48 protein-coding genes, 1 rRNA gene and 1 riboswitch are annotated in these 57,671 nt (G+C 70.3%); of the genes, 23 read left to right on the top strand and 26 right to left on the bottom strand.

Annotated elements, in window-relative coordinates; genetic code table 11:
- The first annotated feature begins 61 nt into the window (after positions 1 to 61).
- Entirely contained in the window at positions 62 to 1,030 is a 969-nt protein-coding gene (locus ABD817_RS31420; protein WP_344921886.1) for an aldo/keto reductase, read from the top strand.
- A gap of 352 nt (positions 1,031 to 1,382) precedes the next feature.
- Here the strand turns inward: ABD817_RS31420 and thpR are convergent, their stop codons facing one another.
- From thpR to ABD817_RS31405, 3 genes are all read right to left on the bottom strand, one after another.
- A complete protein-coding gene (gene thpR / locus ABD817_RS31415) occupies positions 1,383 to 1,973 on the bottom strand; it encodes an RNA 2',3'-cyclic phosphodiesterase (protein ID WP_344921885.1) in 591 nt (196 codons plus the stop codon).
- A complete protein-coding gene (locus ABD817_RS31410; protein WP_344921884.1) occupies positions 1,927 to 3,192 on the bottom strand; it encodes an MFS transporter in 1,266 nt (421 codons plus the stop codon). Before ABD817_RS31410 ends, thpR begins: the two co-directional genes overlap by 47 nt.
- Positions 3,193 to 3,470: 278 nt before the next feature.
- On the bottom strand, positions 3,471 to 3,926 hold the full coding sequence (locus ABD817_RS31405) for a MarR family winged helix-turn-helix transcriptional regulator (RefSeq protein WP_344921883.1): 456 nt from the start codon (positions 3,924 to 3,926) through the stop codon (positions 3,471 to 3,473).
- Positions 3,927 to 4,525: 599 nt separating this feature from the next.
- Here ABD817_RS31405 and ABD817_RS31400 point away from each other — a divergent pair.
- On the top strand, positions 4,526 to 5,095 hold the full coding sequence (locus ABD817_RS31400) for a hypothetical protein (RefSeq protein ID WP_344921882.1): 570 nt from the start codon (positions 4,526 to 4,528) through the stop codon (positions 5,093 to 5,095).
- Positions 5,096 to 5,159: 64 nt separating this feature from the next.
- On the opposite strand, the gene ABD817_RS31395 is transcribed toward ABD817_RS31400, so the two are convergent.
- Positions 5,160 to 6,629 carry an NCS2 family permease gene (locus ABD817_RS31395; RefSeq protein ID WP_425583427.1) on the bottom strand — a complete coding sequence of 490 codons (1,470 nt, stop codon included), beginning with the start codon at positions 6,627 to 6,629 and terminating at the stop codon, positions 5,160 to 5,162.
- Positions 6,630 to 6,760: 131 nt separating this feature from the next.
- On the opposite strand from ABD817_RS31395, the gene ABD817_RS31390 reads away from it, so the two are divergent.
- On the top strand, positions 6,761 to 7,021 hold the full coding sequence (locus ABD817_RS31390) for a DUF2530 domain-containing protein (protein ID WP_344921880.1): 261 nt from the start codon (positions 6,761 to 6,763) through the stop codon (positions 7,019 to 7,021).
- Between the two features lie 240 nt (positions 7,022 to 7,261).
- On the opposite strand, the gene ABD817_RS31385 is transcribed toward ABD817_RS31390, so the two are convergent.
- Together ABD817_RS31385 and ABD817_RS31380 are read right to left on the bottom strand one after the other, a co-directional pair.
- Entirely contained in the window at positions 7,262 to 10,528 is a 3,267-nt protein-coding gene (locus tag ABD817_RS31385) for a sacsin N-terminal ATP-binding-like domain-containing protein (protein ID WP_344921879.1), read from the bottom strand.
- A gap of 168 nt (positions 10,529 to 10,696) precedes the next feature.
- Positions 10,697 to 11,512, bottom strand: a complete 816-nt coding sequence (locus ABD817_RS31380; protein WP_344921878.1) for a DUF3027 domain-containing protein — start codon at positions 11,510 to 11,512, stop codon at positions 10,697 to 10,699.
- A gap of 181 nt (positions 11,513 to 11,693) precedes the next feature.
- Here ABD817_RS31380 and ABD817_RS31375 point away from each other — a divergent pair, with 181 nt between their 5' ends.
- Complete coding sequence (locus tag ABD817_RS31375) at positions 11,694 to 13,337, top strand: MFS transporter (protein WP_344921877.1); 1,644 nt, start codon at positions 11,694 to 11,696, stop codon at positions 13,335 to 13,337.
- Positions 13,338 to 13,474: 137 nt separating this feature from the next.
- On the opposite strand, the gene ABD817_RS31370 is transcribed toward ABD817_RS31375, so the two are convergent.
- Complete coding sequence (locus ABD817_RS31370; protein ID WP_344921876.1) at positions 13,475 to 13,873, bottom strand: cold-shock protein; 399 nt, start codon at positions 13,871 to 13,873, stop codon at positions 13,475 to 13,477.
- A 90-nt stretch (positions 13,874 to 13,963) separates the two neighbouring features.
- Positions 13,964 to 14,593 (bottom strand): HAD family hydrolase, encoded by a 630-nt coding sequence (locus tag ABD817_RS31365; protein ID WP_344921875.1) that lies wholly within the window; start codon positions 14,591 to 14,593, stop codon positions 13,964 to 13,966.
- 389 nt (positions 14,594 to 14,982) lie between these two features.
- Here ABD817_RS31365 and ABD817_RS31360 point away from each other — a divergent pair, with 389 nt between their 5' ends.
- On the top strand, positions 14,983 to 15,606 hold the full coding sequence (locus ABD817_RS31360; RefSeq protein WP_344921874.1) for a TetR/AcrR family transcriptional regulator: 624 nt from the start codon (positions 14,983 to 14,985) through the stop codon (positions 15,604 to 15,606).
- A 90-nt stretch (positions 15,607 to 15,696) separates the two neighbouring features.
- Here ABD817_RS31360 and ABD817_RS31355 read toward each other — a convergent pair whose 3' ends face one another.
- Complete coding sequence (locus ABD817_RS31355) at positions 15,697 to 16,446, bottom strand: hypothetical protein (protein WP_344921873.1); 750 nt, start codon at positions 16,444 to 16,446, stop codon at positions 15,697 to 15,699.
- A 1,276-nt stretch (positions 16,447 to 17,722) separates the two neighbouring features.
- Between ABD817_RS31355 and ABD817_RS31350 the strand changes: the two genes are divergently transcribed.
- The 3 genes from ABD817_RS31350 to ABD817_RS31340 all read left to right on the top strand — a co-directional run bounded on the left by ABD817_RS31350 (position 17,723) and on the right by ABD817_RS31340 (position 22,951).
- Positions 17,723 to 20,137 (top strand): helicase-associated domain-containing protein, encoded by a 2,415-nt coding sequence (locus tag ABD817_RS31350; RefSeq protein ID WP_344921872.1) that lies wholly within the window; start codon positions 17,723 to 17,725, stop codon positions 20,135 to 20,137.
- 381 nt (positions 20,138 to 20,518) lie between these two features.
- The gene (locus tag ABD817_RS31345) at positions 20,519 to 21,085 is read left to right on the top strand and encodes a hypothetical protein (RefSeq protein ID WP_344921871.1); all 567 of its coding nucleotides are present in this window, start codon (positions 20,519 to 20,521) and stop codon (positions 21,083 to 21,085) included.
- Positions 21,086 to 21,304: 219 nt separating this feature from the next.
- Positions 21,305 to 22,951, top strand: coding sequence for a DNA repair helicase XPB (locus ABD817_RS31340; RefSeq protein WP_344921870.1), 1,647 nt, complete (start codon positions 21,305 to 21,307; stop codon positions 22,949 to 22,951).
- A 188-nt stretch (positions 22,952 to 23,139) separates the two neighbouring features.
- Here ABD817_RS31340 and ABD817_RS31335 read toward each other — a convergent pair whose 3' ends face one another.
- A complete protein-coding gene (locus ABD817_RS31335) occupies positions 23,140 to 23,454 on the bottom strand; it encodes a hypothetical protein (protein WP_344921869.1) in 315 nt (104 codons plus the stop codon).
- Between the two features lie 131 nt (positions 23,455 to 23,585).
- Here ABD817_RS31335 and ABD817_RS31330 point away from each other — a divergent pair, with 131 nt between their 5' ends.
- Positions 23,586 to 25,607 (top strand): HelD family protein, encoded by a 2,022-nt coding sequence (locus ABD817_RS31330; RefSeq protein WP_344921868.1) that lies wholly within the window; start codon positions 23,586 to 23,588, stop codon positions 25,605 to 25,607.
- Positions 25,608 to 25,712: 105 nt separating this feature from the next.
- On the opposite strand, the gene groL is transcribed toward ABD817_RS31330, so the two are convergent.
- The 5 genes from groL to ABD817_RS31305 form a co-directional block, all read right to left on the bottom strand.
- A complete protein-coding gene (gene groL, locus ABD817_RS31325; protein ID WP_344921867.1) occupies positions 25,713 to 27,338 on the bottom strand; it encodes a chaperonin GroEL in 1,626 nt (541 codons plus the stop codon).
- A gap of 572 nt (positions 27,339 to 27,910) precedes the next feature.
- Positions 27,911 to 28,111: a cold-shock protein gene (locus tag ABD817_RS31320; protein WP_012895270.1), complete on the bottom strand. Its 201-nt coding sequence runs from the start codon at positions 28,109 to 28,111 to the stop codon at positions 27,911 to 27,913.
- Positions 28,112 to 28,459: 348 nt separating this feature from the next.
- The gene (locus tag ABD817_RS31315; RefSeq protein ID WP_344921866.1) at positions 28,460 to 28,735 is read right to left on the bottom strand and encodes a MoaD/ThiS family protein; all 276 of its coding nucleotides are present in this window, start codon (positions 28,733 to 28,735) and stop codon (positions 28,460 to 28,462) included.
- Positions 28,736 to 28,757: 22 nt separating this feature from the next.
- Positions 28,758 to 30,053 (bottom strand): threonine synthase, encoded by a 1,296-nt coding sequence (thrC, locus tag ABD817_RS31310; RefSeq protein ID WP_344921865.1) that lies wholly within the window; start codon positions 30,051 to 30,053, stop codon positions 28,758 to 28,760.
- 14 nt (positions 30,054 to 30,067) lie between these two features.
- A riboswitch (SAM riboswitch) is annotated at positions 30,068 to 30,210 on the bottom strand.
- 129 nt (positions 30,211 to 30,339) lie between these two features.
- A complete protein-coding gene (locus tag ABD817_RS31305; RefSeq protein WP_344921864.1) occupies positions 30,340 to 30,897 on the bottom strand; it encodes an RNA polymerase sigma factor in 558 nt (185 codons plus the stop codon).
- Positions 30,898 to 31,136: 239 nt separating this feature from the next.
- Here ABD817_RS31305 and ABD817_RS31300 point away from each other — a divergent pair, with 239 nt between their 5' ends.
- A complete protein-coding gene (locus ABD817_RS31300; protein ID WP_344921863.1) occupies positions 31,137 to 32,561 on the top strand; it encodes an alpha,alpha-trehalose-phosphate synthase (UDP-forming) in 1,425 nt (474 codons plus the stop codon).
- An 83-nt stretch (positions 32,562 to 32,644) separates the two neighbouring features.
- A complete protein-coding gene (locus ABD817_RS31295) occupies positions 32,645 to 33,838 on the top strand; it encodes an MFS transporter (RefSeq protein ID WP_344921862.1) in 1,194 nt (397 codons plus the stop codon).
- Between the two features lie 201 nt (positions 33,839 to 34,039).
- Here ABD817_RS31295 and otsB read toward each other — a convergent pair whose 3' ends face one another.
- Both otsB and ABD817_RS31285 read right to left on the bottom strand, forming a co-directional pair.
- A complete protein-coding gene (otsB, locus tag ABD817_RS31290) occupies positions 34,040 to 34,819 on the bottom strand; it encodes a trehalose-phosphatase (RefSeq protein ID WP_344921860.1) in 780 nt (259 codons plus the stop codon).
- 82 nt (positions 34,820 to 34,901) lie between these two features.
- Positions 34,902 to 35,204: a DUF3263 domain-containing protein gene (locus ABD817_RS31285; RefSeq protein WP_344921859.1), complete on the bottom strand. Its 303-nt coding sequence runs from the start codon at positions 35,202 to 35,204 to the stop codon at positions 34,902 to 34,904.
- A 150-nt stretch (positions 35,205 to 35,354) separates the two neighbouring features.
- On the opposite strand from ABD817_RS31285, the gene ABD817_RS31280 reads away from it, so the two are divergent.
- Positions 35,355 to 36,161 carry an SAM hydrolase/SAM-dependent halogenase family protein gene (locus ABD817_RS31280; RefSeq protein ID WP_344921858.1) on the top strand — a complete coding sequence of 269 codons (807 nt, stop codon included), beginning with the start codon at positions 35,355 to 35,357 and terminating at the stop codon, positions 36,159 to 36,161.
- Positions 36,162 to 36,684: 523 nt separating this feature from the next.
- A complete protein-coding gene (locus ABD817_RS31275) occupies positions 36,685 to 37,305 on the top strand; it encodes a hypothetical protein (protein ID WP_344921857.1) in 621 nt (206 codons plus the stop codon).
- Positions 37,306 to 37,428: 123 nt separating this feature from the next.
- Here the strand turns inward: ABD817_RS31275 and ABD817_RS31270 are convergent, their stop codons facing one another.
- The 5 genes from ABD817_RS31270 to ABD817_RS31250 form a co-directional block, all read right to left on the bottom strand.
- Positions 37,429 to 38,442 (bottom strand): ABC transporter ATP-binding protein, encoded by a 1,014-nt coding sequence (locus ABD817_RS31270; protein ID WP_344921856.1) that lies wholly within the window; start codon positions 38,440 to 38,442, stop codon positions 37,429 to 37,431.
- Entirely contained in the window at positions 38,426 to 39,463 is a 1,038-nt protein-coding gene (locus tag ABD817_RS31265; protein WP_344921854.1) for an ABC transporter ATP-binding protein, read from the bottom strand. The genes ABD817_RS31270 and ABD817_RS31265 overlap by 17 nt, the downstream gene beginning before the upstream one ends.
- An 8-nt stretch (positions 39,464 to 39,471) precedes the next feature.
- Entirely contained in the window at positions 39,472 to 40,416 is a 945-nt protein-coding gene (locus tag ABD817_RS31260) for an ABC transporter permease (protein ID WP_344921853.1), read from the bottom strand.
- On the bottom strand, positions 40,409 to 41,347 hold the full coding sequence (locus ABD817_RS31255) for an ABC transporter permease (protein WP_344921852.1): 939 nt from the start codon (positions 41,345 to 41,347) through the stop codon (positions 40,409 to 40,411). Before ABD817_RS31255 ends, ABD817_RS31260 begins: the two co-directional genes overlap by 8 nt.
- Before the next feature lie 116 nt (positions 41,348 to 41,463).
- A complete protein-coding gene (locus tag ABD817_RS31250; protein WP_344921851.1) occupies positions 41,464 to 43,095 on the bottom strand; it encodes a peptide ABC transporter substrate-binding protein in 1,632 nt (543 codons plus the stop codon).
- A gap of 502 nt (positions 43,096 to 43,597) precedes the next feature.
- Between ABD817_RS31250 and ABD817_RS31245 the strand changes: the two genes are divergently transcribed.
- The 4 genes from ABD817_RS31245 (at position 43,598) to ABD817_RS31230 (ending at position 46,283) form a co-directional block, all read left to right on the top strand.
- Positions 43,598 to 44,539, top strand: a complete 942-nt coding sequence (locus tag ABD817_RS31245) for an ABC transporter permease (protein ID WP_344921850.1) — start codon at positions 43,598 to 43,600, stop codon at positions 44,537 to 44,539.
- Positions 44,532 to 45,395: an ABC transporter ATP-binding protein gene (locus ABD817_RS31240; protein WP_344921849.1), complete on the top strand. Its 864-nt coding sequence runs from the start codon at positions 44,532 to 44,534 to the stop codon at positions 45,393 to 45,395. The genes ABD817_RS31245 and ABD817_RS31240 overlap by 8 nt, the downstream gene beginning before the upstream one ends.
- Before the next feature lie 83 nt (positions 45,396 to 45,478).
- On the top strand, positions 45,479 to 46,000 hold the full coding sequence (locus ABD817_RS31235) for a YbhB/YbcL family Raf kinase inhibitor-like protein (RefSeq protein ID WP_344921848.1): 522 nt from the start codon (positions 45,479 to 45,481) through the stop codon (positions 45,998 to 46,000).
- 103 nt (positions 46,001 to 46,103) lie between these two features.
- Positions 46,104 to 46,283: a hypothetical protein gene (locus ABD817_RS31230; protein WP_329086969.1), complete on the top strand. Its 180-nt coding sequence runs from the start codon at positions 46,104 to 46,106 to the stop codon at positions 46,281 to 46,283.
- Positions 46,284 to 46,399: 116 nt separating this feature from the next.
- On the opposite strand, the gene ABD817_RS31225 is transcribed toward ABD817_RS31230, so the two are convergent.
- Positions 46,400 to 47,734: a KamA family radical SAM protein gene (locus tag ABD817_RS31225; protein WP_344921847.1), complete on the bottom strand. Its 1,335-nt coding sequence runs from the start codon at positions 47,732 to 47,734 to the stop codon at positions 46,400 to 46,402.
- A 174-nt stretch (positions 47,735 to 47,908) separates the two neighbouring features.
- On the opposite strand from ABD817_RS31225, the gene ABD817_RS31220 reads away from it, so the two are divergent.
- From ABD817_RS31220 to argS, 4 genes are all read left to right on the top strand, one after another.
- A complete protein-coding gene (locus ABD817_RS31220) occupies positions 47,909 to 48,481 on the top strand; it encodes a DUF1707 SHOCT-like domain-containing protein (protein ID WP_344921846.1) in 573 nt (190 codons plus the stop codon).
- A gap of 99 nt (positions 48,482 to 48,580) precedes the next feature.
- Positions 48,581 to 49,588 (top strand): phosphate acyltransferase PlsX, encoded by a 1,008-nt coding sequence (gene plsX, locus ABD817_RS31215; RefSeq protein WP_344922102.1) that lies wholly within the window; start codon positions 48,581 to 48,583, stop codon positions 49,586 to 49,588.
- A gap of 273 nt (positions 49,589 to 49,861) precedes the next feature.
- A complete protein-coding gene (locus ABD817_RS31210; protein WP_344921845.1) occupies positions 49,862 to 52,240 on the top strand; it encodes an HAD-IC family P-type ATPase in 2,379 nt (792 codons plus the stop codon).
- Positions 52,237 to 53,991: an arginine--tRNA ligase gene (argS, locus tag ABD817_RS31205; RefSeq protein ID WP_344921844.1), complete on the top strand. Its 1,755-nt coding sequence runs from the start codon at positions 52,237 to 52,239 to the stop codon at positions 53,989 to 53,991. Before ABD817_RS31210 ends, argS begins: the two co-directional genes overlap by 4 nt.
- Positions 53,992 to 54,109: 118 nt before the next feature.
- On the opposite strand, the gene ABD817_RS31200 is transcribed toward argS, so the two are convergent.
- Complete coding sequence (locus tag ABD817_RS31200; protein WP_344921843.1) at positions 54,110 to 54,271, bottom strand: hypothetical protein; 162 nt, start codon at positions 54,269 to 54,271, stop codon at positions 54,110 to 54,112.
- A gap of 16 nt (positions 54,272 to 54,287) precedes the next feature.
- Here ABD817_RS31200 and ABD817_RS31195 point away from each other — a divergent pair, with 16 nt between their 5' ends.
- A complete protein-coding gene (locus ABD817_RS31195) occupies positions 54,288 to 55,781 on the top strand; it encodes a hypothetical protein (protein WP_344921842.1) in 1,494 nt (497 codons plus the stop codon).
- 203 nt (positions 55,782 to 55,984) lie between these two features.
- Here ABD817_RS31195 and ABD817_RS31190 read toward each other — a convergent pair whose 3' ends face one another.
- Positions 55,985 to 56,377, bottom strand: a complete 393-nt coding sequence (locus ABD817_RS31190; RefSeq protein WP_344921841.1) for a cell division protein SepF — start codon at positions 56,375 to 56,377, stop codon at positions 55,985 to 55,987.
- A 206-nt stretch (positions 56,378 to 56,583) separates the two neighbouring features.
- Here ABD817_RS31190 and ABD817_RS31185 point away from each other — a divergent pair, with 206 nt between their 5' ends.
- Entirely contained in the window at positions 56,584 to 57,372 is a 789-nt protein-coding gene (locus tag ABD817_RS31185) for a PhzF family phenazine biosynthesis protein (RefSeq protein ID WP_344921840.1), read from the top strand.
- Positions 57,373 to 57,552: 180 nt separating this feature from the next.
- On the opposite strand, the gene rrf is transcribed toward ABD817_RS31185, so the two are convergent.
- A 5S ribosomal RNA gene (gene rrf / locus ABD817_RS31180) occupies positions 57,553 to 57,669 on the bottom strand.
- Positions 57,670 to 57,671 lie beyond the last annotated feature (2 nt).

The following is a 57,671-nucleotide window of genomic DNA, read 5'->3' as shown; positions in this document are numbered from 1 at the left end:
ACGCGGATTTCCCGGCGCACCAACTCGCCTGGAGTGCACTCCAGGTACCTAGTGTGGACGGATGGACTACACGCAGCTTGGCCGTACCGGCCTGAAGGTCAGCCGCCTCTGCCTGGGCACGATGAACTTCGGCCCCGTGACCACGGAGGACGACTCCTTCGCGATCATGGACCACGCCCACGAGCTGGGGATCAACTTTTTCGACACAGCCAATGTCTACGGCTGGAAGAAGGGCGAGGGCGTCACCGAACAGATCATCGGCCGCTGGTTCGCCAAGGGAGGCGGGCGCCGCGAGAAGACGGTGATCGCCACGAAGCTCTACGGCTCGATGGGAGACTGGCCCAACGAGGGCCAGCTGTCCGCGCTCAACATCCGCCGCGCCGCCGACGCGTCGCTGAAGCGTATGCAGACCGACTACATCGACCTCTACCAGGCGCATCACGTCGACCGGAACACCCCGTTCGACGAGTTCTGGGAGGCCATGGACATCCTCAAGCAGCAGGGCAAGATCCTGTACGTGGGATCGTCCAATTTCGCGGGCTGGCACATCGCCAAGGCCCAGGAGAGCGCGCGGCGGCGCAACAGCCTCGGCCTGGTCTCCGAGCAGTCCCACTACAACCTGGTCGTACGCGCGCCGGAGCTTGAGGTCATCCCGGCGGCCGAGGACTACGGTGTGGGCCTGATCCCGTGGAGCCCTCTCGCGGGCGGCCTGCTCGGCGGCATCCTGCGGAAGATCGACAAGGGACGTTCGGCCTCGGAGCAGATCACCGCCCAGCTGGAGAAGCACCGCGACAAGATCGAGCGCTACGAGGAGTTCTGCGACGAGCTGGGCGAGGACCCGGCGAACGTCGGCCTGGCGTGGCTGCTCCACCAGAAGGTCGTCACCGCGCCGATCATCGGGCCACGCACGCTCGACCAGCTCGACGGCACCACCAGGGCACTGGAGATCGTTCTGGACGAGAAGGCCCTGTCCCGCCTGGACGAGATCTTCCCCGGCTTCAAGACGGCGCCCGAGCACTACGCCTGGTAGCCGACGCCGAGACGGCACCCGCACGAGACCGGGACCGAAACCAGGAACGGACCGGTAACCCGGATGAGCCCGCGCGGGGCCGGGAGCGAACCGGATGAATCGGTGAGCCCGCACGGAGGCCGATAACAAGCCGATGAACCGGTGAGCCCGCGCGGGGGGCCGGGGACAGGCCGGTGAACCTGCGCGGGGCCGGGAACACCGCCGCGAGGCGGCCGGGACACGGCCGCCGGGCTGCCAGAACACCGGCCAGGACACCGGCTAGGACACCAGGGCGCCGATCACCACGAGGAGCACGAGCAGTGCGAGCACCGTGGGCAGCAGCCAGCGACGGGGACGATCCACGCCCTGGAGCCTAGCTCTGCCCGCGGGGTGCCCGCGCCGTCAGGGGCCATTCCTCGACCGTCTCGTAGCGGGCCTCGGCCCCGTCGCGGGTCCCGCCCCCGAAATTGCTCCGGACCAGGTGCACCGTCCCCGCCTCCCACACGGTGCCGGAGAAGGCCCCGAACGCCTCGACCAGAGGGCTCACGTCCGTGTCGACGCGGCACCTGGCCAGGCTCAGGTGTGGCGTGAACCTCCGGCGATCCGTCTGCCCGGCTCCGGCACCCAGCGCCTCGGTCCCCACGTGGTCGGCGAGCCGGGCGAGCTCCGGGCGGTCGCCCCCCAGACCGGTCAGGAAGACCCGTGCCGCACCGGCCGAGGGAAACGCCCCGGCGCCGGTGAGCGACAGCGTCATCGGCGCGTGGTGCGCGGCGGCGTCGGCGAGCCGCGTCCGCAGCTCGGGCAGCACCTGTTCGGGCACCTCCCCGAGGAACGACAGCGTCACATGCCAGGTCGCCGGGTCCAGCCATCGAAGCCCCGGCCATCGCGGCCGGTGGGCTTCGAGGGCGAGGATGAGCTCATCGCGCACCGGAGGTGGCGGCAGCAACCCCACGAACAGCCGCATGCGACCTCCTGCCGATCATCTTTGTCAGCATTATGGCCACACCCGAGCCGATCAGGGTGAGCGCCCCGCCCACCATGACCCCCGCGCGGGGGCCGCCCAGCTCGGAGATCCAGCCGAGCAGCGGCGCGCCGAGGGGGGCTCCCCCGGTGAACACGAGCACGTAGATCCCCATCACCCGGCCGCGCATCTCCGGCGAGGTGGCGAGCTGCACGCTGGCGTTGGCGGCGGTGTTCACCGAGATCAACGCGATGCCCGCAGGCACAAGGGAGACCAGGTAGAGGGGGTACCACGGGGCCAGGCCGCTGGCGATCTGGAACACGCCGAACGCGACCGCGCCGCCGACCAGCAGCCTCCTGCTGGGCCGTACCCGCCGCGCCGCCATGAGCGCGCCCGCCAGGGCGCCGACCGCGAACATGCTGGAGGCCAGCCCGAACGAGGCCGCGCCCGCCCCGAAGACCTGACGCGCCATGAGCGCGATCGACATCGAGAACGACTGCGTGAACAGCGACACGAAGGCGATCAGCAGTATCGGCATGAGCAGCTCGGGCCGTACCACCACGTAGCGCAGGCCCTCGCGGAGCTGCCCCTTGGCCCTCGGCACCGGTTCGGGGGTGGTCAGCTCGGAGGTACGCATGAGCATCAGACCGGCGAGCACACCCGCGAAGGACAGCGCGTTGATCAGGAAGATCGGGCCGGTGCCGCCGAACGCGTAGATCAGGACACCCGCGACGGCCGGGCCGACCACGCGGGCCAGGTTGAAGCTCGACGCGTTCAGCGCGATCGCGTTGGACAGGTCCTTGCGGCCGACCATCTCCACGACGAACGACTGCCGGGTCGGCACCTCGACACAGGCGATGAGGCCGAGCAGGAACGCCATCACGAACACCTGCCAGACCTGGGCAGAGCCGGTCACGACGAGCACGCCCATGGTGAGCGCCAGCAGGCCCATGAGCGACTGGGCGACGATCAGCAGCAACCGCTTGGGATAGCGGTCGGCGAGCATGCCTCCCCAGAGGCCGAAGAGCAACAGCGGCAGGAACTGCAGCATGACGGTCACGCCCAGCGCGAAGGCGCTGCCGTTCGTCAGGTCGAGCACCAGCAGGTCCTGCGCGGTGCGCTGCATCCACGAGCCGACGTTGGAGACCACGCCTCCGGCCGCGAACAGCCGGTAGTTGTAGACGCGCAGGGACCGGAACATCCCGCCCCGCGTCTCGGGCACGGGCTGGGCCGTCCCGCTCTCCGTGGCCTGGAACTCGCTCGCGGTGGCGGCGGCCCTCGCGGCCCGCCGCCGCCGGACCCTCGCCCGCAGCCCGATCTTCCCGGCTTTCCCGATCTTCCCGGCTTTCCCGGCGGACTTCCGGCTCGGGCTCCCGCCCGGTTCGCCATCCGGCTCTTCTCGTGGCCACGCGCCCGGCTCTCCACCTGGTTCTCCGTCCGGCGCGGCGGACGCCCCGGTGTCGCCCGGCGTCGCCGGGGCCCCGGGTTCTTCGGGGTCGGCTAGATCCGGCTGAGCTTCTCCAGTATCGGAGCCGCCTGCCGGAGCGTCGCCCTCTCCTCGGGGGTCAGCTCCTTCAGCCGCTGCGTCAGCCACGCCTCCTTGAGGCGCCGCTCCTCCCTCAGCAGCGTTGAGCCCTGCTCGGTCACGCCCACGGTCACCTGGCGCCGATCGGTCGGGTGCGGTGTACGTGACACCAGCTCCCGCTCGGCCAGCGCGGCGATCACGCGTGTCATCGAGGGCGGCTGCACCTTCTCCAGCTCGGCCAATTCGCCGGGGGTTATCCCGGAATGCTGTTCTACGGCGACGAGCGTCGCGAGCTGGGTGGGCGTCAGCGAGTGCACCGCGGCCTGCCTGCGCAGGCGTCTGTTCAGTCGTGCCAGCGACACGCGCAGAGCCGAAGCCAGACCGGCGTCGCTTCGCAGGCTCGCGACGGGGTCCTTCCTGGGGGTTTTCATTAGCGAATCTCATTACTTTTGCTAAGGATATACGACCGCACTTGATTCCCGCGAATCGTTTTTTCCGGTGCGGGCCGTACAGCGTGCCAGACGGACGGGAGATCGCCAACCCCGCTCGGAGCACCCGGCGCCTCCCCGAGAGCGTTGCGCCCGGCGGTAAGGACACGGCTCCGGTTGTCCGCGAGATTCCTGGCCCTGAGCTCCACGGGGCCCATCCAGTCGGACCGCGACCACCGGGGTGACGTACGAGAGCACCCGTCGGGACGCACGGCCGTCAACCGGTGGACCTCGGCGCTCTCCAGCCTCTCGTGCCCTCTTTCCCCCCGCGTAGAGGTCGCTCCGTCGGAACCGAACCGAGCGTTCAGCTCCGTCACCGGCCCCCTGTCGGCCATTTTATCCCTCTAGTGCTCTCACCCCGTGGAGGCCGGGTCCGGCCTCAGCACGTGATCGACAGTAAGACAGGGGACGGCGCCGACCGGAGTGAGTCGCGTGGCGGACACCGGCCGGATCTCACCGGATTCTCAGGTTGAGATGAGGGCGGTCTCATGTGATCCCCCGACCATCGGTCCGGTAAGTGCTCACATCGGACAAGGAGTTCCATGAACCGCACCAAGCGCATGATCCTCATCGCGGGCGTCGGTACCGCTCTGGCCGGCGGGCTGGCCGTCCCCGTGGCGGCCTGGGCGACCAGCCCCACCCCCGCGCCGTCGTCCTCGGCGACCCCCGGCATCGCCTCCGACGCCCCCGAGCACGGCCCGCGCGGTGGTCACGGCGGCCGTGGCGACCACAGGGAGATGGCCGCCCAGCTCGCCGAGATCCTCGGGCTCGACAAGGACAAGGTCACCACGGCCCTGGAGGAGGTCAGGCAGGAAGGCCGGCCGGACCGGCCCCTCAAGACCCCCGGTCAGGACGCTCCGCGGGACGAGGCCAAGAAGGCCGCCCTGGGGAAGCAGGCCGAAGCCCTGGCCGCCAAGCTCGGCCTCACCACGGACAAGGTCGCCGCCGCGCTGGAGACGCTCCATCGGCAACTCGGCGCCAAGGCCGAGGCGGCCCTGGCCGACCGGCTGAAGACGGCCGTCACCGACGGCACGCTCACCCAGGCCGAATCCGACGCCGTCCTCAAGGCGTACCGCGCCGGACTGCTCCCCGGCGCCCCCGGCAGGCGCTGAGCACGACGCCCGGCCGTCACGGTGATCGCTTCCCAGACCCCACCGTGACGGCCACACCTCGTCCTCAGAGCCCGAACAGGACCTTGATCGGGCCGAGCGCGAAGTAGACCACGAACAGGGCCGCGACCGTCCACATCAGCGGGTGGACCTCGCGGGCCTTGCCCTTCACCAGCTTGATCAGCACGAACGTCACGAACCCCGCACCGATACCGGTGGCTATCGAGTACGTGAACGGCATCAGGACGATCGTGAGGAACGCCGGGATGGAGATCTCGTAGTCGGTGAAGTCGATCTCGCGGATGGCGGTCGTCATCAGGAAGCCGACCACGACCAGGGCGGGGGCGGCGGCCTCGTAGGGGACGACGGCGACGAGGGGCGAGAGGAAGATGGCGAGCAGGAACAGCACGCCGGTGACGACGCTGGCCAGGCCGGTGCGGGCGCCCTCGCCGACGCCCGCGGCCGACTCGATGTAGGTCGTGTTGGAGGAGACGGAGCCCGCGCCTCCGGCCGCCGCGCCGATCGAGTCGACCAGGAGGATCTCGCGGGTCCTGGGCAGGGTGCCGTCCTCCTTGATCAGCCCGGCCTGCCCGCCGACGCCCACGATCGTGCCCATGGTGTCGAAGAAGTCGGTGATCAGCAGGGTGAAGATGAGCAGCAGGGCCAGGATGACCGAGACGGAGCCGAAGGCGCCGAGCGGGTCGAACTCCCTGAACAGCACCAGCGGGTTGTTGAAACCGAAGATCTGCTCGGGCAACCGGGGGACGACGAGCTGCCAGCCCGAGGGGTTCGGCGGCTGGCCCGGTGTCACCGAGGCCCCGACCTTGGCGACGGCCTCGACGATGACCGCGAGGACGGTGGTGGCGATGATGCCGATCAGGATGGCGCCCTTGGTCTGGCGCGCCACCAGCAGCACGATCAGCAGCAGGCCGACCACGAAGACGAGGATCGGCCAGCTGGTCAGCGAGCCCGCGATGCCGAGTTCCAGCGGCGGCCCGGCCGCCACCCGGCGGACGAATCCGGCGTCCACGAAGCCGATCAGGGCGATGAACAGGCCGATGCCGACACTGATCGCCGTCTTCAGCTGGGGTGGGATGGCGTTGAACACGGCGGTACGGAACCCGGTCAGCACCAGGAGCGCGATGATCACGCCCTCCAGGAACACCAGGCCCATCGCCGACTCCCAGGACATCTGCGAGGCGATGCCGTAGGTGACGAAGGCGTTCAGGCCGAGGCCCGCGGCCATCGCGAAGGGGACCCTGCCGATGACTCCCATCAGGATGCTGAGCAGCCCGGCCACGAGGGCGGTGCCCGCCGCGACGAGCGCGGTGTTGGGCACGGTGGTCCCGTCGCCGATGAACTGGCCCTCGGCGTCCTTGGCGGTGGCGATGATCAAGGGGTTGAGCACGACGATGTAGGCCATCGTGAAGAACGTGGCGAACCCACCGCGCACCTCCCGGCCCACGGACGAGCCACGATCGGAGATGAAGAAGAAACGGTCAATTCCGCTTATTTTGGGAGTTTTAACATCGTTCACTCACGCAGAGTGACAGCGCGCCCTCCTTCCCGGAAGACCCGGCTGCCGATGGTGATGCTTTCGAGACGGATTCGCGCTTTCACGTAATCCGTTTTGCGAACAGTGAGACGCCGTCGCCTAGTCTGGAGCACGTGAACCAGCCACGACGTCCGGATCTGCAGCCGTTGAGGACCAACGACACGCTCACGATCCTCACGGGTACGGGTCTGTGGGCCATCGCCCTGGTCGTCCTCCTGGTCGCGCGACCCGATCCCGAGTATCGCTGGTGGATCTGGACGTGCGTGTCGGGCATCTGCGGCGGCCTCTTCGGCCTCTGGTACGTACGCCGTCGCAATCGCCGCCCACCGCCCCCGTCCGAGGGGCCGATCGAGCCGACCACCTCGATCCTGTGACTCCCGCGCCCGGCCGGACCGCCGGGTGACCTCCCCCTCGCGTCTCCGTACCGGTGAAACTCACCTTTCCGGCTGGGCCGGAAGGCGCCGACACCGACCCACACCCCGCCTCACCATGGCGGGAGCCGCTCTCGGTGGTGGAACGGGGAGGAACACCGCCGCGCCGGCCAGGGGTCACGCGGTGGTCATGCTCTGGACCGCGCGCGGGGGAACGCGCGCCCGGACGGTCACGGTCATCGTCTAGGTCGAGGCGGTCCAGCTGTCCAGGTCGGCCTCGGCGAGCAGCAGCGGCACCGCCGCCGGATCGCGCAGCAGCGCCGCCACCGCGAGCCGGTCGCCCCACTGGCCGGACGCCCAGGCGAGCCCGCGCGCCAGCCCCTCCACCCCCGAGGCGTGCACCGTGCCCTCGAAGAACCGCCAGGCGGCGGGGACACCGTCCACCAGCAGCCTCTCGTGCTCCACGTAGCTCCGGGGCGCGGTCGGCAGCAGCGACCGTACGGCGGGCGGGACGTCGCGCGTCTCGCCCGAGGACGTCACCTCGCCCGCGGCCTCCTCACCGGCCAGCGGCAGGTCCAGCAGCTCCGACAGCGCCTCGGCCAGGTCGAACGGGGCCAGGATCAGCGGCCGGCCCGCGACGAGCGGCAGCAGGTCCGGCGCCTCGACCACGACCGGCTCCCCCGCGCCCCCGTCCTGGAGATCGGTGCCGGTGGACAGCACCCGGCCGTCCTCCGCGTCGACGGCGACGATCGCATCACCGAGAACGGCTCGTACGGCACGCGGGGGCCCAACGCGGGCGGGATCGACACCGGCGAGGGCCACCCACAGGGAGCGGAGCTGGGCGCGGTCGACCTCCACGGAGGGATCGCCCAGCAGGTCCAGCAGCTCGTCGGGACCGCCGTGGGAGGCGAGCAGGTCGGCCAGCGTGCTCCGGACCCCGATCATCGCCAGCGCGGCCTCGTCGACGACGGCCGGGGCGTCGCCGTACAGGCCGAACAGCAGCGGGTCGCCCGCCGGGAGCCGCAGCTCCGTGGGGCGCCTGCCCGCGAGCACCGGGTGCCTGGAGAGCCACCAGGCGGTGTAGGACGGCACCTCCACGACCTCCCCCGCCACCAGGACCCGCAGCGGGTGCAGGACCGAGCGGAGCGGCGGGCGCGACAGCAGGGCGAGGGCCGCGGGCCAGTCGGCGACGTACTCCAGGTCGCGGACGGCGGAGAACTCCCGGGCGACCGGCGGTACGGCCGCCTCGGGCAGCAGGTCGAGAACGGCCTCCAGCCACTCGTCCTCGCGGTCCAGGTCGTGGTCGCACTCGTCCGGGTCGATCATGACGTCGGAGTCGTTGACCACTGCGAAGCCGTCAAGCACCCCCGCCGCGGCGAGCACCCGGGGGCCGTACCGCTCCACCAGCTCGGGAGCGGCCGTACCGAAGTGCGTCTCGCTGTCGAGCAGCCCCGCCAGCGCCCCGTCGGCGAGAAGCAGCTCGCCCGCCGGGTACAGCTCGCCGTCGGCGCCGCGCAGCGCCAGCTCGGACAGCCAGGGGGCGTCACCCGCGGTCAGCCCCGCGGCGTCGACCAGCGCGAGCACCGCCCGAGCCACCGGTTCGGAGTCGGGGCTGTCCAGCGACTCCGAGACGGCGGAGCGGGTCAGCGGGTCCTCCAGGACCGTACGGGGCGTGGCCTCGCCCGCGCCGAGCCTGAGCAGGAGGGGATGGGCCGCCTCCGGGTGCACCACGCGCAGCCCGAGGGGGGCGAGAACGGCCGGGTCCAGCGTGGAGCCGTCGGTCAGCAGCAGTGTGCCGCGCGGCCCCCGGACCAGGCGGCCATCGGCCAGCGGCACCGGCAGCGCGCCGAGGGCCTCGGGGTCGTCGGCGGGCAGCACCTCGTACAGCGACCGCCACCAGGCCGGGTCCCTGTCCTTGACGGCGTCGCCGGAGAGCATGTCCACGATGTCGGAGAGCTGCACCCGGCTGACGCCGAGCGCGGTGATCGCCGGATGCCGGGACGGCCACCCCGAGGGCAGCAGACCGGGGATCATGGGGGCGACCGTCTCCAGCAGCTCTGCCGGGGCCGCGACCACGGAGGCCTGCCGTCCGGAGACGACCGGTTCCTCGCCGTCGGCCACGCCGGGACCCGCTCCAGCTCCGGTTTCGGCCCCGGTTTCCGCTCTGGTTTCCGCGGGGTCGGGAAGCAGGAGCGAGGCACCGGAACCGCCGGATCCGCTCAGCGAGGCCGGGTCGGCGGGCGGGGAGAGCGCGGGGAGCAGCGGGGCGTCGGGGAGCCTGCGCAGAATCGCCCGGCGGATGCGGGCGTCCAGCTCGCCCTTGCCCATCATGCCGGGGACGAGGTCGAGGAACCGGGGGGTACGGGGCAGCCCGGCGAGCAGCTCCAGGTAGGTGTCGGCGGCACGCTCGACCAGGAAGTCGGCGAGCGGACCCGGCGCGACGTGCCGCCGGTCGGTGGCCATCGGGAACGAGGCGATCAGCAGCGCGGGCAGGTCCAGCGGCTCGTCACTCGGCGTGGGCGCGTGCACCACGGGCGGTACCAGGGCGGGCAGCGGCCGGGGCTCCCCGGCCGGCGCCCCGGCCCGCGCCGCCTCCCGCGAACCGGCCGGAGCCCCGCCCAGACCACCGTTCGCGAAACCGGTGCCGGACGCCGTGTCGGCGGACGCGGAACCGGCGGCGGACGCGGAACCGGTGACGGGTACGGCCCAGCGGACCAGCCAGTGCGGCCGGGAGCGCTCCTCGGTCGGGCGGTCGGCGAAGAGCTCGGCCACCTGCTCGGGGGTGAACCGCCCGGAGTCCGAGACGACCTTCCAGCCCTCGGAGGTGACGGTCCGCGTCTCGCCGTCCACGTCGACCTCGATCGACTCCAGGGCGGGCAGGCCGAGCAGCAGGGCGGGGCTGGTCTCCCTCAGCATCGCCCGTACGGCCTCCTCGGCCGCCTCGTCACGGAGCGGCAGCCGCACGAGCGTGTCGAACCCGGCGGGGATCTCGACCGGGCCCGCGGGGAAGGGCAGGCGCAGCAGCGGGACGTGCCCGCCGCGCTCGGCGAGCTCCTTGGCCAGCGCGGGCTCCGCGGCCACCAGTGCGGCGGTCTGGTCGCGGGACCAGCGGACAACCCCCGAGCCGAGCGAGCCGATCACCGGCTCGTCGCAGACCGACACCACGGCCGCGAACCCGACGCCGAACCGCCCGGCCGCGTGGGCGTCGTCGCGCTTGGCGGAGACGCGCAGCGTGGACAGCCCCTCGATCCCGGCCCTGTCGAGGGGGGCACCGGTGTTGGCGGCCGACAGCACGCCCTCGCGCAGCGAGAGGCGGAGACGGCCGGGCACCCCGGCACGGAGCGCGGCGTCGGCGGCGTTCTGGGCGAGTTCGACGATCAACCGGTCGCGGTAGCCGCCGAGCGCGAAGTCCTCCTCCGCGTTGGCGTCCTCGCGGAAACGGGCGGGCGAGGCCGTCCAGGCGGCCAGGACGGCGGAGCGCAGTCGTTCGGTGCCGAAGGTGTCAGTCAAGGCGATGCTTCCAAAGGTCGAAGCCCCGCGCGACCGGGCGTCCCGGCCGGACCGGCCAGGACGCCACGGGAGCGGCGCCCGGCCGCGACGGCCGGGTGTGCCGCTGGGACGGCGGCGGGGCGGGATGGACCCGGTGCCCCGGGTTGGGAGCGGCCCGGCGGCGCCGGGTCAGGAGTGACCGAGCGGCTCGGAGGCGGTGTCGTCCACCGACCCGGCCAGGTCCGGTTCAGAGGCGTTCTCGGCGGTGTCGTAGGAGAGATCGTCGAGGATCGGCGCGGTCGGCTCGACCTGGTGCGGCAGCACGGCGGCCTCGGAGTGCGCGCCGCAGCCGTGGTCGGCGGCGACGACCCGCCCGTCGTCGGGGGCGTACTCGTTCGCGCAGACCCCGAAGCCGGTGCGCAGCGCGCCCGCGAGCGGCCAGTAGAAGCCGCAGGTGGAGCACTGGGCGGGCGCGGCGTGCGCGAGCGGGGTGTGCGGCCCCGACTCGCCGGAGTGCCAGCGCCGCACGGCGCGGTCGCGGCCGATCGGGGAGAGCACCCGGGCCCGGCCGAGGCCGTACTCGAAGATCATCTGGTGGTCGGAGTCGTCGTCGGTCTCGGTGAACCCGGGCGCGAGCCTGTCGTCGTCGTCGGAGGTGGGCAGCAGGTCGCCCACGCCGAGGTCGCCGGGGCGGAGCCGCTCGCTCCACGGCACCCACTGCGGCGGCATCAGGGCCCCCGCGCCGGGCAGGAGCACGACCTCGCTGACCGTCACGTTGCGCGCCCGGGAGGCCCGAGCGACCGTGACGGCCCAGCGCCAGCCCCGGTAGGCGCGGTCGAGACAGGCGAAGTAATGGGTGACGACGCGGTCGCCCTCGCCCTCGACCCCGAGGTGCTCGCCCACCTCTCCCGGCTTGACGTTCTCCTCGACCGCGGCTCTGGCCAGGTCGACGGCCGCGACGCACGCCTGGTCGAGGACCGCGGCACGAGATCGAGTCCGGCTCACGAGTCGTCTCCCGTCAGCCTGGCAGCACGACGGCTGCTGTCCCTACTGGCTCGCTCGCTCACTGCGCTCACAGTTCATTCTCGCCCATGAGCGGAGCGAACGGCACCGTGGACATCCAATCACCCGGGGAGTGACCTGGCGCACCGGACAACTCACCCGCCCTTCGGGTATGACTGGATACGTGGCAGCTGGGTGGGAACGGGCGCGGAAGACGGCAGGCGAGGCCTCCCGGCGGGCCGGCAGGTCGGCCGCCGCCGCGGGCCGGGCCGCCGCGCGCGCGGGCCGTGGCACGGGCAGGGCGACGGCGCGGGCGGGCAGGGCGACGGCGAAAGCGGGCCGGAACGCGGGCCGGGGCGCGGTCAGCGGCACCCAGCGGGCGGGCAGGGCCGCGCGGCGGCTGACCCACGCGCAGGGCGCGGGCCGCACCGGGCTCGGCCAGCTGATCGAGCTGACCGCCGCGCACAGCGCGGGCGACGCCCTGGTCACCGCGGCCCTCGCCGGGACGCTCTTCAAGCTCCCGGTGAACGAGGCACGCGGCCAGGTCGCGCTCTACCTGCTGATCACGATGATCCCGTTCGTGGTGGTCGCGCCGTTCGTCGGCCCGGTCCTCGACCGGTTCCGCTCCGGGCGGCGTTTCGTGATGGCCGGGACCCTCTTCGGCCGAGGGCTGCTCTGCTTCGCGATGGCGGCGGCGATCGTCCCCGGCGACGTGTTCACGATCTTCCCGGCGGCGCTGGCCGTGCTGGTGCTGTCGAAGGCCTACAACGTCTCCCGCGCGGCGATCATGCCGAGCGTGCTGCCCGCAGACATCGCGCTGGTCACGGCGAACGCACGGGTCGCCCTGTTCGCGCTGGTCACGGCGGGTGTCGCGGTGCCGATCGGCGCGGGCGCCAGCGCCTGGCTGGGCGCCGAGTGGGTGCTGCGCGGGGCGACGGTGCTCTTCCTGCTCCAGGGCGTGCTGGCCGTACGGCTCCCGCGCCACGTCGACTCCCCCGACCTGGAGGAGCTCGACGACGAGGGCGAGGAACGACCGCCCCGCTGGCGCACGATGCTGAACGTGGGCCCGGTGGTGGCCGAGGCGATGTACGCCAACGTGGCCATCCGCCTCTACTCCGGGTTCCTGCTCTTCTATCTGCTCTTCCTGGTCCAGGACAATAACCTGCCCGGCCTGCCGCCGGTGGTCGCCATCGGCGTGCTCGCGGTGGCCGCCGGGGTCGGGGGGCTCGCGGGCACGGCCGTGGCCTCGTGGGTGCGCAACCACTCGCCGCAGGTCATCGTGCTGGGCACGCTCGCCCTGACGACCGCGATCACGATCCTGGCGGCCGTCGTCTTCCAGCTGTGGAGCGCGGTGGCGGTCGCGCTGGCGGCCGCGTTCGCCCAGGGGCTGGGCAAGCTCGCGCTGGACGCGATCGTGCAGCGCGAGATCGGCGAGGAGGTGCGCTCGTCCACTTTCGGGGTGGTGGAGGCCTTCCTGCAGATCGCGTGGGTGCTGGGCGGCCTGGTCGGGCTCTGGCTCTCGCTGTTCGCGGACGGGACGGTGGGGCTGGCCGTGATGGCCGCGGTGCTGGCGGGCTCGCTCGGCTGGCTGCTGGTACGTCGTCGCGGGCGCGTCCGGGAGGTGGACGCCAGGGTCGAGGCCGCCAGGGGCCCGCGTTCCTCCCCGTCCGGGCCGCACCCCGCGACGAACGGGGAGCGGCCCTTTCGGGACGGGACGCCGGAGGAGCGGGCCGGGTCGCGACCCGCCGGGACGACCACCGCGGTCGTCCACCACGGGGATCCCCCGACGGAGAAGCGGACCAGGCCGCTCACCAACCCGCACGGCTGAGCCGCGCGGGTCTCCGGGCGTTCGGTCTTCACGCCTTCGATTTGCAGGCGTTCGATTTCCAGGGGTTCGGACGTTCGGTCTTCGGGCGTTCGAGGAGCACCCGGGTTCGCGTGGCCGGGCCGGTCGACCGGCGGGGGTCAGTCGTCCAGGTCGTCGGCGACGGCCCGGAGCACGGCAGCGATCTTCTTCGCGTGCGCGGCCTCGGGCTGCTTGCCCTTCTGGTACGACGTGGAGACCGTGTCCAAGAGCTTGATCAGGTCCTCCACGATGACGACCATCTCGTCGGGCTTCTTACGCTTGCCCTTGGGCTTGGCGGTCTTGGCGAGCGTGGGGGGCTGGTCGATCACTCGGACCGAGAGCGCCTGCTGGCCTCGGCGCCCCTCGGCCACGCCGAATTCGACCTTCTGGCCCGGCTTGAGGGAATCCACGCCGGAGGGCAGCGCGGAAGAATGCACGAAGACCTCACCGCCGTCGTCGCGGGTGAGGAAACCGAATCCCTTGTCGGCGTCATACCACTTGACCTTGCCACTCGGCACAGGGGTGACCTCGTTCAGACTGTCGTGAAAAGGAATGGATGTAGGTTATGCCCCGCGGGCGCCGAGGGCGACCGTGTATTGGGCCCCGAATTACACAAGAGCGGCGGGGGTTCGCCAGCCGCCGAACCATTCGGCGAACTCGGTCAGATCCCCCAGGATCACATCGGCTCCGTGATCACGCAGTTCTCCCGCCGGATAGACACCTGTCGCCACCGCCACGCTGACGACTCCCCCCGCTCGCGCCGCGTCGATGTCCGCGACATGATCTCCAACATAGGCGGCGGCGCCGAAAGCCGCGAGGGCCGGACCCTTGGCCGCCCCGAAGACCGACCCGGCGACCTCGTCCACCTCCAGGCCGAGGAACTCGACCGTGCTCGCCGCGTCGCGGGCGTTCTTCCCCGTCACCACGGCGACCCTGCCCCCCGCCCGCCGTACGGCCTCGACGGCCTCGCGTGCGCCCGGCATGAGGGTGGTGACCGGGATGGCGATCGACGGGTACAGCTCCCGGTAGACGTCGGCGGCGGCGGGAACCTCCTCGGCGGGCATCCAGTTGGCCAGCTCCCACTCCAGCGGCGGCCCCAGCCTGGCCACCACGGCGACACTGTCGATGAAGACGCCGATACGCAGCGCCACCTCCTCGTAAACGGCGGCGATGCCCGCGCGTGTGTCGGCGAGCGTCAGATCGAGGTCGAATCCCACGGAGTTCATCAGGTCACTCACCACTCCTCGTCGGCTCCGCGAAGAGGATTCGTCGAGAACCCTCAAAGAATGCCAAATCCCCCTAAACGTGGCTAATCCTAAGCGTTGTGGTTGAGACCCCCCGTTACTGAAGCCTTCGCGAAAAGATTTACTTATCCGGAAGATAGCCCGATACCTCCCCACCGCCTTCTTCGGCCCCACCGGCTTCTTCGGCCCCACCGTCTTCTCCAGCCTCGCCGGTTCTCCAGCCTCGCCGGTTCTCCAGCCTCGCCGGTTCTCCGGATGGCGGGTCTTCGGCCGGGAACGGGGACCGGACCTGGGCGGGCGGGGACAGCCGCGATGCGGTGCTATCCGGTGCGATCCGTCATGGAGGGCACTGGATAAGGTCACGGAGGAGGTATCGGCAGAGAATGACCAGATCGACGCGCGAGCGGATCATCGACGAGGCCCTGCACCTGTTCGCCGAACGGGGCTACGCGGCGACCTCGGTGGCCGAGATCGAGGCCGCCTCCGGCCTGTCGCCGGGCGCCGGTGGCCTCTACCGGCACTTCAAGTCCAAGTACGAGGTGCTGGCCGCGGCGATGAACGAGCACGCCACCAGGACGCGAACACAGATCGCCGGGACCCTGACCGAGCTCAGCGTCGTCGACACCTCGACCGGCGTCGAGGAGCGGCTGGCCCACCTGTGCAGGTCGGGGCTGGCCAAGGTCCGCGAGGAGAGGGAGCTGACGCGCGTCTTCTTCCGCGACCTGAGCCAGTTCCCCGAGTTGGTCGCGACCGTGCGCGAAGGTCTGCTGCAGCCCATGTTCGACGCGATCACCACGTGGTTCCGTACCCAGCCCGAGTACGCCGGGGCCGCCGCCGACTGGCCCGCCATCGGAGCCGTGCTCGGCGGGGCGGTGCTCCAGTATCAGCTGTTCGAGGAGACCGTGGGCGAGCCTCCCGGCCGCGTGGAGCGCGACCGCTTCGTCGCCTCCTGGGTATGCCTCGCCCTCGGCCTGCTGCCCCGCCCCGCGGTCCAGGCCCTCGGCTGACGGACCTGGCGGACCTGATGGACCTGGCGGCAGGCGGGCCACCGGGTGGCCACCCCGCGCGGGAGCGGAGGCTGTGAGGTTTCCAACATCTCACCCGGACCGGCGGATTCCCCTTCCCACGGGAACCGGAGGGTTGAGCAGCCGGTAGGCCAGCCAGAAGACAGCCCACGCCGTACCCAACAGGAACATGAGCCCGCTGATGGTGAAGAACTCCTCCACCACCGAGCCGAGGTCGTTCCTGGCCCGTACGAGGGCGACCAGGCTGCCGCCGAGGGTGTAGCTCACGATCGGAGCGGCGAGCCCCAGCGCCTTGTCGGAGGTGTGCCAGTTCTCGCAGGCGATCACGACGATCACCGCGACGGCCCAGATCAGCACCGGGATCCTGAAGATCGCGATCGGGGCGAGCGGGAAGGGGATCAGCAGACCGGCCAGGGCGAGCAGGCCCAGGCCGACCATCTCGCGCCGGTGGCTCAGCAGGACCGTCCGGGCGTCCTGGGTGCCGGGGACGATGTCCTCCCTCGACCGGGCCGGGCGTCGCCGGCGCATCCAGTCGGGCCGGTTGCGCGCCCGCTTCTTGGCCAGCCGTTCCTCGGCCTCCCGCATGCCCCTGGCCACCCCGGGCGGAAGCCCCGGGCGGCCCTCCGTGCCTCCCGGCCTCCCGCGCGGCGCCTTCTGGCGATCCTCCTCGGGCCGCTCCTGTTGTGACTCCCGCGGCCTGTCCGGTGCCTCCCCCTGTGCCACCGGCGGCGGGAGGGGGTCCTGTACGGGAGGGATCTCCTCGGTCGGCGGGTCGCCCTCCACCGCGTCCTCCCACTCGTCCGCGGCGTCCTTCCCGCTCACCGGTCGGCTACCACCCGGGCTGTCGGGCTCGTCCTCTCCCCGGTCCTCTCCCCGGTCCTCTCCCTGGGCGGCCGACGACGACCGCGGGCGGGCCGGGAACACCCGCCCCGCCCATCCGGACCCGCGCGGGACCGAGGGCTCGGGAGCATCCGGCCCGGAACGGCCCCCCTCAGGACGATCCGCCTCAAGAGAGTCCTCCTCAGGACGGTCCGAAGCTGGACGGTCCTTCTCAAGAAGGTCCCCCTCAGGACGATCCGAAGCGGGATCATCCCGTTCGACCCGGTCCGGCACAGGACGGTCCTGCTCGGGGGGATCCGGCTGAGGGTGATCCGCAGCGGGACGGTCCGGCCGGGGTTCACCGGCATCGGGATGAGCGCCCGTCGAGGCGTACGGATGCCCCCGCACAGGCCGCCGGGAAGACGGAGGGGCGGGATCCCTCGGGGTGGGGACCGGACCTTGGGGAACGCCCTCCTCGGAGGAGGGAGCGGAGTCCTCGGGAACGGCACCCTTCGAGGAGGGAGCGGGATTCCCGGGGACGGGCTCCTCCGGGGTGGGGGCGGCGAGAGGCATCGCGGCCACGGGAGGGACGACACCCCCGGCGCGGGCGGGGCGGTCGGCGTCACCAGGGGACCCAAGAGACCCGGGAGACCCAAAAGACCCACGAATCCCGGGAGACCCGGGAGACCCGGGAGATCCGGGAGTCCCGATGGGCCCCTCCTCCCGGGGTCTGGGAACCGCGCCGGAGCCCTCACGCCCGCCCCGGGAGCCCCACAGACCTCGCAGGCCCCGCAGTCCCTGAGAGATCCCCTCGGAGATCCCCTCGTAGACCCGCGGCCCGGAGCGCCCCGGTGGAATCTCCCCGGAAGCGGAAGCGGAAGCGGAAACGGAGGAGGAAGCCGCCTCCCTGTCCAGGCGGCGCAGCTCGCGGTGGACCAGCGCGGCGGGGTCACCGAACCGGGCCAGGACCCTCGCCACGGCGGCCGGGTCGTCCGTCCCCGCGCGCTCGGCGTCGATCCGCCTGCGCAGCACCGCCACGAAGTCGATCCGCTGCCTCGGCTGCAGCACGCCGTGGGCCGCGTCGGCCGCCTTGCTGACGTAGTCCAGGACGAGCTGGTCCGCACGCTCGATCACACTGGCCATCCTCTCTCGACATCGCCTCGCTCGTGAGCTTCTTCCCTCATTCACCGTCCCTCACATGATCGATCGGCCCTCTTCGCGCGATCACGGAATTCCCCCAGGCCGCGCGATGTCGGTCAAGCCTCCTACCATTGGCGGAATGAGCACGGAGTTCACCGAGTGGTTGCGCGGCCGGAGCGATGACCGGTTGCGGGCCCTCGTCTCCGTACGCCCCGAGCTCATCACCCCCGTGCCCGCGCACCTGGAGGGGCTCGCCGGGCGGGCGAGCAGCCCGTCGGCGGTGGGCAGGGCGCTCGACCGGCTCGACCGGTTCACGCTCGCGGTCGTGGAGACGCTGGCCGTGCTTCCCGGTCCGGTCGCCTACAGGTCGCTGCGCGCCCAGATGGCCCGCGCCCTTCCGGGGACGGCCGATCCGGGGTTCCAGAGCGCCCTCAAGGAGACGGTCGAGCGGCTGCGCACCATGGCCCTGATCTACGGGCCCGATCGTGCCCTGGCTCCGGCGCCCGGGGTGCGGGAGGTGCTCGACGCCCCCGCCGGGCTCGGCCCGCCCGCCGTGGAGGCGTTCAGGCACCATCCCGCCGAGCGGCTGGCCGAGCTGGTCCAGGACGTCGCGGGCGAGGGTGGCGAGACCCTGGGCGCCACCAAGGAGGCGCTCGCCACGCTGCTCGGAGACGGAGAAATCGTCGGAAGGCTGGTCGAGGAGGTCTCGCCGCAGGCGCGGTCCGCGCTCAACGAGCTGGTCTGGGGCCCGGCCAGCGGCCGGGTGCCCAACGCCCGCCGCGAGGTGCGGGCCGCCACCGCCCAGTCGCCGATCGAGCAGCTCCTCTCCCGCGCCCTGCTCGCCGCCACCGGCGAGGAGACCGTGGTGCTGCCCCGCGAGGTCGCCCTGTTCCTGCGCGACGGCCGCGTTCACCGGGACCTGTCCCCCTTCCCGCCCGCGACCGAGGGCACCGAGCGCGACCGGGGGCTCGCCGACCGCACCGCGGCCGGGCAGGCGTTCACGTTCACCCGCGCGGTGGAGGAGCTGTGCGAGCGCTGGAGCACCGACCCGCCCGGCGTGCTCCGCAGCGGCGGCCTGGCCGTGCGCGACCTCAAGCGGACCTCGGCCCTGCTCGACCTGCCCGAGTGGGTGACAGGGCTGATCATCGAGGTGTCGTACGCGGCGGGGCTGGTCGCGGCGAGCGGCACGGTCGACGGCGACTGGATGCCCACCCCCGGCTACGACGGCTGGCGGGTGAAGGCCACCGAGGACCGCTGGGTGACGCTGGCCACGACCTGGCTCACCATGGACCGGGTGCCGGGGATCATCGGCGAGCGCGACGAGCGCGACCGGCTGCTCAACGCCCTCCATCCCGACCTGCGCCGCCCGGCCGCCGCCGAGATCCGCGCCACGGCCCTGGGCATACTCGCCTCGACGCCGGGGGTGGCGCCCACCCTCGACGCGGTACGCGCGCGCCTGGCCTGGGAGCAGCCCCGCCGTCGCGGAGGCCACCGTGACCAGCTGGTGGAGTTCACCCTGCGCGAGGCCGAGCAGATCGGCGTCACCGGGCTCGGGGCGCTCGCGGGCCACGGCCGCGCCCTGCTCCCCGACTCCTCCGGCGGTTCCGGCGCCCCGGCCGGATCCGGTGGCGGCCGTCCGGTGTCCGCCGCCCACCTGCTGCTCCCGCTCCTGCCCGAGCCGCTCGACCACGTGCTCCTCCAGGCCGACCTGACCGCGGTCGCCCCCGGGCCGCTCACCGGCGACCTGAGGCGGTGGCTCGCGGTGGCGGCCGAGGTGGAGTCGACCGGCGGCGCGACGGTCTACCGCTTCGACGAGCGCTCGATCCGGCGGGCCCTGGACGCCGGGCAGGGCGCCGACGAGCTGCTGACCATGCTGGAGCGTCATTCGACCACGCCCGTGCCGCAGCCGCTCAGCTACCTGGTCACCGACGTGGCCAGGCGCCACGGCCGGATGCGCGTCGGCACGGCGAGCGCGTACGTGCGCTGCGACGACTCCTCCCTGCTCGACGAGGTGATGGCCGACAAGCGGGCGATCCCGCTGCGGCTGCGGCGGCTCGCCCCCACGGTGATCGCCTCCAAGTCCTCCCGGCCGACGCTGGTCGACGCGCTGCGCGCGATGGGCTACGCACCGGCGGCGGAGTCGCTCGACGGCGACGTGATCATCACCCAGCTCGACGTCCGCCGGACCGAAGCCACGTCGGCGGGCCGTTCCCCGGTCACTTTCAGCGGTCACGAGGCCGACGTGGTCGCGGCCGCGGTGCGCGCGGTGCGGGCGGGGGACGCCGCGCACCAGGCCCGCCGCGCCCCGGTGGCCGCCCCCGGCGGCCAGGTGCCGCGCTCCCCCGCCACCGCCACGATCACCGCCCTGCGCGAGGCCATCCGGCAGGGATCGCAGGTGTGGATCGGCTACCTCGACTCCCAGGGCAACGCCACCAGCCGGATCCTCGAACCCGCCCGGATGGAGGGCGGCTATCTCACCGCCTACGACGAGACGCGGGCGGCGGTGCACCGCTTCGCCCTGCACCGCATCACCGGCATAGCCGACATCGTGTGAGATGCCGCCTGCCGGTCCCGTGGAGGAGCGGTAAGCCCTGTCGTTCGTGCCGGGCTCCCCGAAACGCGGCGGCTCGCCGACCCTCACGGAGAAACACCGGGAGTCGGCGGACGGTAGTCTCGATCCCGGAAGGGCTCGCCGCGATCTCGGCCGACGGTCCGAGGTCCGAGGTCCGAGGTCCAGGGTCCGGGATCCAGGGTCCGGGATCCAGGGGCCCGGCACAGCGCGTCGCTCGCCGGGGCGCGAAGGTCCTTCTCCGGCTCTCCTCCGGGGTCCGGCCGCCGGGACGCGACCGAGTCCATTCGCCTATGGCGCGCGGCTCACGCCCCATATCGTGATATCAGTTGACGTTCTGAGCTCCACAGAAGCGAGAGATCCCCAGTGAGCAGCGGTCACTCCGAAGGCCCCAGCACCAACCCGGACGACTGGAAGAGCCCCTACGCCACGGGGCCGGGCCAGACCCCGGGTCACGACCGGCAGCCGTACGGCTACGAGCAGACCCAGCAGAGCCACCAGCCCGGCTACCCCCAGCCCGACTACGGCCAGACCCCTGGCTACACCCAGCCCGCCTACGGTCAGACCCCCGGCTACCCCGACCAGGGATACGGGCAGGGATACGGCGAACAGCCCTACGGGCAGGGCTACGGACAGGAGTACTGGCAGGGCCACGCGGTCCCGCCTCACAACGTCGAGGGTGTCAGGACGCACGCGATCGTCGCCCTCGTCATCAGCCTCGTGCTCGCGCTGAGCTGCTTCGTGAGCCTCGGCGGCCTCGTCGGCACCATCCTGTCGGGTCTCGCGCTGGGCAAGGTCGACACCGACCCGCGAGGCGCGAGGAACCTGCTCAGGTGGACCTGGATCAGCATCACCGTCAACTTCGTGCTGCTCGTCCTGGGCGTGACCTTCTTCATCGTCGCCGGTCTCAACGGCGCCTTCGGCACCGGCTGACCATGCCGGGGACCTCCTTCCGGATTGCGCGTACGAGCGACGGGCAGACGTTGACCGGGCACCCGGCGGGCGGGAGGACGGGCACATGAGAGGGCCGGGCGGGACTGCCCCGGCGCTTCCGCCTGTTGCACACAGGGAGCGCGGGACGATCCGGCGGGCGCCCACGAGTGCGACCATGAGCCGATCCGCCGTAACCTGCGGTAACCGAGGGAGAAGTCTGTGACTGACGGACCATTGATCGTCCAATCGGACAAAACCCTGCTCCTTGAAGTCGATCACGAGCGGGCCGGGGAGTGCCGCAAGGCGATCGCCCCGTTCGCGGAGCTGGAGCGTGCCCCCGAGCACGTGCACACCTACCGGATCACCCCCCTGGCGCTGTGGAACGCGCGGGCCGCAGGGCACGACGCCGAGCAGGTGATCGACGCGCTGATCGCCCACAGCCGCTACCCCGTGCCGCACGCGCTGCTGGTCGACGTCGCCGAGACGATGTCGCGCTACGGCAGGCTCCGCCTGGAGAAGCACCCCGCCCACGGCCTCGTCCTGACCAGCACCGACAAGGCCGTACTGGAAGAGGTGCTGCGCGCCAAGAAGATCCAGCCGCTGCTTGGCGAGCGCCTGGGCGACGACGGCGTGGTGGTGCACCCGAGCGAGCGCGGCAACATCAAACAGCACCTGCTCAAGCTGGGCTGGCCCGCCGAGGACCTGGCCGGATACGTCGACGGCGAGCACCACCCGATCACGCTCACCGAGGACGGCTGGGAGCTGCGCGCCTACCAGCGGGAGGCCGCCGAGGCGTTCTGGCACGGCGGCTCCGGCGTGGTCGTGCTCCCCTGCGGGGCGGGCAAGACGATCGTGGGCGCGGCGGCGATGGCGCAGGCCAAGGCGACGACGCTGATCCTGGTGACCAACACGGTCTCCGCGCACCAGTGGAAGCAGGAGCTGCTCAGGCGGACCTCGCTGACCGAGGACGAGATCGGCGAGTACACCGGCACGAAGAAGGAGATCCGGCCCGTCACCATCGCCACGTACCAGGTGATGACGACCCGCAGGCAGGGCGTCTACCGGCACCTGGAGCTGTTCGACGCCCGCGACTGGGGTCTGGTCGTCTACGACGAGGTGCACCTGCTGCCCGCGCCGATCTTCCGGATGACCGCCGACCTGCAGGCCAGGCGGCGGGTGGGCCTGACCGCGACGCTCGTGCGCGAGGACGGCAGGGAGGGCGACGTGTTCTCCCTGATCGGCCCCAAGCGGTACGACGCGCCGTGGAAGGAGATGGAGAACCAGGGCTGGATCGCCCCGGCCGACTGCGTCGAGGTGCGGGTGACGCTGACCGACGAGGAGCGGCTCGCCTACGCGATGGCCGACTCCGAGGAGCGCTACCGGTTCTGCGCGACCACGCCGTCCAAGACACGGGTGACCGAGGCGCTGGTCCGGCGGCACCTGGACGAGCAGGTGCTCGTCATCGGGCAGTACATCGACCAGCTCGACGAGCTCGGCGAGCACCTGAACGCGCCGGTGATCAAGGGAGAGACGAAGGTCAAGGAGCGGGAGCGGCTCTTCCAGGCGTTCCGCGACAAGGAGATCCAGGTCCTGGTCGTTTCCAAGGTCGCCAACTTCTCCATCGACCTGCCGGAGGCGGCGGTGGCCATCCAGGTGTCGGGCACCTTCGGGTCCCGGCAGGAGGAGGCGCAGCGGCTGGGCCGGGTGCTGCGGCCGAAGGCGGACGGGGGCGGGGCACGGTTCTACTCGGTGGTCAGCCGTGACACCGTGGACCAGGATTTCGCCGCCCACCGGCAGCGGTTCCTGGCCGAGCAGGGGTACGCGTATCAGATCATCGACGCGGACGACGTGCTCGCCGGAGAATGACCCCACATGGCGAACACGTCGTCAATTTGTGTCAGGTCCACGAAATCCCGCGGGCTTTCGACAAACAAACCACCCCCTCGCTAGGCCTAGAGGCCACTGGCGACATACCCCCATGATCTGTGGGAGTCACCATGTTCGCCTCGCTTTTTCGCCATTTCGACGGAGAATTACAGAGAGTGTCAGGGCGATTACCGAACGATCAGGCCGCCGGCGAAGAGAATGCCCTCCGCGATCACCCAGGCGACCGCCCCGGCGGCCATCAGAACGGTAAAACGATTTTTGTCGCCGCGCCTCACCGGCGCCGACAGGGCGGCCGCCGCGCAACAGGCCGCGACAGCCGCGAACAGGAACGACAGCCTGACCACCCCGTCCAGCCTGTCCGCGCAGCCGGGATCGGAGCAGAAGGCCTCGACCCCCCAGCCCGCGAACACCGAAAGCCCCCAGAGCGCGGCCAGCAGAAGATTGGCGACGACCGGGATGACAGGGGAGATCCGCACGATCATCGGGATACCCGCGACCGCCGCGTCCCAGTCCGCCGTTAATCCTTTTGAAGCGCGGGAGAGGCACCGCTAGGCTGGTCGATTCGCTACCCGACGACCACCACCTCCGTTTATCGAATGGGAGGCGCTTCAGCGTGCCCGCACACCAATTGGCCCCCGACATAACCGACGACCCCGCCCGGATCCTCGCCGCCGAGCGCGAGCACCTGGCCACCTCCAGGGCGGCGCTCCGCGCGATGCGCGAGCACGCCCGCTCCCTGTCCTCCGACGCCGCCGGAGACTGGGTCTCCCAGCAGATCCTCCAGGCACTGCTGGACCAGCGCGTCGAGGCGCTCGCCGACCACTCCGGCACCCCGCTGTTCTTCGGCCGCCTCGACCGCCAGGCGGGAGACGACCTTCCCGGCACGGTCTACGTCGGGCGCAGGCACGTCCACGACGACAGCAGCCGCCCCCTGGTCATCGACTGGCGGGCCCCGGTCTCGCGGGCCTTCTACCAGGCCAGCCCGTCCGACCCGATGCGCGTCGCCCTGCGCCGCAGGTTCGGCTACCGGGGCGGTGACCTCACCGCCTACGAGGACGAGCGCCTCGACCAGGGCGGCGCCGCCCTCGCCCAGAGCAGGATCCTCACCGAGGAGATCGAGCGCCCGCGCTCGGGGCCGATGCGCGACATCGTCGCGACGATCCAGCCCGACCAGGACGAGATCGTCCGCTCGGACCTGGGGCGGACGGTGTGCGTCCAGGGCGCCCCCGGCACCGGGAAGACCGCCGTCGGCCTGCACCGGGCCGCCTACCTGCTCTTCACCCACCGCGAACGGCTCGCCCGCTCGGGCGTGATGATCGTCGGCCCGAACCGGGCGTTCCTCTCCTACATCTCCTCCGTGCTCCCCGCCCTGGGCGAGGTCAAGGTCGACCAGACCACGGCGGCCGGGATCCTCGGCGACCACTCCGCCCCGGAGGACCCCGCCGTCAGCACCGTCAAGGGCGACGCGAGGATCGTCCCCGTCCTCGGGCGGGCCCTGTGGATGCACGTCGTCAAGCCCACCGAGGGCGTGCTGTTCACCAAGGGGATCAACCGCTACCGAGTGGCCGACCACGAGGTCCGCGAGATCGTCGCCGCGCTGCGCGGCACCACCCGCTACGGCCCGGGGCGCGCCACGCTCGCCCAGCGCCTCGCCCACCTGGTGCTCGTCCGGATGGAGCAGCGCGGCGAGTCGCCCGACGACCGGGTGCAGGACGCGGTGGCCAGGTCCAAGCCGGTCAGGCAGCTGGTGGACCTGGTCTGGCCCAAGCTGACCCCGCAGCAGGTGCTCCACCGGCTGTTCAGCGACCCCGCCTTCCTCGCCGCCGCCGCCAAAAACGACCTCACGGCCGAGGAGCAGTCGCTGCTGCTGTGGGCGAAGCCCGCCAAGTCCTTCCGCTCCGCCAAGTGGTCGGCGGCCGACGGCGCGCTGATGGACGAGCTGGCCGACATGATCGAACGGACCGTCCCGCTGGGCCACCTGGTCGTGGACGAGGCCCAGGACCTGTCGGCGATGCAGCTGCGGGCCCTGGGGCGGCGCTGCCGCACCGGCTCGGCCACCGTGCTGGGCGACCTCGCGCAGGGCACCACACCCTGGTCCGCCCGCTCCTGGACGGAGGTCCTGACCCATCTCGGCTTCGAGGACGGCGCGGTCACCGAGCTCACCCTCGGCTTCCGCGTACCCCGCGAGGTCCTCGACTACGCGGCCAGGCTGCTGCCCTCCGTCGCCCCGGACCTGGCCGCCCCCCGGTCGCTGCGACCCGGCGCGGGCTCCCTGTCGGTGCGCCCGGCGCCCGACCTGGCCGCCTCACTGGCCCGCGCCGCCGAGGAGGCCCTCGCCCGCGAGGGGTCGATCGGCGTCATCGTCCCCGACGCCTCGGTGAGCGCCGTGTCCGAGGCCCTGTCCCACCTGGAGCACCGGGTGCTGAGCCCCGACACGGTCGACGACCACCGCCTCCTGGTCATCCCGGCGTCCCTGGCCAAGGGCCTGGAGTACGACCACGTGATCGTCGCCGAACCCGCCGACATCGTCGACGCGGAACCCCGGGGCCTGGCCCGCCTCTACGTGGTCCTGACCCGCGCGGTCACCTCCCTGACCGTCCTGCACTCCAGGCCGCTCCCCGCGCAGCTCGGCTAGCCTCGGGGCCGCGTACGAGCCGCCGCGCCGGGACAACGGAAGACGGCGACAAAAAGAGGCGGCCCCGGCACTTCGGGGTCGCCTCTTTTTCGAAAGCGCGTGGACTCAGAAGTCCATGTCGCCGCCGCCGGGCATGGCGGGGGCGGCTCCGGCCTTCTCGGGCTTCTCGGCGATGACGGCCTCGGTGGTGAGGAACAGCGCCGCGATGGACGCCGCGTTCTGCAGCGCCGAACGCGTCACCTTGGCCGGGTCGATGATGCCCGTCTCGAACAGGTTGACGTACTCGCCGGTGGCGGCGTTGAGGCCCTCACCCGCGGGAAGGTTGCGCACCTTCTCCACCACGACGCCACCCTCGAGGCCGGCGTTCACGGCGATCTGCTTCAGCGGCTCCTCCAGAGCCTTCTTCACGATCGCGGCACCGGTGGCCTCGTCGCCGAAGAGCTCCAGCTTGTCGAACGCCTTGGCGCCGGCCTGCAGCAGCGCCACGCCACCGCCGGGGACGATGCCCTCCTCGACGGCCGCCTTCGCGTTGCGAACGGCGTCCTCGATGCGGTGCTTGCGCTCCTTGAGCTCGACCTCGGTCGCCGCGCCGGCCTTGATGACGGCCACGCCGCCGGCCAGCTTGGCGAGACGCTCCTGGAGCTTCTCGCGGTCGTAGTCGGAGTCGGTGTTGTCGATCTCGGCGCGGATCTGGTTGACCCGGCCGGCGATCTGCTCGGGGTCACCGGCACCGTCGACGATGGTGGTCTCGTCCTTGGTGACGATGACCTGGCGGGCCCGGCCGAGCTGGTCCAGGCCGGTCGACTCCAGCTTCAGACCGAGGTCCTCGCTGATGACCTGGGCACCGGTCAGGATGCCGATGTCGCCCAGCATCGCCTTGCGGCGGTCGCCGAAGCCCGGCGCCTTGACCGCGACCGAGCGGAACAGGCCGCGGATCTTGTTGACGACCAGGGTGGCCAGGGCCTCGCCCTCGACGTCCTCGGCGATGATCAGCAGCGGCTTGCCGGCCTGCACGACCTTGTCGAGGACCGGGAGCAGGTCCTTGTTGGCGGACACCTTGGAGTTGACGACCAGGATGTACGGGTCGTCGAGGACGGCCTCCATACGCTCCGGGTCGGTCACGAAGTACATCGAGATGAGGCCCTTGTCGAAGCGCATGCCCTCGGTGAGCTCAAGCTCCAGGCCGAAGGTGTTGCTCTCCTCGACGGTGATGACGCCTTCCTTGCCGACCTTGTCCATCGCCTCGGCGATCATCTCGCCGATCTGCGGGTCGCCCGCGGAGATGGAGGCGGTGGAGGCGATCTGCGCCTTCGTCTCCACGTCCTTGGCGAGCTTGGACAGCTCCTCCGACACGCGCTCGACGGCGGCCTCGATGCCCTTCTTCAGGGACATCGGGTTGGCGCCGGCGGCGACGTTGCGGAGGCCCTCGCGTACGAGAGCCTGAGCGAGCACGGTGGCGGTGGTGGTGCCGTCACCCGCGACGTCGTCGGTCTTCTTGGCGACCTCCTTGACGAGCTCGGCCCCGATCTTCTCCCACGGGTCCTCGAGCTCGATCTCCTTGGCGATGGAGACACCGTCGTTGGTGATGGTGGGGGCGCCCCACTTCTTCTCCAGCACGACGTTGCGGCCCTTGGGGCCGAGGGTCACCTTGACGGCGTCCGCGAGCTGGTTCATGCCACGCTCGAGACCGCGCCGGGCGTCCTCGTTAAACGCGATCATCTTGGCTGCCATACGGCTAGACCTCCCAGAGACAGGGTGGCTTACACCGGACCGAGCCGACGCCCGCGACGGCATGTGGGCCCACGACTCCGTTCGGCGGGCCCCATCGCCTCGATCCAGGATTGGCACTCTCTATGCGTGAGTGCCAACAATCTGTTTAGCACTCTACCCTGACGAGTGCAAGCCGCGATCCGTTGACCTGCGCCGCGTGTGGAGGGGACTTCAACTCCGCGTCACACCGGTGTAGATCCCGCGTCATGTCGGCGTACGCGGCACGTCATCGTCGGCGCCCGGCCCTCGGCGTCTCGGCGCACCCGTGTCCCCGCGTCCCGTGTCGCGCCGGGCGCGCGTCCCGCGCGCCTCGTGGAACTCCGCACGATCGCGTGCCCCGCGCCCGCCTCCACGCGCCCCGCGCGACCCACGTGTGATCCCTGTGGACCCCGTACGACCGCGCGTCCCGTTGCGACGCGAAGGCCCGGCTCGCCGGTTGGGGAGGCGAGCCGGGCCTAGGCGGTGAGGATCCAGCGAACCGCGATGCCGCGGGATCCACCGGCTCTTCCCTGCGAATTCACGAAACGGCTACGTCAGACCGCCCGGACGGACTCCGCCTGGGGACCCTTCTGACCCTGGGTGATCTCGAACTCGACCCGCTGGCCCTGTTCGAGGGCACGGTAGCCATCCATCATGATCGCGGAGTAATGGACGAACACATCCTTACCACCGTCTACCGCGATGAAGCCGTAGCCCTTGTCCGCGTTGAACCATTTGACGGTGCCCTGCGCCACGTGCGACTCCTCTTACTGGTCTTAAAGGACGACGCCCATTCCTCTCGCGAAGTCCTCAATCTCCGGGACGGACTTCGCCCCCTCGATCGTTCCGACCATACCTGTGGGAAGCGGTATGACAACAGAGTCAAGCACCAAACTACCTCTTTACGAGAGCTTTTAGCACGAGAGCAAAGTTTCATCATCACTATTAGTTAGTTAAGGGTTACATTATTCATCCACGCCACAAATATGAGCTTGTGTCATAAAACACGGCACCCGCCCGGCCGGAGCCGGGCGGGTGCCGTGGAGTCGCGGTCGCCACCGGGGGTGGCACGGCGCGGTCAGGGCCGCGCGAGGGCCGGAGAATCAGCCTCCGGCCACCGCGGGGATGATGGAGACCTGGGCGCCGGAGGGCGTGGCCGTGTCGAGGTTGTCGACAAAACGGACGTCCTCATCCCCCACATAGACGTTGACAAAACGTCGGATCTTCCCCGATTCATCAAGAATCCGGGCGCCGATCCCCGGGAAGTCCGCGTCGAGCTTCTGCAGAACATCGCGCAGGGTCTCCCCCTCTCCGGTCACCTCGGCAGCGCCATCGGTGTAAGTCCGGAGAATCGTCGGAATCCGCACAGAAACGCTCATAATTCAGTACCTTTCACGATTTCTAGGCGATAGCCGCACGGAATGCGTCAAGAGAAGGCCGAATCACCGCGGTTGGGCGGGCCTCCCCGGCCACCGCGTCAAGGGTCTTGAGACCGTCACCGGTGTTGAGGACCACGGTCTCGGCGTCGGGGTCGAGCGTGCCCGAGGCGATCAGCTTGCGCAGCACCCCGACGACGACGCCTCCGGCGGTCTCGGCGAAGATGCCCTCGGTCCTGGCCAGCAGCCGGATCGCGTCGACGATCTCGGCGTCGGTGACGTCCTCGACCGCGCCGCCGGTGCGGCGGGCGATGTCCAGGACGTACGGGCCGTCGGCCGGGTTGCCGATCGCCAGCGACTTGGCGATCGTGTCCGGCTTCACCGGGCGGATCACGTCGTGACCCGCCTTGTAGGCGGCGGAGACCGGGGAGCACCCCTCGGCCTGGGCCGCGAAGATCTTGTAGGGCCGGTCCTCGACCAGGCCGAGGCGGATCAGCTCCTTGAAGCCCTTGTCGACCTTCGTGAGCTGCGAGCCCGACGCGACCGGGATGACGATCTGGTCGGGGACGCGCCAGCCGAGCTGCTCGGCGATCTCGTAGGCCAGCGTCTTGGACCCCTCCGCGTAGTACGGGCGGAGGTTGACGTTCACGAAGCCCCACTGGTCGCCCAGCTCGTCGCCGATGAGCTCGGAGCAGAAGCGGTTCACGTCGTCGTACGTGCCCTCGATGCCGACGAGCCTGCCGCCGTACACGGAGGCCATGACGATCTTGGCCTGCTCCAGGTCGGAGGGGATGAACACGCAGGCGTCCAGCCCGGCCCGCGCGGCGGCGGCGGTCACGGCACCGGCCAGGTTGCCGGTGGAGGAGCAGGACAGGGTGTGGAAGCCGAAGTTTCTGGCCGCCTCGACGGCGATGGAGACCACGCGGTCCTTGAAGGAGTGCGTGGGATTGCCGGAGTCGTCCTTCACGTGCAGGGAGCGGATGCCCAGCTCGCGGGCGAGGTTTCCGGCGTTGACGAGCTTGGTCCAGCCGGGCGCCATGTTGGGCTTGGAGGCCACGTCCTCGGGGACGGGCAGCAGCGAGCGGTAGCGCCAGATGTTGGTCGGCCCCTCGGCGATCCGCTCCCGGGTCACACGCCCGAAGTCGTACGCGATCTCAAGGGGCCCGAAACACTCGGTACAGGCGAATTCGGGGCCGAGGTCGTAGCGGGCACCGCACTCCCGGCAGGACAGGGCGACGGCGGGGCCGAAGGGCCGGTCACGCGCGTCGTCGGCACGACCGGCAGAGGAGGAGGTGGTGTTCTCAGTGGTTGCGAGCGCCATGAAGCGAGGCCTTTCCCTCATCTTCGTCTGCGGACCACCCTGGTCACAGACCGGAATTGGCACCTGTCCCGGCCGACCTCGTTCAGATCACGAGTCTGGAACCGGGATGGTTGCCGGGGCTTCGCAGGGCCGGTCCCTCCACCCCTCTGGATGAGCAAATATTCAGTTGGAAACCCGACGCGCGGGTCTCAAGCACTCTACCTCGCCCTGCCGCCCTCCTGACCTGATGTCTCACTGTACGAGACACGGCGTGTTATCCAGCGGACAACCGGAATCGGGCCGCCGGTCAGAAGCCGTAGGCGTCGCCCAGGGCCCCCTGGACGTACTTGCGCGCCTGGTGGATGCGCGACTTCGCGGTGCCCAGCGGGATGCCGAGCTGCTCGGCCACCTCGTTGTAGTCGAGCTGGCAGATGTCGCGCAGCACCAGCGCCTGGGCCAGCTCCGGTTTCTCGGCCTCCAGCGCCTCCATCGCGTCGAGCAGGTCCAGCCGGGACCCGGCGATCACGCTCACCCGGGCGACGTCCGGCTTCTGCAGCGGCAGCTCGTCCGAGCTCTGCTCGGCGGCGCGGCGCTTCAGCGAGCGGTACGTGGTCCTGGCGCAGTTGGCGGTCACGATGTGCAGCCAGGTGCTGAACCGGGCACGCCCCTCGAAGCGGGCGATGTTGCGCGCCACCGCGAGCAGGGTGTCCTGGCAGGCCTCCTCGGCGTCCTGCCGGAAGGGCAGGATACGGCCGCAGTGCCTGAGCACGGCGGGCTCGATCCGCTTCAGCAGCTCACCGAGCGCGCGGTGGTCACCCTGGGCGGCCGATCGGGCCAGGTCCTCGGTCGTCTCGTCCAGCGCCATCACAGGCCCCCATCAGCGGTCACGGTCGCTGGACATCCTACGGTCGGGATCTCGGATGGCGACCCTCCCTCCCCGCCACAAAAAGGGTGATACGCCGGACTTCATCACTCCACCTGCTGACAAGAGCTGACACAATTCGACGAACGCCGTTCTTTCGTTGACCTGAAGAGCAAGGACAGCCTGGCGAAGTGCCGGTTAACCTTCAGAACAGGCGTGTCCCTAGCCAGTGGAGGGATCTCATGAGCGCGATCCTGGTGGCCTCCAACCGCGGCCCCGTCTCCTTCACCCTCTCCGAGGACGGCTCGCTGTCCATGCGCAGGGGAGGTGGCGGCCTGGTCTCCGGCCTGTCGGAGGTCGCGAAGGACCTCAACGTCCTGTGGGTCTGCGCGGCGCTGTCCGACGGCGACCGCGGTGCCGTGCGGCTGGCGTCCGGCGGCAGGCTCGACCAGGCGGGCTACGACACCGGGGCGGTGCGGATGCTCGACATCCCCCCGGCGACCTTCCACCGCGCGTACAACGCGGTCGCCAACTCCACCCTCTGGTTCGTCCACCACCTCCTCTACGACACCCCCAACAGGCCGTACTTCGACGCCAGGTTCCGCCGGGAGTGGGAGTCGTACCAGGCCTACAACGAGGCCTTCGCGATGGCGCTGGCCGAGGAGGGCTCGCACGGGGCGCGGGTGATGGTGCAGGACTACCACCTGAGCCTGGTCCCGGCCATGCTCAGGGGGGAGCGCCCCGACCTGCGGGTGGCGCACTTCTCGCACACGCCGTGGGCCCCGCCCGAATACTTCTCCCTGCTCCCCGACGACGTGGCGACCGAGCTCCTCGAAGGCATCCTGGGCGCCGACCACGCGGGCTTCCTCACCGACCGCTGGGGCGGGGCGTTCATGGACTGCTGCGAGACGGTGCTCGGCGCGCGGGTCGACCGCGGGGAGCGTACGGTCACGCACGCGGGCAGGACCACCCGGATCGGCACCCACAGCCTGGGCGTGGACGGCAAGGCGCTCTGGGCCAGGGCGTCCGAGCCCGACGTGGAGTCGCACATAGCCGCGCTCCGCGCCCAGGTGGGCGACCGCAGGCTGATCGTGCGGATCGACAGGACGGAGCTGTCGAAGAACATCGTGCGGGGCCTGGTCGCCTACAAGCAGTTCCTCGCGGCCCACCCGGAGTGGCACGGCCGGGTCACGCACCTCGCCTTCGCCTACCCGTCCCGGCACGACCTGCCCGAGTACCGCGAGTACACCGCGGCGGTGCAGCGCTGCGCCGAGGAGATCGAGGACGAGTACGCCACCGAGGACTGGGATCCGCTGATCCTCAACGTCAACGACGACTACCCGCGCTCGCTGGCCGCCTACCGGCTCGCCGACGTGCTGCTGGTCAACCCGATCCGCGACGGCATGAACCTGGTGGCCAAGGAGGGGCCGATCCTGTCGCCGCACAGCGCGCTGGTGCTGTCGCGGGAGGCGGGTGCCGCCGCCGAGCTGGGTGAGCACGCGCTGACGGTCAACCCCTACGACGTCTCGGCCACGGCCGCCGCGCTGCACGAGGGCCTGACGATGCCCTCGGACGAGCGCGCCAGGAGGGGCGTCCTGCTCGCCGCCGCGGCGACCGCGCTCCCCCCGCACCGGTGGTTCGCCGAGCAGCTCGACGCCCTCGGGTGAGGATCTAACTCGTTAAGCGGTTTTAGACCTGTATGAGATAGTTTTTGCGGCTATTTAACTTTTCTGGCGTACGGGAGAACGAGTTGACCGCGATCGCGCCCGTCCGGCTGATCCGCGACCGCGCGACCTGGCTGATCTACCTTCAGCTCGGCGTCTTCGCCACCTACCTGTACGGTCTCAGCGCCGCGCTCCCGCTGCTCCGCCTCGACCAGGGCGTCTCCCAGGCGGTCGCCGGGCTGCACGGGACCGCGATGGCCGTCGGCGGCATCATCACCGGCCTCGCCCTGCCCTGGCTGACCGGGAGGATCGGCCGCCGCGCCGTCAGCTGGACCGGGATGGCCGGGATGAGCGTCGGCGTGCTCATGGTCGCGGCGGCCCCCACCATGCTCCCGATCACCCTCCTCGGGTACGGCGTCGCCAGCGGGATGTCCTCGATCACCCTGTACTCGGGCATGGCCGCGCTCGACGACCGGCACGGCCCCGCGGGCCCGGCGGCGATCAGCGAGGCCAACGCCGTCTGCGTGACCGTCGGCATCGGGGTCCCGTTCGTGGTCAGCGCCGCCGCGCAGAGCGCCCTCGGCTGGCGGGCCGCGCTGCTGGTGACCCCCGTGCTGGCCGTGCTGCTCGCGCTGACCATGGGACGCGTGCGGATCCCCGAGCCCGGGGACGGCGCCGCCGGTGCCGCCACGGGGGGCGAGACCCGCTTCGGCTGGCGGTTCTACCTGGCCTCGGCCGTGCTGTTCTGCTGCGTCGCGATGGAGTTCTGCTTCAACCTCTGGGCGGCCAAGCTCTTCTCCGACCAGACCGGGCTGCCCGCGGCGGTGGCCGCGACCGCGGTCGCGGCGTTCACCGCAGGGATGGCGACCGGACGGCTGACCGGGGCGTGGCTGGCCCTGCGAGTGCCCCCGACCGCGCTGTTCCTCGGCGCCCTCCTGGTCGCGGCCGCCGGATGGGCGATCTTCTGGCTGAGCACGAACCCGGTGTTCTCCTACGCGGGCCTGGCCGTGTCCGGGCTGGGGGTGGCGCTGCACTTCCCGATGGCGCTGTCGCGGGTGCTGGCCGCCTCCGGCGGGCGGCGGGACCGCGCGTCGGCGATGGCCTCGATCTTCGCCGGGCTGGCGGTGGGGATCGGGCCGTTCCTGCTGGGCGCGCTGGCCGACGGGTTCGGCACCCAGCAGGCGTTCCTCATGGTCCCCGTCCTGATCGGGCTCGCCGTGGGAGGGCTGCTGCTCACCGCGAGCGGACGTTCCCGGGCGGGCGTCGCCGAACCCGCCTGACCGGGCGTCCGGGCCTTTCCGGACGGATGTCGCCGAACCTGCCTGACCGGGCGTCGCCAGGCGTTCGGGCCTTCCCGGACAGACGTCGCCAAGCCTGTCTGAGCCTGCCTGACCGGGCGTCGCCAAGCGGGCCTCGGTAGGTCGCCAGGCATTCGGTCCTGCCTGACGAGGCGTTCGGGAGTCCCCGAGAGGGAGTCCGCCCTACGCCCCGCCCTCGACGGCGTCGGCGATCGAGGTGAGGAACTCCAGGACCCCCGGAGGCCCGTTCACCACGACATCGGCCTCCACCTCGATCTCTGGCGATCCGCTGAACACCGTCACGCCCGGCAGCCCCGAGGCCCGCACGGCCGCGAACGCCGCGAGATCTCCCAGGTCGTCCCCCGCGAACAGCACCGACCTGGCGGCCCGCTCGTGCAGGAAGGCGCTCAGCGCCACTCCCTTGTCCATCCCCGGCGGGCGCAGCTCCAGCACGAACTTGCCCGGCTCCACCGCCAGCCCCGCCGCCGCCGCGAGCGCGGTCACCGGCTCGCGCAGCGCGTCGAGCGTCGCCCACGGGTCGGCCGCCTGCCGGGTGTGCACGGCCACCGACCGCTCCTTGTCCTCGATCCTGATCCCCTCGATCCCCGCGGCCAGCGGGACGAGCTCGGTCCTGGCGAGGTCGAGGCCCGGGTGGACGGGCGGCGCGGCGAGCGCGCCCGCCTCCCAGCGTTCGAGGCCGTAGTGCCCGAGCACGACCAGCCCCGGCACGTCGGCCAGGGAGCCGTACTCGACGGCCGTGGCGGCCGGGCGGCCGGTCACGATCACCACGGCGCCGACCAGGCGGCCGAGCCTGGCCAGCACCTCGGCCCCGCCGGGGTGGATCCTGGCCGCCGCGGGGTCGGGGACGATCGGGGACAGCGTGCCATCGAAGTCGAGCCCGATCACCGCCCCCGCGGGGTCGGCGACGATCGCCTTCAGTCCGTCGGAGGTGTTCGTCGTCATGCCCGCCTCAGCCTGTCGAGTGTGGTCACCGTCATGGTCACTTCAGCCCGTGTGGACCCGCCGGACCGGTCGTACCCGGAGATCAGCGACGCAAGCCCATTTTTCGGGCGGCACGGTCGCGACGGCGGGTGTCGCGGAGCCGGCGCAGGCGCTTGACCAGCATCGGATCGTGGGCGAGCGCCGCAGGTAGGTCGATGAGCTCGCTGAGCAACTGGTAGTAGCGCGTCGCGGAGATGTCGAAGGCCTCGCGAACCGCCTGTTCCTTGGCGCCCGCGTAGCGCCACCACTGACGCTCGAAGGCGAGCAGCTCGCGCTCCCTGTCGGTGAGAGCCCTCGGCGCGGGCTCCGGAGCAGCGCTGTCACCGGAACTCGGCGCGGTGTCCATTGCTTCCTCCTCCGTGGGGGCTCTGCGGGGGCTCTATGGGAGCTCTGTGGGGGCATATGGCGATCACACCGCGCACGCGCGGCCCGAAGTCAGGATAGTCCGGAATTTCGCGCTGTTCATGACGGATGTGGAGACGTACAGTCACCAGATGTGACCTCTGTCATCAGCCTTCTCACCGATTACGGCCTGGAAGACGGCTACATCGCCGCGTGCCACGGCGTGATCGCCGGAATCTCTCCGGAGTCGCGGATCATCGACGTGTGCCATCTGGTCCCCTCGGGGGACGTACGGCGCGGTGCGGCGATCCTGGCCCAGACGATCGCCTATCTTCCCCCCGGCGTGCACGTCGCCGTGGTGGATCCCGGCGGCGGCGGCTCGCGCAGGGCCGTGGCGGTCGAGGCCGGCGACCACGTGTTCCTGGGCCCGGACAACGGGCTGCTGTCGTGGGCCGTCCACGCCAGCGGGGGCGCGCGCGCCGCCTACGAGGTGTCCAACACGGACTTCTTCCTGACCCCGGTCTCGCCGACCTTCCACGGGCGCGACCTCTTCGCCCCCGTGGCGGCGTACCTGACGATCGGGCGCCACCTGTCCGAGCTGGGGCCGAGGCTCCCGCTGGAGCGGCTGGTGTCGCTGCCCGCGCCCACCTCGGTGCTCCAGGAGGGCTACGTCGAGGGGGAGGTGCTCTCGATCGACCGGCACGGCAACGCCCAGCTGTCGATCGGCTCCGGCGACCTGGTGACGCTGGGCGTCGCGCCGGGAGACACGCTGGTGGTCTGGCTGGGCAGGCGGCGGCTCTCAGTGCCGTTCAGGGAGACCTACGCCGCGGTGCCGCCCGGGGAGATCGTGGCCTTCACCGACTCGGCCGGGCTGGTCGCGCTCGCGGTCAACTCCGGCGACGCCTCCCAGCGGCTGGGCCTGCCGCCCGGGGCCCACGTGCGGCTCTGTCCCCCACCCTGACAGGCGCAACCCCCCTGACAGGGGCAACCGTCCCGACAAACGCAACAAACGTGACCCGAGAAGAAATCACCCTATGCATTATCCCGTTTGCTGAATTGTCGTTACAGCTGAAGGGGCGTTTTACCTGGAAATACGCATGCCGGAATTTCGGTGACGTGTCCGCATTCCCCCGGGAGAATGGCACCTCGCCGTTCTCCCCGCCGTCCCGGACGGGTCCTCACCACGACGGTTGCGCCCCGCCATCCCCGAAGGGGCCGCCCTCCGCCGGACATACGAGCTGACCTGGCAGTTTAAGGAATTCGCCGCGGCACGGCAGATCGGGCGCGCGGATCGGGCCGGCGATCGGCCAATGTTTGTCCGGCCACGATCCCGCGATCATTGCCACAAGCTGACCATTCTTGACCCTCCAGAAAGCATGTCGCTGGATAGTCTCACTCCCGTTACTTTGAGTAGCCGCGTGCAGACGGTCCGTTCCAGAGGCCCCAGACACTGCCGCGACGATTTCCTTCCAGGGGGAACCACAATGATTCGTCGTCTTCTCATCACCTCCGCGTGCGTCGGTGTCGCCGTCCTCGCACCGGCCGTGGCCGCGTCCGCGTCCACGTCCTCCACCAGCTCCGCGACCAAGGTCACCGCCGCGTCCGTCGTCAAGGCCGCCGCCAAGGCCAAGGCCGCCAAGAAGGCCGCCGACTGCTGCGGCGTCGGCGGCGTCGGCGTCGTCAGCGGCGCGTCGGCCTTCGTCCCGACGAGCACCGTCACGTACGGCACCACCGTCATTCCCACGGCCGTGACCACCGGCGTCGGCTGCGGCGGCGTCCTCGGCGGCGGCATCTACGGTGGCGGCCTCTACGGTGGCGGCCTCTACGGTGGCGGCCTCTACGGGGGCGGCCTCTACGGCGGCGGCTGCTACGGCGGCGGCATCTACGGTGGTGGCCTCTACGGTGGCGGCTTCGGCGGCGGCTTCTACGGTGGCGGCTTCGGCGGGGGCATCATCGGCGGGGGCTTCGGCGGGGGCATCATCGGCCGCGGCGGCAACGCCATCGGCGGCGGCGGCAACATCATCAGCAGCGGCAGCGGTGTCGGCCACGGCGTCGGCATCGGCGGCCTCGTCGGCATCGGTGGCGTCGGCGTCGACATCCTCTAGTAGGGCAGACACCCAGCTAGCAGGACAGACACCCAGCGGTAGAACAGACAGGGCGCGGCCTCCACAACTCCATGTGGGGGCCGCGCCCTCCGCCGTTCCGGGCCTTCGCCCGCGCGAGCTCCCCTACGCGTGGATCACGTCGTGGGTCTCGGCGAAGTGGCAGGCGCTCGCGTGCGCGGTGCCGGGCCGGATCTGCAGCAGCGGCTCCTCGACGGAACAGATCGGCTGGGCCTTCCAGCACCGCGTACGGAACCGGCAGCCCGACGGCGGGTTGGCGGGGGACGGCGGGTCACCCTGCAAAATGATCCGTTCGCGTCGCTCGCGCCCCTCGGGGTCGGGCACCGGCACGGCCGACAGCAGCGCCTGGGTGTAGGGGTGCGCGGGCCGGTCGTAGATCTCGGTGTCCTTCCCGATCTCCACCATCTTGCCCAGGTACATCACTCCGACGCGGTCGGAGATGTGCCGGACCACCGACAGGTCGTGGGCGATGAAGACGTACGCGAGGCCGAACTCGTCCTGCAGCCGCTCCAGCAGGTTCACGACCTGCGCCTGGATCGACACGTCCAGCGCGGAGACCGGCTCGTCGCAGACGATGATCTCCGGTTGGAGCGCCAGCCCTCGGGCGATCCCGATGCGCTGGCGCTGGCCGCCGGAGAACTGGTGCGGGTAGCGGTTGATGTGGTCGGGGTTGAGGCCCACCACTTCGAGAAGCTCCTGGACCTTGCGGCGCCGGTCGCCCCTGGGGGCGACCTCCTTGTGGATCTCGAACGGCTCGCCGATGATGTCGCCCACGGTCATCCGGGGGTTCAGCGAGGTATACGGATCCTGCATGACCATCTGGATGTTGCGGCGGGCCCGTTTGAGGTCGCCGCGCCTGGCGTCGGCGATCTCCCGACCGTTGATCTTCACCGAGCCCGAGGTCGGCCGTTCCAGCGCCATCAGGAGCTTGGCCAGCGTGGACTTGCCGCAGCCGGACTCGCCCACGATGCCGAGCGTCTCGCCCCGGCGCAGGTCGAAGGAGACCCCGTCGACGGCCTTGATCGCGCCGATCTGCCTGCGCAGGACGACGCCCTGGGTCAGCGGGAAGTGCTTGACCAGGTCGCGGACCTCAAGGATCGGCTCACCCGTGGCTGCCATCGAGGACCTCCCTCCAGTAGTGACACGCGCTGCCGCGCGTCGGGCCGATCTCGTACAGCGGGGGGGCGTCGACGACGCAGTTGTCCTGACGGTACGGACAGCGGGGGTGGAAGGAGCAGCCCGAGGGCATGTCGAGCAGGTTCGGCGGCATGCCCTTGATGGCGTACAGCTCCTGCCCCTTCTGGTCGACCCGGGGAATCGAGTCGAGCAGGCCCTTGGCGTACGGGTGGGCGGGCCTGCGGTAGATGTCGTGCACGAGGGCGTTCTCCACGATCCGCCCGCCGTACATGACCGCGATCTTGTCGGCGACGTCGGCCACCACGCCGAGGTCGTGGGTGATCAGGATCAGGCCCATCTCGCTCTCGCGCCGCAGCTCGGACAGGAGCTCCATGATCTGGGCCTGCACCGTCACGTCGAGGGCGGTGGTCGGCTCGTCGGCGATCAGCACTTCGGGGTCGAGCGCGATCGACATCGCGATCATGATGCGCTGGCGCATCCCCCCGGAGAACTGGTGGGGGTAGTCGTGCACCCGCTGTTTGGCGGCCGGGATGCGGACCCGGTCCATCAGCTCGATCGCCTTCTTCTCGGCGTCGCGCTTGGAGGCGCCCCGGTGCACCCGGAACATCTCCCCGATCTGGGACCCGACGGTGAACACCGGGTTCAGCGCGGAGAGCGCGTCCTGGAAGATCATCGCGATCCGCCGTCCGCGCACCTGGGCGCGGGACTCCTCCGACAGGTCGAGCAGGTTCGTGCCCCGGAAGCGGATCTCGCCCCTGGGGATTCGGGCCGGCGGGGAGTCGAGGATGCCCATGATGGCCTGCGCGGTCACCGACTTGCCCGAGCCGGACTCGCCGAGCACCGCGAGCGTCTCCCCGGGGTTCAGCGAGTAGCTGACCCCGTTCACCGCCTTGACCACGCCCTGCCTGGTCACGAACTCCACGTGCAGGTCGTCGACGGCGAGCAGCGGCTCGTTGCCCGGCGCCTCCCTGGACGGCACCACCGGCGTTGAGGTCTTCTTCACGGGTCCCCCTACCGCAGCTTCGGGTCGAGGGCGTCGCGGACGGCGTCGCCCAGCATGATGAAGGCCAGCACCGTCAGGCTCAGGAACAGCGCCGGGAACAGCAGCGCCCACGGAGCCTCCAGGAAGCGCTCCCTGGCGTCGGAGATCATGAGCCCCCAGGAGATGTCGGGCGAGCGCAGGCCCACGCCGAGGAACGACAGACCGGCCTCGGCGGCGATGAAGTAGCCCAGGTTGATCGTGGCGACCACGATCACCGAGGCGATCGCGTTCGGCAGGATGTGCCGGAACATGATCCTCGACGCGGAGGCGCCGAGCGCCCGCGCCGCGAGCACGTAGTCCTGGCTCTTGGCGGTGATCACCGCCGCCCTCATGATCCGGTACGTCATCGGCCAGGTCAGCACGGCGAGTGCGAGCATGACGGTCCACACGTTGCCCGTGCGGAAGACCGCCAGGATGAGCAGGGCGCCCAGGATCGACGGGATCGCGAAGAAGATCTCCGTGACCCGGGAGAGCAGGGTGTCCAGCGCGCCGCCCCTGAACCCGGCGAGAAGACCGAGCAGGCCGCCCACCAGCGCGGTGACGACGGTGGTGGCCAGGCCGACCACGATCGAGTTGCGGGCGCCGTAGATGGTGCGGGCGTAGATGTCGCAGCCGAGGTTGTCGGTGCCGAACCAGTGGGCCTCGCCCATGCCCAGCCGGGCGTCGCCCAGGTTGCAGCTCTTGGCGTCGAACGGGTTCACCGAGGTGAACAGCGAGGGGACCACCGCCATGACGACCAGGACGGCGATGAGGACGGACGCCACGACGAAGAGCGGGCGGCGGCGCAGGTCGTACCAGGCGTCGCTCCACAGGCTCGCGGCCTTGGGGGCCTTGGCGCCCTTCGCCCTCCTTCGCGGCCTGCCGTGCTTGGGATTCCCGGTCTGCCCTCCGGCCGGGACAAGGGTGTCACTCATAGCGGATCCTCGGGTCGAGCACGGCGTAGAGCAGGTCGACGACCAGGTTGGCAAGGATGTAGACCAGCACCAGCACGGTCACGATGCCGACGACCACGGGCTGCTCGCGCAGGTACACGGAGCTGAACAGCTGATGGCCGATCCCCGGCAGGTTGAAGATCGTCTCGGTGATCACCGCGCCACCCATCAAGGTACCGAGGTCGGCACCCAGGTAGGTGACCAGCGGGATCAGCGCGTTGCGCAGCGCGTGCCGCCCAACGATCCGGTTCCGGGGCAGGCCCTTGGCCACCGCGGTGCGGATGTAGTCGGCGCGCATGATCTCCACCAGGCTGTTCCTGGCGAGCCGGGTGAGGTAGGCGATCGACGTCCCCGCGAGCACGAAGCCGGGCAGCAGGTAGCTGCGCCAGCCGTCGGCCACGCCCGCGACGGGGAAGAGGTCGATCCCGGCCTGCTTGAGCTTCACGCCCAGCAGCAGCTGGAGCACGAAGCCGGTGACCAGGGTGGGGATGGAGATCAGCACCAGGGTGGAGGCGAGGATCATCGAGTCGCTCGCCCTGCCGTGGCGCAGCGCCGCGTACAGGCCGAGCCCGATGCCGATGACGGCCTCCATCACCAGGGCGGTCACGGCCAGGTTGATGGTCACCTGGAACTTGCCGGCCATGATCTCGTCGACCCCGACACCGGCGAAGGTGGTACCGAAGTCGCCGCCGAGGAGGCCGACGATGTAGTACCAGTACTGCACCAGGAACGGGTCGTTCAGGTGGTACTGCTCGCGCAGGATGGCGACGATGTTGGGGTCCATACGCTTCTCGCCCGCCAGCGCCGCGATGGGGTCGCCGGGCAGCGCGAAGACGATGGCGTAGATGAGCAGGGTGGCGCCGATCAGGACTGGTATCGACTGGATCAGGCGCCTGAGGATGTAACGGCCCATTCGTATCTCCCGTACGTGCCCGGGGGCGATCTCGCGGACCGGCGGGTCGCGCGGTGCCGCGAGATCGTTCCGGGCGGCCGGTGGGGCCGGGCTCCCGCCCGGCCCTCAACCGGTCGTCAGCTGGCCTTCTCGACCTTGGTCCACTCGATCTGGTTGAGAAGATTGATCTTGACGCCCTTGACGTGCTGGGAGAACGCGGCGTTCGTCCGGTAGAAGTACACCGGAATGTACGGCAGTTCCTTGATCAGGATGTCGTCGGCCTGCTGGTAGAACTTCAGGCCCTCCTCCTGCGTCGGGGCGGTGTCACCCTTGGAGAGGAGCTCGTCGAACTCCTTGTTCGACCAGCCGGCGTAGTTGGAGCCGGTCTTGATCGCGACGGTGGAGAAGATCGGGGTCAGGTAGTTCTCCGCGGACGGGTAGTCGATCGCCCAGCCCATCCGGAACATGCCGCCGTAGGTCTTCTTGTCGAGCTCGTCGAGAATCGAGGCGAACTTCTCGAAGGGCTTGACCGTCACCTCGATGCCCAGGTTGGCGCGGAGGCTGTTCGCGACGGCCTCGATCCACTCCTTGTGCGGGCCGTCGGTGTTGTAGCCCAGCTCCAGCGTCTGGGGGCCGTTGTTCTCGGCGTACTGCGTCTTGGCCTTGGCGGGGTCGTAGGCGCAGACCGCGCAGGCGCCGGCGCGGTAGCCGTCGAGGAGGGGGTTGATGAAGTCGTCCGCCGGGGCGCGCGTGCCGGAGAAGACCTTGTCGGCGATGGTCGCGCGGTCGATCGCCATGGAGATGGCCTCGCGGACCTTCACGTTCGCGTACGTCTTGTTGTACTGCATCGGGAAGCCGATGTAGCCGACGCCGGCGTCCGCCTCGTCCATGTAGCGCTCGCCGAGCTCGGACTTGGCCCTGGCGATCGCCGACGGGGGCAGCGAGTCGTGGACGTCGAGGTTGCCCGCGGCCAGGTCGTTGAACGCGGTCTCCGGGCTCGTGTAGAGCTTGAACTGGAGCTTGGTGAACTTCGGCTTCTCCCCGGCGAACTTGTCGTAGCGGGTGAGGTCGATCGTCTGGTCGGTGCCCTTGTTGTAGGGCTTGTCGATCTGGAAGTAGCCCTGGCCGATCGGCTTCTTGGCGTACTCCTCGGTGATCTTGCCGTCGGGGCCGAAGGCCGCCTTGGGCAGCGGGTAGAACGCCGTGTAGCCCAGCATCGTCTTGAACTGCGAGAACGGCTTGGCGAGGGTGACGCTGAAGGTGCTCTCGTCGATGACCTTCAGACCCTTCATCTCCTTGGTGGAGACGGTCTGGCCCTCGCCGGGGTTCAGGTCGGCCCAGCCGTCGATCCGGCTGAAGAAGCCGTTGGCGCCCTGGACGTTGTCCTGGTTGGCGGCGTAGTTCCACGCGTCGACGTAGTTCTGCGCGACCAGCTTGTCGCCGTTGTGCCACGTGTAGCCCGGCTTGAGCTTGATCGTCCACACCTTGTTGTCGGTCGACTCGATCGACTCGGCGACCTCGTCCACGACCTGCTTGTTCTCGTCGTAGCCGACCAGCGGGGCGAAGATGGCGGCTAGAACCTCGGAGCCCTCGGACTCGGTGGTGTCACCGGGGTAGAAGAGTTTCTGCGGCTCGCCGAGCTCCATGCGCACGGGCTGGTCGGCCGAGGCCGTCCCGCCATCCGAGGACGTCGAGCTGCCACACGCGGTTAGCGCGAGGGCGAGCAGGGCAGTGCCGGCGGTGAGCCGCGCACCCTTAGAAACACGCATTGCGGTAAATCCTCCCTTTGCAGGCTTGCGTCGACACCGAGTCCCGTGACCCGAGCACCGCGAAGGAGGATCTTGTGGTCCCTGCTTCCCGCTGTTCCGGTCCGGGTGCTGACGCCACACCGATCGATCGCGACTATTCCCTACCGCTCCACAACGACTTATATCTGTGATGTTGCAGTTCGGTCACGCATGAACCGATTCGGCGTCACATACCTGCCAACTCGACGAGACCAAGATCCCGGATGTGTACGAAAACGACATCCAGGCACACGTAGGACGTGAACGGTCACGCCAAAATACCCCCGCGCCGGGACTGCTCGCATCCGTTGCGCGCGGATGACCCTGACCTGGGCCTGCGCTGACCTGACCGCGAAAGGCCCGGTCTCCCGTGGGAGAACTACACAATTGCCCTGGAACCTGTTGCCCGGAGATCCCGTCCAATGTGTGCGGCGGGACCCCGCCGCAGGCACTTCCTCCACTCACATCCAATAGAGTCCTTGCCATGAGCCAGCCGGAATCCGCGATCGCGGACGCCCAGGCGGGCGGCCCGAGTAACGGCACCCCCGCTCAGGGGCAAGAGCCGCTGGCCAAGCTCGCCGCGCGCCACGGACTTCGGCGTGCCATCGCACGCCCGAGTCTGTTCGTCTACCTGCGACAGCTGTGGGAACGACGACACTTCGTGATGACGTACGCCACGTCGCGCAACGTCTCGAAGTACAGCAACTCGGCTCTGGGCCAGCTGTGGCAGGTCCTCACGCCACTGCTCAACGCCGCCATCTACTTCCTGATGTTCGGCCTGATCCTCGGCGCGAGCAAGGGCATCGACAACTACCCGGCCTTCCTCATCACCGGGATGTTCGTCTTCACCTACACCCAGCGCTCGGTGAGCGGCGGCGCCAGGGCGATCTCCGGCAACCTGTCGCTGATCCGCGCCCTGCACTTCCCGCGCGCCGCGCTCCCGCTCGCCTACACGATCCAGGAGTTCCAGCAGCTGCTCATCTCCATGGGCGTGCTGTTCGGGCTGGTGCTGCTCACCCAGGAGCCCATCACCCTGCTGTGGCTGCTGATCCCGGTCGCCCTGGCGCTGCAGACCATGTTCAACATCGGCGCGAGCCTGGTGCTCGCCCGGGTCGGCGCCACCGCCCGCGACCTGAACCAGCTGCTCCCCTTCATCATGCGCACCTGGCTCTACGCCTCCGGCGTCTTCTTCTCCATCGAGGACAAGGTCGTGGGCCCCGGCGGCGCCGGTCTCCCCCAGTGGGTCGCCGACATCATGTATTTCAACCCCGCCGCCGCGTACATCGAGCTCATGCGGGACCTGCTCATGGACAGTCACCCGCCCCGGCCCTACATCTGGGCGGTCTGCGTATTCTGGGCGGTGTTCGCTCTGCTCGGCGGGTTCTGGTACTTCTGGCGAGCCGAGGAGAAGTACGGCCGTGGCTGAGTTGACCGAGGAGCTGTCCCGAGTGAAGGCCGAGGAGCCCGCCGTGCCGAGCGCGGACGTCAGGGTGCACCCCACCCCGGAACCCGCCCCCGCGCCCGCCGATGAGCGCGAGGGCACCCCCACGGTCATCGTGGACGACCTGCACATCATCTACCGGGTGTACGGCGCGGCCAGCGACGTGGAGAAGGGCAACGCCGTCAACGCCCTCATGCGCCTCGTCAAGCGCCAGGGACGGCCGCAGATGAAGGAGGTCCACGCCGTGCGCGGCGTGTCCTTCGTGGCCCGCCACGGCGACGCCATCGGCATCGTCGGCCGCAACGGCTCCGGCAAGTCCACGCTGCTGCGCGCCATCGCCGGACTGCTGCCCCCGCACTCCGGCGCCGTCTACACCGACGGCCAGCCCTCCCTGCTCGGTGTGAACGCCGCGCTGATGCGCGAGCTCACCGGCGAGCGCAACATCGTGCTCGGCTGCTACGCGATGGGCATGAACCCCAAGCAGGTCAAGGAGAAGTACGACGACATCGTCGACTTCTCCGGCATCGGGGAGTTCGTGCAGTTCCCCATGTCGACCTACTCCTCGGGCATGGGCGCCAGGCTCCGCTTCGCCATCGCCTCGGCCAAGTCCCACGACGTGCTGCTCATCGACGAGGCCCTCGCCACCGGCGACCGCGAGTTCCGGCGCAAGAGCCAGGACCGCATCAAGAAGATGCGTGACGAGGCCGGCACCGTCTTCCTCGTCGCCCACAACCTCGACGTGATCGAGGAGACCTGCAACCGGGTCCTCTGGCTGCACAAGGGCAAAATCAAGATGGACGGCGACCCGAAGACGGTCCTCGCCGCCTACAACAAGGTCTGATCACCCGGCCTCCGATCATTACGCGGTCGGCGGCAGGGCAGGATGAGAAGCGACCGACAAGACGCTTCCATCGGAGGTGAATCGTGTCCACGCGGCCACCGATTCCATATGACTTCCTGCCCCAGGTTCCCGCGCTGACCGTCGAGAGCGACGACGTCCGCGACGGCGAGCGCCTGGCGGAGACCCACGTGTTCAACGACTGGGGCTCGACCGGCCAGAACGTCTCTCCCCACCTGCGCTGGTCCGGCGCCCCCGAGGGCACCCTCAGCTACGCCGTGACGTGCTTCGACCCCGACGCCCCCACCGGCAGCGGGTTCTGGCACTGGCTGCTGTTCGACATCCCGGCCGACGTGACCGAGCTGCCCGCCGGAGCGGGCGCGGGCGACGGCGGCGTGGGCGTGCACGGACGCAACGACTACAGCCACAACGCCTACGGTGGCGCCGCACCGCCGCCCGGCGCCCCGCACCGCTACATCTTCGCGGTCCACGCCCTCGACGTGGAGAAGCTCGGCCTCGACGCCGACACCCCGCCCGCGGTGGTGGGTTTCAACATCACCGCCCACACCGTGGCCCGCGGATACGTGACGCCCGAGTACCAGAGCTAGCGCGATACGGCGCGTCTCGGATGGGACACGGGAGGCAATGGACTGACAGCGTGTTCGGTGTTCCGGTATGATTCGAACGTTGTTTCGATCCAAGGAAGCCGTCATGGAGTGGGGGCGCGCGATGCGAGAGCTGTCCACCGCGATCGACCACCTGTCCGTCGAGGACCCGTCAGAGATTCCGCGTCTCCAGCTGACCGAGCAGCTCATCGAGCTGCACTGGCAGATGGCCAGACTCCAGGCCGAGATCGCCCGTCGCACCTCCGTGCGGGGCCCCGGACGCTGAGGCGGCGGAAACCGGCCGGTGCGCACCGGCCGGTTTCCCCGTGCTCCGCGTCCGTCGCCATGGGCCTCAGGCGATGCCAGGCGGGTGGGAGGGCGGGTCAGGCCGACACGCGGGCGTCAGGCCGACAGCCGCCGGGAGGCGACGGTGGCGGGCTCGAAGGACTCGAAGGGGAAGCGGTCGGCGAAGGCCGGGCGCAGGTCGGTGAGCCACACGGCGTCCGGGTCGTACCTCGCGAAGAAGGGGCGTCCGACCAGCTCCGGATCGCGCGCCTGGATGAGGTGGAGCACGAAGACCTTCTGCCCCGCGACCTCCGCGACGCCGTCCAGGCAGACCTTGCCGGGCGTGGCGGACATCGACGGGCCCCGCACGGTGCGGCACAGCCCGGAAACGCTCGCGTAGGCGTCCCTGAAGATCTCGTAAGCCCTGGCGAGCGGCACCGCGAAGTAGTCCTGCGGGCCGGTGTCGCGCTCGACGAACATGTAGTACGGGATCATGCCCATGGTGAGCTGCCTGCGCCACATGGACGACCAGGTCCCGGGGTCGTCGTTGATCGACCGGATCAGCGGAGCCTGCGTCCTGACGACCGCGCCGGTGGCCGTGATTCTCGCGACGGCGGCCTCGACGATCGGGAGGTCCAGCTCCCGGGGGTGCGAGAAGTGCGCCATGAAGGCCAGGTTCTTGCCCGCGTCGACCACGGAGGCGAACAGGCGGAGCGTGTCGTCACTGTCGGGGTCGGAGACGAACCGCTGCGGCCAGTAGGCCAGGGACTTGGTGCCGATACGGATGGATTCGAGCTGTTCGATGTCGAGCAGCGGCTCCAGATAGCGGCGGAGCACGGGCTCGCCCATGATCATGGGGTCGCCGCCGGTGAACAGCACGCTGGTCACCTCGGGGTGGTCCTTGAGATAGCGGACGAGGGCGTCGACGTCGTCGGAGGCGAACTTCAGGTCGGGCTCCCCGATGAACTGGGCCCATCGGAAGCAGTAGGTGCAGTAGGCGTGGCACGTCTGCCCCTGCCGGGGGAAGAAGAGCACCGTCTCGGGGTATTTGTGCTGCATGCCGGGCACCGGCTCCCTGCCGACGCGCGGGACGTTGAGGTCGAGCTGACCGGCGGGGTGCGGGTTGAGCCTCATCCTGATCCTGTTCGCGGCCGCCTGGATCTCCGCGTTCCCGGCACCGGCCTCCAGAAGACCCGCCAGCCCGGTGACGTCCGCCTCGGGCAGCATGTCCTCCTGGGGGAAGACCAGCCGATAGATGGGATCCTCCGGGACGGCGGACCAGTCGATGAGCTGGTCCACGACATAGGCGTTGGTGCGAAAGGGCAGCACCGTGGCCACCGCTCTGATCCGGAGCCGCTCGGCGTCACCCAGGCCGCCTCTGCGCAGCAGGTCGTCGAGGTGCTTCGCGGTGTAGGCGCGGAACCCGCGCTTGGAGCCTTCGTTCAAGATCACCAGTCCTTTGCCGAGATTTTTTGTCCTCGTCGCGGTAAACCTCATCAGCCTTTCGCGCGTCTCGAACGTGTTACATACCGGACGTAAACCGACCTACGGTCGGTTCCATATCTCGGTAATTTCTTCCTTTGGGAGCTATCGCGATATATCTTGAACGGACGTACACTCACAGTCATGACGTCCTACGACCCCGTCCTGCGCGCCTCAGACGCCGATCGCGACCATGCGGCCGCGGTGCTGGGTGAGGCGCTCGCCACCGGCCGCCTGACCAGCGTCGAGCACGCCGACCGGCTGGAGGCCGCCTACACCGCCGTCACGATGGACGACCTCGTCCCCCTCACCCGCGACCTGCCCGACATCACCGCCCCCGCCCTCGGCGCCACCGCCGAGCGGCAGGAGGTCGCCGCCGTCTTCAGCAAGGTCGTACGCGGCGGACGCTGGATCGCCGGGCGGCACACCGCGCTGAGCGCCACCTTCGGCGCGCTGATCGTCGACCTGTCCGACGCGGTTCTCCCGGGCCGGGAGATCACCCTTGAGGTCAACGCCTACTGCGGAAAGCTGATCGTCAGGGTCCCCCGCGACGCCCACGTCATCGACGAGGTCGGCGCGCTGTTCGCCAAACGCAGCGTCTCCGGCGGCACCGGCGACGGCGACGGCCCGGTCATCAGGGTCGTCGGCCGGGCCGCCTTCGGCAAGATCATCGTCTCCCGGGAGAAAAGCGACTGGAATCTCCCCGGCACTCCCTGATCGGCCCGACGGACCGATCAGGTCCAAAGCCCGCCTACGATGCGGACAAACCATCCCGCACGAGGTGACCGCTTGCCTGAGACCGACGCTTCCGGCGTCATGCCGATCGCCCTGGACGCGATGGGCGGCGACAACGCCCCCGACGAGATCGTGGCGGGAGCCGTGCGGGCGGTACGAGAGCACGGCATCTCCGTCGTGCTCGTCGGCGCCCCCCGCCCCCTGTCCGAGGCGCTCTCCCGGTACGACGCGACCACCGAGATCCCGATCGTGCGGGCCGAGGAGGCCCTGGCCATGGACGAGGGCGCCCTCGCCAGCCTGCGCCGCCCGCGGTCCAGCATCGCCATCGCCTGCCACCTCGTGCGGCGAGGCGACGCCTGCGCCGTGGTCTCCGCCGGATCCACCGCCGGGATCGTGGCCACCGGCAAGCTCCGGCTCCGCGGCCAGCCCGGGGTGCTCAGACCCGCCATCGCCGTCGCCCTGCCGACCAGGCCCACCCCGACCGTCCTGCTGGACGCCGGGGCGAACGCCGAGGTCAAGCCGGAGACGCTGGTGCAGTTCGCCCACCTCGGCGCCGCCTACGCGGAGACCGCCCTGGGCGTCGAGAGCCCCAGGATCGGCCTGCTGACCATCGGCAGCGAACCGGAGAAGGGCAACAAGCTCGTCAAGCGGGCCCACGAGCTGCTGTCGGCCGCCCCCGGCCTCGACTTCGCGGGCAACATCGAGGGCCACGACCTGCTCACCCGCACCGTGGACGTCATCGTCACCGACGGCTTCACCGGCAACGTGGCGCTCAAGACCATGGAGGGCAGCGTCCGCTACGCCTTCTCCCAGCTCCGCGAGACGATCAACGAGAGCCGGACGGCCAGGGTGGGCGGCCTGCTGCAGAAGCGGCGCATCAGGGAGCTCCACCGGCGGCTCGACCCCGAGGTCCACGGCGGGGCCGTACTGCTCGGCCTGAACGGCACCGTGGTCATCGCGCACGGCGCCTCACAGGCGAAGGGGGTGAGCGCCGCCTGCGTGCTCGCGGCCACGCTGGCCCAGGAGGGCGTGGTGAACCGCATCGGCGAGCGTCTCGCCGCCGCCCCCCGCTCGCATCGCCTCTGGTGACACGTCTCCGGACGCTTCTGGTGACACCAGCCCTGGCGCCGACACGCCCTCGATGATCCGATGACACGCCTTCGGCGACGTATCTTCGGTTATCGACCCTCCGTGACGTATTTTCGGTGATGTACCTTCGGTGACACCCGCTGATGACACCCCGCGTACGGGCCGCCCACCTGCGGTGACATTACCGGCGTATCGGGTGACACCTCCCATCACGTTCCCCGGTCCCGCGTACCCTGAGTTCCAGTCGATCAAGCGGGGGGCCGCGTGGAGCAGGTGGCGAATCGAGGGCTGACCTCGGCCGAGGTCGCCGAGCGGGTGGCCGCGGGACAGGTCAACGACGTCAGGCGACGGTCGAGCAGATCCGTCTCGGCGATCGTGAGGGCCAACGTCCTCACCCTCTTCAACGGGGTGATCGGCGCGCTCTGGGTGCTGATCATGATCTTCGGGGAGTGGCAGGACGGGCTCTTCGGACTGGTGATCGTGGCCAACGCGGGCATCGGCATCGTCCAGGAGCTCCGCGCCAAGCGCACCCTCGACCGGCTCGCCATCGTCAACGAGTCGCCGGTCAGGGTCCGCAGAGACGGCACCGACACCGAGATCCCGCCCCGCCGGGTCGTACTCGGCGACCTCGTCCTGCTCTCCCCCGGCGACCAGCTGCTGGTCGACGGCGAGGTGGTGGACGCCGACGGGCTGGAGGTGGACGAGTCGCTGCTGACCGGCGAGGCCGACCCGGTGCACAAGCGTCCCGGCGACCCCGGCGACGAGGTCCTGTCCGGCAGCTTCGTGGTCGCCGGGAGGGGCTCCTACGTCGCGACCAGGGTCGGCCGCGACGCCTACGCGGCCAGGCTCGCCGAGGAGGCCAGCGCGTTCAGCCTGTCCCACTCGGAGCTGCGCGAAGGCGTCACGCGGTTCATCAAGTACGTGACCTGGCTGGTCATCCCGATCGGCGCCCTGCTCACCTGGAGCCAGGTCAGCAGGCAGACGAGTGTCGGCGAGGCCGTCACCGGCACGGTCGCGGGCATCGTCACCATGATCCCCGAGGGCCTGGTCCTGATGACCAGCATCGCCTTCGCGGTCGGCGTGATCCGGCTGGGCAGGCGCCGCTGCCTGGTCCAGGAACTGCCCGCGATCGAGATCCTGGCCCGGGTCGACACGCTCTGCCTCGACAAGACCGGCACCCTCACCTCGGGCGGCATGGAACTCGACGAGGTCCGCCCGCTCCGCGACGACCTGCCCGTGCACGAGGCCCTGGCCGCGCTGGCCAACCTCGACCCCGACCCCAACCCCACGGCCCGCGCCGTCCAGGCCCGCTACCCCGGCTCGCCCGGCTGGACCGCCACCACCAAGGTCCCCTTCTCCTCGGCCAGGAAGTGGAGCGGCGCCGAGTTCGACGAGCACGGCGGCTGGGTCCTGGGCGCCCCCGACGTCCTCCTGCCGCCCGGCAGCCCGGCGTACGACGAGGCCGGGGCGCTCGCCGCCACCGGCCTGCGGGTGCTCGCCCTGTGCGGCGTCACCTCGCTGCGCGATCCCGACGACCTCGGCACCGTCGAGGCCGCGGCCGTCGTCGTGCTCAGGCAGCGGATCCGCCCCGACGCGGCCGAGACCCTCGCCTACTTCGCCGGGCAGCGCGTCACCGTCAAGGTCATCTCCGGCGACAACCCCGAGTCGGTGTCGGCCATCGCCACCTCCCTGGGCATCCCCGGCGGGGAGCGCGCGGTGGACGCCCGCACCCTGCCGGAGGACGACCCGGAGAAGCTCGCCGAGATCATGGAGAACAACACCGTCTTCGGCCGGGTCAGCCCGCACCAGAAGCGGCTGTTCGTCGGCGCGCTCCAGTCGCGCGGGCACACGGTCGCGATGACCGGCGACGGCGTGAACGACGTGCTCGCGCTCAAGGACGCCGACCTCGGCGTGGCGATGGGCTCCGGCAGCGGCGCCACCCGGGCGGTCGCCCAGGTCGTGCTGATGGACGACGGCTTCACCAGCCTCCCCTCCGTGGTCGGCGAGGGCCGCCGGGTGCTGGCCAACATCGAGCGGGTCGCCGGGCTCTTCCTGACCAAGACCTTCTACGCGATCGTGCTCTCCCTGCTCACCGGGGTCATCGGGCTCGCGTTCCCGTTCGCCCCCCGGCACTCCACGCTGATCAACGCGCTGACGATCGGCGTCCCCGCCTTCTTCCTCGCGCTCGCGCCGAGCAACGAGCGCGCCAGGAGCGGCTTCGTACCCCGCGTGCTCCGCCTGGCGGTCCCCGCCGGGATCGTCTGCGCCGCCGCCGTCTACCTGTCGTACTGGATCGCCCAGAGCGGGTCCTCCACCCTGGGGGAGAGCCGCACCTCGGCGGTGATCACGCTGTTCGTCGCCGCCTGGTGGGTGCTGGTCCTGGTCGCCCGCCCGTACGTCTGGTGGCGGGTCGCGCTCGTGGCCTCCATGGCCGGGCTGTTCGCGCTCGCCCTCGCCGTCCCGTTCACCCGCGAGTTCTTCGCGCTCACCATCGGCGGCCCCGCCGCCGGTCTCACCGCGGCCGGGCTCGGCGTCGCCGCCGGGGTCGTGCTGACGGGCGTCTTCATGATCGTGCGATCCCGCCGTACGGAGCCGATCCAGGGTGATATCCCATCGGTTCAGGACCGGCCAGCCGATACCCTTGGAGCATGACCGACCCGCAGCTCGCACTGACCGAGCGCGTCCAGCAGGCGCTGGCCGCCGCCTTCGGTGCGGAATACTCCGACGCAGACCCGCTGATCCGTCCCTCGCAGTTCGCCGACTACCAGGCGAACGTGGCGATGAGCCTGAGCAAGCGACTGCGAAGGACCCCGCGGGAGGTCGCCCAGGAGATCGCCGAGCACCTCACCGGCCGGGCCGGGGACGCTCAGGACGACCCGTTCCCCGGCACCGTCGAGGTCAGCGGCCCCGGCTTCCTCAACCTCACCCTCTCCGACGAGTGGATCAGGGCGCGGGCCTCCGAGATCCTGGCCGACCCGCGCAGCGGCGTGGGCCTGTCCAGCCCGCCGCAGACCGTCGCGATCGACTACTCCGCGCCCAACGCGGCCAAGGAGATGCACGTCGGCCACCTGCGCACCACGATCGTGGGTGACGCGCTCGCCCGGGTCCACGAGCACCTGGGCAACAAGGTCATCCGGCAGAACCACCTCGGCGACTGGGGCACGCCGTTCGGCATGCTCATCGAGCACCTGCTCGACATCGGCGAAGAGGCCGCCGTCGCCCAGCTGGAGGCCGGAGAGGGCAACGCCTACTACCAGGCGGCTCGCGCGAAGTTCGACACCGACCCCGAGTTCAACAGGCGCGCCCGCACCAGGGTCGTCACCCTGCAGGCCGAGGAGCCCGAGACGATGCGCCTGTGGCGCATCTTCATGGACGCCACGGTCCGTTACTTCAACAAGGTCTACACCCAGCTCGGTGTGACGCTGACCGACGACGACATCGCCGGCGAGAGCATGTACAACCACGTGCTCGCCCAGGTCTGCGACGAGCTGCAGGAGCGCGGCATCGCCGTCCTCAGCGACGGCGCGCTCTGCGTCTTCCCGCCCGGCTACACCGGCCGCGAGGGCCAGCCGCTGCCCCTCATGATCCGCAAGAGCGACGGCGGGTACGGCTACGGCACCACCGACATGGCCACGATCCGCTACCGGGTCCAGGACCTCAAGGTCGACCGCATCCTCTACGTGATCGGCGCGACCCAGTCGCTGCACATGTCGATGGTGTTCGACTCGGCCAGGATGGCGGGCTGGCTGCCCGACCACATCAGGGCAGAGCACGTCCAGATCGGCAGCGTGCTGGGCTCCGACGGCAAGATGTTCAAGACCAGGAGCGGGAAGTCCATCAAGCTCGTGGAGCTGCTCGACGAGGCCGAGACCAGGGCCGCCGAGGTGCTCAGGGACAGCGACTACACCGACGCCGAGCGCACGGAGATCGCGCACGCCGTCGGCATGGGCGCGGTCAAGTACGCCGACCTGTCGGTCAGCCACGACAGCGAGTACGTCTTCGACTTCGACCGCATGCTCGCGCTGACCGGCAACACCGGCCCCTACCTGCAGTACGCCCAGGCCCGCATCCGCTCCATCTTCCGCAAGGGCGGGGTGATCCCGGCCGAGGCGAACGGGCCGCTCGTGCTCGGTCACCCGGCCGAGCGCGCCCTGGCGCTGCAGCTCCTCGGGTTCGGCGCGGTCGTCGAGGAGATGGCGGAGAACTCGGCACCGCACAAGCTGGCCTCCTACCTCTTCGACACCGCGAGCGCCTTCACCACGTTCTTCGAGAACTGCCCGGTGCTCAAGGACGACGTCGACGCGGCCACCCGCACCTCGCGGCTCGCCCTGTGCGCGCTGACCCTGAAGGTTCTGGAGACCGGCCTGGGCCTTCTCGGCGTCCCGGTGCCCGAGCGCATGTAACCTGTCCACCAGATGATCGTCTTTATTGGGAAAATGAAGGCGATCGTCTGGCAAAGTCATGTTCGGCGCGCCTCCCCGCGGGGATGTCCGAAGCGCAATACGCTGGCGCGGTCATCGGTCACAACTTCGGGGAGCTCTCTGCCTTGAGCACGGACCTGACCGCGAACTTGAGCACGGACACCGCGAACCCGAGCACGGACCTGGCCGCGGGCCTGAGCACGAGCTTGAGCACCGACCTGGCCACGACGTTGGACGCGGATCTGGCAGCGAGGGTGGGCACGGAGCCGACCTCGGGCGTGGACACGGACCTGACCACCGAAACCTCGCACGCCGCGAGTTCGTACGCCGGGACAGCGCTGCGCCACCGTGCCGACGCGTTCCTCTCCGATCTGGCCGCCGGCACCGTCCCCACCGGGATGCCGACGGACGTCGAAGACGCATCCGATCACTGGCTGGCTCCGGCCGTCGAGGCGCTCGTGCTGCTCATGCGCGGCGAGGAGTCACTCGAACCCCTCGCCCGCGCCGCACAGCGCGACGAGCAGCGGACCGCGCTCTTCCTCTGCCTCGCCCTCGCCGTGGCCGGTCAGGGCGACCGCATCCACGCCTCATGGCTCGGCACCGCCTTCGGGGAGCTGTCCCTGGACCGCCCGGTGACCCATGGCCAGCGGGCGCTCTGGCTCGCCGCCGCCCGTGGGGCGTACGGTCCGGCGGGCAAGATCTTCGTGCTTCGCAAGCTCGACGCGGTGGCCGCCTCTCCCGCATCCGAGCCCGACCGGTGGCTGCGCGCGTTGATCCCCGACGAGCCCTCCACGGCCGTGTCACCGGCCCTGACCGGTTTCGGGGAGCTCGCCGAGCTCCCCGAGCTGGCCGCCCCCGTACACGCCGCCGCCCGGCTGGCCCACCTGCTCGACCGCTGCGCCGAGATCACCTCGGCCCGCGAGAGCAGGGGAGGCGACGGCACCGCCGTCACCGCCGCCGCCGTCGAGAAGTCCGATTCCGTGAGCGGTTCCGCGGCTCGGGCGGACGGTGACTCGGCCGGTGAGACACCCGACCGTACGAAGGGCACGGTCGGCGAGCTGGGCGATCTCGCGTTCATCACCGCCGCGCAGGCGGACCGTTCGGGCGAGGCGACCGTCGTGTGGAGCGAGGACGAGCCGCTGACCGTGCTCCGCCAGCTGATGGGGTCCGGCACCGCCGAGCGGCCGATGAGACCGCTCACCGGCCACCTGCTCGGCGACCTGCGCCCCGGCTCCCACCCCTACCTCGCCGCGATCGCGCTGCACGTGGCCGCGCCCATCGTGCGGGCGGCGGGTGAGAGCCTCGCCGAGGCCACCCGTGCCGAGGCGCCCGAGTCGGTCACCATACCGATCCTCGGTCACCGCGTGACGCTCAGGCCCGAGGGCCCGGATCCCGAGTCGCTGGGCGCCGCCGAGGAGCGGATCACCACCGAGGGAGCGCCTGCCCGAGGCCGTCCCTGGGCGGCCTACGCGCTGCTCGCCCTGGCCCCGGTGATCCTGGTGGTCGCGCTCGTCCTCCCCGTCCTCCCGCTCGCGTTGCTCGCGCCCCTGCCGGTCGCGGGAGGTGCCTACAGGCTGTGGCGCAGGCGGCAGCGTGAGCGAGCGGACGCCGAATACGTCGTCACACAGCTCGCCGAACTCAGGGAGCTCGCCCAGGGCGCGGTGTGGGCACTGCACGAGTACGCCCACGAGTCCGAGGGCCGGATCAAAACGGCGACCTCCGACCTGGCCGAACTCACCCGCCTGCTCCGCCGGGGCCCCCGAGCCGGCTGACCGGCCGTCACCGGTGTGCCCCCGTCATGGGCGCGCATCGCCGGAGACATCCACGGACCCGCGGGGCAGGATTCGCCGTACGACCTCGCCCTCGGTGCGCGGTCCCTCGATGCGTGGTCCCTCGCCGAGAACGGCCTCGCACCCGTGCCGGGTCCGATCGCGGACGATCGCTCAGGACCCGTACCGGCGAGGCCGCTCCGGTGTCAGCCGTTGGTGATCTCCACCTCGGCGGGAGCCAGCAGGAAGACCTTCTCCGCGATCCTCTCGATACGCCCCTCGCAGCCGTACGCCAGCCCCGCGACGAAGTCGACCATGCGGGTGGCCTCGGCGGTGCTCATCCCGCTGACATCCATGATGACGGTCTGACCGTCACGGAAGTGCTGGCCGATCACCGGTGCGTCGTTGTACTTCATCGGCGTCAGCATCACGATCCGCGAGGGCTCGTTCATCGCGTGCCAGCGCTTGGCCGCACGCTCCGAGGCGGACTGCCAGTCCTCCTCCTCGCCCTCGACCTCGTCCTCGTAGTCATAGGACTCGTCATAATGCTCGGCCCCGCCCAGGCCAAGGTAGCTCGCCACCTTGCGCACTGCCCCCATCGGCTCGTCCTTTCGCCAGGACCACGCCGTCCCCGGCTTGTCCCTCCACCTTGGACGGTAACCGACGACGAGAAGTTCGCCATGCGACACGCCCAGCGCTTATTTCCACTTTGTACGGCTACCGCACTGGTTTGCCTGATCCCCGACTGTGCCTGATCTCCTGCCCCAGCTTCAACCGATATCTTCGGCGCCGCTAGCATCGCGTCATGCTCGTCTACACGGTCGATTCGTTTACCGATGAATTTTTCAAGGGTAACCCCGCCGGGGTCTGCGTACTCGGCAATCCGGTCTCCGACGCCTGGATGCAGTCCGTTGCGGCGGAGATGAGGCACTCCGAGACAGCCTTCCTGCTCGGAGCGGGGGACGGCGGACCGTACCCGCTCCGTTGGTTCACGCCGATGACCGAGGTGGCCCTGTGCGGGCATGCGACCCTGGCCACGGCGCATGTGCTCTATTCCACGGGAACGGTCCCAGAAACCCTCGAATTCTCAACGAAGAGCGGAATCCTGTCTGTGACCAGGGATAAATACGGTTTAATCAGCATGGATTTCCCAGCAAAAGTACTCCAAGCGGCGAGTCCTCCAGAGGGACTGATCGCTGCGCTCGGGGTTAAACCTGTTTGGACAGGAAAAAATGTTTGGGATTATCTCGTGGAGGTCGAGTCCGAGGAGGCCGTGCTCGCCACCGCCCCTGACTTCCGGGCCCTGGAGGCCGTGGACGCGCGGGGAGTCATCGTGACGGCTCGGGCCTCGCGGGCCGGTGCCGACTACGTGTCCCGATTCTTCGCTCCCAGGGTCGGGGTCCCCGAGGATCCGGTGACGGGCTCCGCCCACTGCGCGCTCGCGCCGTACTGGTCGGCCAAGCTCGGTTCCGAAAGGCTGGTGGGGGCTCAGCTGTCACAGCGCGGAGGCGTGGTCCGCACGACCGTACGGGGTGACCGGGTCGAACTCGCGGGAAACGCGATGACCGTTCTTTCCGGCGAGCTCCACGTCTGAGGTGGCCGGGCCTGGAAGAACCCAGGACCCACAACAGGCGGAGCCCGGGACAGAGAAGTCCGGGACAGAGACGAAACAACAGGGGCCGGGGCAACATGGTCCTGACAAAGGGGCCGGAGCAACAGGTCCGGGAAAGCATGAAGGGCCCCCACCGTTGGTGGGGGCCCTTCATGAAAGATTGTCCGGCGGTGACCTACTCTCCCACACCGTCCCCGGTGCAGTACCATCGGCGCTGAAGAGCTTAACTTCCGGGTTCGGAATGTAACCGGGTGTTTCCCCTTCGCCATAACCGCCGTAAC

The organism is Streptosporangium oxazolinicum (genome assembly GCF_039537505.1).
GTDB classification, from domain to species: Bacteria; Actinomycetota; Actinomycetes; order Streptosporangiales; family Streptosporangiaceae; genus Streptosporangium; species Streptosporangium oxazolinicum.
This window is presented reverse-complemented; position numbering and strand designations above follow the sequence as displayed.

Excerpts from the sequence above, each read along its gene's own strand:
- plsX (WP_344922102.1), top strand. The coding sequence starts at position 48,581 with ATGCCGATCGCCCTGGACGCGATGGGCGGCGACAACGCCCCCGACGAG.
- ABD817_RS31275 (WP_344921857.1), top strand. The coding sequence starts at position 36,685 with ATGATTCGTCGTCTTCTCATCACCTCCGCGTGCGTCGGTGTCGCCGTC.
- ABD817_RS31315 (WP_344921866.1), bottom strand. The coding sequence starts at position 28,735 with ATGAGCGTTTCTGTGCGGATTCCGACGATTCTCCGGACTTACACCGAT.
- otsB (WP_344921860.1), bottom strand. The coding sequence starts at position 34,819 with ATGACGACGAACACCTCCGACGGACTGAAGGCGATCGTCGCCGACCCC.
- ABD817_RS31305 (WP_344921864.1), bottom strand. The coding sequence starts at position 30,897 with ATGGCGCTGGACGAGACGACCGAGGACCTGGCCCGATCGGCCGCCCAG.
- thrC (WP_344921865.1), bottom strand. The coding sequence starts at position 30,053 with ATGGCGCTCGCAACCACTGAGAACACCACCTCCTCCTCTGCCGGTCGT.
- ABD817_RS31230 (WP_329086969.1), top strand. The coding sequence starts at position 46,104 with ATGGAGTGGGGGCGCGCGATGCGAGAGCTGTCCACCGCGATCGACCAC.
- ABD817_RS31285 (WP_344921859.1), bottom strand. The coding sequence starts at position 35,204 with ATGGACACCGCGCCGAGTTCCGGTGACAGCGCTGCTCCGGAGCCCGCG.
- ABD817_RS31350 (WP_344921872.1), top strand. The coding sequence starts at position 17,723 with ATGAGCACGGAGTTCACCGAGTGGTTGCGCGGCCGGAGCGATGACCGG.
- ABD817_RS31220 (WP_344921846.1), top strand. The coding sequence starts at position 47,909 with ATGACGTCCTACGACCCCGTCCTGCGCGCCTCAGACGCCGATCGCGAC.
- ABD817_RS31250 (WP_344921851.1), bottom strand. The coding sequence starts at position 43,095 with ATGCGTGTTTCTAAGGGTGCGCGGCTCACCGCCGGCACTGCCCTGCTC.
- ABD817_RS31185 (WP_344921840.1), top strand. The coding sequence starts at position 56,584 with ATGCTCGTCTACACGGTCGATTCGTTTACCGATGAATTTTTCAAGGGT.
- ABD817_RS31260 (WP_344921853.1), bottom strand. The coding sequence starts at position 40,416 with ATGAGTGACACCCTTGTCCCGGCCGGAGGGCAGACCGGGAATCCCAAG.
- argS (WP_344921844.1), top strand. The coding sequence starts at position 52,237 with ATGACCGACCCGCAGCTCGCACTGACCGAGCGCGTCCAGCAGGCGCTG.
- ABD817_RS31255 (WP_344921852.1), bottom strand. The coding sequence starts at position 41,347 with ATGGGCCGTTACATCCTCAGGCGCCTGATCCAGTCGATACCAGTCCTG.
- ABD817_RS31190 (WP_344921841.1), bottom strand. The coding sequence starts at position 56,377 with ATGGGGGCAGTGCGCAAGGTGGCGAGCTACCTTGGCCTGGGCGGGGCC.
- groL (WP_344921867.1), bottom strand. The coding sequence starts at position 27,338 with ATGGCAGCCAAGATGATCGCGTTTAACGAGGACGCCCGGCGCGGTCTC.
- ABD817_RS31405 (WP_344921883.1), bottom strand. The coding sequence starts at position 3,926 with ATGAAAACCCCCAGGAAGGACCCCGTCGCGAGCCTGCGAAGCGACGCC.
- ABD817_RS31270 (WP_344921856.1), bottom strand. The coding sequence starts at position 38,442 with ATGGCAGCCACGGGTGAGCCGATCCTTGAGGTCCGCGACCTGGTCAAG.
- ABD817_RS31360 (WP_344921874.1), top strand. The coding sequence starts at position 14,983 with ATGACCAGATCGACGCGCGAGCGGATCATCGACGAGGCCCTGCACCTG.
- ABD817_RS31400 (WP_344921882.1), top strand. The coding sequence starts at position 4,526 with ATGAACCGCACCAAGCGCATGATCCTCATCGCGGGCGTCGGTACCGCT.
- ABD817_RS31300 (WP_344921863.1), top strand. The coding sequence starts at position 31,137 with ATGAGCGCGATCCTGGTGGCCTCCAACCGCGGCCCCGTCTCCTTCACC.
- ABD817_RS31335 (WP_344921869.1), bottom strand. The coding sequence starts at position 23,454 with ATGATCGTGCGGATCTCCCCTGTCATCCCGGTCGTCGCCAATCTTCTG.
- thpR (WP_344921885.1), bottom strand. The coding sequence starts at position 1,973 with ATGCGGCTGTTCGTGGGGTTGCTGCCGCCACCTCCGGTGCGCGATGAG.
- ABD817_RS31420 (WP_344921886.1), top strand. The coding sequence starts at position 62 with ATGGACTACACGCAGCTTGGCCGTACCGGCCTGAAGGTCAGCCGCCTC.
- ABD817_RS31245 (WP_344921850.1), top strand. The coding sequence starts at position 43,598 with ATGAGCCAGCCGGAATCCGCGATCGCGGACGCCCAGGCGGGCGGCCCG.